The organism is Rhodococcus sp. NPDC058505 (assembly GCF_042720095.1).
GTDB lineage: Bacteria > Actinomycetota > Actinomycetes > Mycobacteriales > Mycobacteriaceae > Rhodococcus_G.
On sequence record NZ_JBHXNB010000009.1, the window covers coordinates 1 to 56,028 of the forward strand.

The 56,028-nt window shown below is 71.2% G+C and carries 51 protein-coding genes, 7 tRNA genes and 1 riboswitch (1 of these 59 only partly in view); of the genes, 30 read left to right on the plus strand and 28 right to left on the minus strand.

The features are described 5' to 3' along the window. Positions 1-62: 62 nt before the first annotated feature. A complete protein-coding gene (locus ACFWPA_RS09125) occupies positions 63-230 on the plus strand; it encodes a hypothetical protein (RefSeq protein ID WP_378570083.1) in 168 nt (55 codons plus the stop codon). Positions 231-284: 54 nt separating this feature from the next. Here the strand turns inward: ACFWPA_RS09125 and ACFWPA_RS09130 are convergent, their stop codons facing one another. The 3 genes from ACFWPA_RS09130 to glsA are packed head-to-tail and all read right to left on the minus strand — an operon-like array spanning position 285 to position 3,966. Next, complete coding sequence (locus ACFWPA_RS09130) at positions 285-1,121, minus strand: ABC transporter permease (RefSeq protein ID WP_378509389.1); 837 nt, start codon at positions 1,119-1,121, stop codon at positions 285-287. Beyond that, entirely contained in the window at positions 1,118-2,086 is a 969-nt protein-coding gene (locus tag ACFWPA_RS09135) for an ATP-binding cassette domain-containing protein (protein ID WP_378509390.1), read from the minus strand. The genes ACFWPA_RS09130 and ACFWPA_RS09135 overlap by 4 nt, the downstream gene beginning before the upstream one ends. 41 nt (positions 2,087-2,127) lie before the next feature. Further along, the gene (gene glsA, locus ACFWPA_RS09140; RefSeq protein ID WP_378509391.1) at positions 2,128-3,966 is read right to left on the minus strand and encodes a glutaminase A; all 1,839 of its coding nucleotides are present in this window, start codon (positions 3,964-3,966) and stop codon (positions 2,128-2,130) included. A 246-nt stretch (positions 3,967-4,212) separates the two neighbouring features. On the opposite strand from glsA, the gene dxs reads away from it, so the two are divergent. Next, a complete protein-coding gene (gene dxs / locus ACFWPA_RS09145) occupies positions 4,213-6,165 on the plus strand; it encodes a 1-deoxy-D-xylulose-5-phosphate synthase (protein ID WP_378509392.1) in 1,953 nt (650 codons plus the stop codon). A gap of 12 nt (positions 6,166-6,177) precedes the next feature. Here dxs and ACFWPA_RS09150 read toward each other — a convergent pair whose 3' ends face one another. From ACFWPA_RS09150 to ACFWPA_RS09175, 6 genes are all read right to left on the minus strand, one after another. Next, positions 6,178-7,623, minus strand: a complete 1,446-nt coding sequence (locus tag ACFWPA_RS09150; protein WP_378509393.1) for a sugar porter family MFS transporter — start codon at positions 7,621-7,623, stop codon at positions 6,178-6,180. An 86-nt stretch (positions 7,624-7,709) separates the two neighbouring features. Beyond that, positions 7,710-8,720: an iron-siderophore ABC transporter substrate-binding protein gene (locus tag ACFWPA_RS09155; RefSeq protein WP_378570045.1), complete on the minus strand. Its 1,011-nt coding sequence runs from the start codon at positions 8,718-8,720 to the stop codon at positions 7,710-7,712. A gap of 78 nt (positions 8,721-8,798) precedes the next feature. Next, positions 8,799-9,857, minus strand: coding sequence for an alpha/beta hydrolase (locus tag ACFWPA_RS09160; protein ID WP_378570046.1), 1,059 nt, complete (start codon positions 9,855-9,857; stop codon positions 8,799-8,801). A 150-nt stretch (positions 9,858-10,007) separates the two neighbouring features. Continuing rightward, a complete protein-coding gene (locus ACFWPA_RS09165) occupies positions 10,008-12,113 on the minus strand; it encodes a 3-hydroxyacyl-CoA dehydrogenase NAD-binding domain-containing protein (RefSeq protein ID WP_378509396.1) in 2,106 nt (701 codons plus the stop codon). After that, a complete protein-coding gene (locus tag ACFWPA_RS09170) occupies positions 12,114-13,334 on the minus strand; it encodes a thiolase family protein (RefSeq protein WP_378509397.1) in 1,221 nt (406 codons plus the stop codon). 156 nt (positions 13,335-13,490) lie between these two features. Then, positions 13,491-14,969 (minus strand): serine/threonine-protein kinase, encoded by a 1,479-nt coding sequence (locus ACFWPA_RS09175; RefSeq protein WP_378509398.1) that lies wholly within the window; start codon positions 14,967-14,969, stop codon positions 13,491-13,493. Positions 14,970-15,402: 433 nt separating this feature from the next. On the opposite strand from ACFWPA_RS09175, the gene ACFWPA_RS09180 reads away from it, so the two are divergent. Further along, positions 15,403-15,528, plus strand: a complete 126-nt coding sequence (locus ACFWPA_RS09180) for a hypothetical protein (protein ID WP_378570047.1) — start codon at positions 15,403-15,405, stop codon at positions 15,526-15,528. 52 nt (positions 15,529-15,580) lie between these two features. On the opposite strand, the gene ACFWPA_RS09185 is transcribed toward ACFWPA_RS09180, so the two are convergent. Further along, positions 15,581-16,477 (minus strand): oxygenase MpaB family protein, encoded by an 897-nt coding sequence (locus tag ACFWPA_RS09185; protein ID WP_378509400.1) that lies wholly within the window; start codon positions 16,475-16,477, stop codon positions 15,581-15,583. Positions 16,478-16,585: 108 nt separating this feature from the next. On the opposite strand from ACFWPA_RS09185, the gene ACFWPA_RS09190 reads away from it, so the two are divergent. Further along, positions 16,586-17,209: a TetR/AcrR family transcriptional regulator gene (locus tag ACFWPA_RS09190; RefSeq protein ID WP_378509401.1), complete on the plus strand. Its 624-nt coding sequence runs from the start codon at positions 16,586-16,588 to the stop codon at positions 17,207-17,209. Position 17,210: 1 nt separating this feature from the next. Here ACFWPA_RS09190 and ACFWPA_RS09195 read toward each other — a convergent pair whose 3' ends face one another. Beyond that, positions 17,211-18,491, minus strand: coding sequence for an HRDC domain-containing protein (locus ACFWPA_RS09195; RefSeq protein ID WP_378509402.1), 1,281 nt, complete (start codon positions 18,489-18,491; stop codon positions 17,211-17,213). Between the two features lie 218 nt (positions 18,492-18,709). On the opposite strand from ACFWPA_RS09195, the gene ACFWPA_RS09200 reads away from it, so the two are divergent. Continuing rightward, positions 18,710-19,612 carry an alpha/beta fold hydrolase gene (locus ACFWPA_RS09200; RefSeq protein ID WP_378570048.1) on the plus strand — a complete coding sequence of 301 codons (903 nt, stop codon included), beginning with the start codon at positions 18,710-18,712 and terminating at the stop codon, positions 19,610-19,612. On the opposite strand, the gene ACFWPA_RS09205 is transcribed toward ACFWPA_RS09200, so the two are convergent. Continuing rightward, positions 19,557-20,981: a wax ester/triacylglycerol synthase family O-acyltransferase gene (locus tag ACFWPA_RS09205; protein ID WP_378509404.1), complete on the minus strand. Its 1,425-nt coding sequence runs from the start codon at positions 20,979-20,981 to the stop codon at positions 19,557-19,559. The two genes, ACFWPA_RS09200 and ACFWPA_RS09205, sit on opposite strands and share 56 nt — an antisense overlap. A gap of 82 nt (positions 20,982-21,063) precedes the next feature. On the opposite strand from ACFWPA_RS09205, the gene ACFWPA_RS09210 reads away from it, so the two are divergent. Next, positions 21,064-22,293: an alpha/beta hydrolase gene (locus ACFWPA_RS09210; RefSeq protein WP_378509405.1), complete on the plus strand. Its 1,230-nt coding sequence runs from the start codon at positions 21,064-21,066 to the stop codon at positions 22,291-22,293. Here the strand turns inward: ACFWPA_RS09210 and ACFWPA_RS09215 are convergent. Further along, entirely contained in the window at positions 22,274-22,849 is a 576-nt protein-coding gene (locus ACFWPA_RS09215; protein WP_378509415.1) for a DUF3000 domain-containing protein, read from the minus strand. The two genes, ACFWPA_RS09210 and ACFWPA_RS09215, sit on opposite strands and share 20 nt — an antisense overlap. Before the next feature lie 158 nt (positions 22,850-23,007). Between ACFWPA_RS09215 and hemE the strand changes: the two genes are divergently transcribed. From hemE to ACFWPA_RS09240, 5 genes are all read left to right on the plus strand, one after another. Continuing rightward, positions 23,008-24,105: a uroporphyrinogen decarboxylase gene (gene hemE, locus ACFWPA_RS09220; RefSeq protein WP_378509406.1), complete on the plus strand. Its 1,098-nt coding sequence runs from the start codon at positions 23,008-23,010 to the stop codon at positions 24,103-24,105. Next, complete coding sequence (locus ACFWPA_RS09225) at positions 24,102-25,454, plus strand: protoporphyrinogen oxidase (protein ID WP_378509407.1); 1,353 nt, start codon at positions 24,102-24,104, stop codon at positions 25,452-25,454. Before hemE ends, ACFWPA_RS09225 begins: the two co-directional genes overlap by 4 nt. Positions 25,455-25,458: 4 nt before the next feature. Beyond that, on the plus strand, positions 25,459-26,154 hold the full coding sequence (gene hemQ, locus ACFWPA_RS09230; RefSeq protein ID WP_378509408.1) for a hydrogen peroxide-dependent heme synthase: 696 nt from the start codon (positions 25,459-25,461) through the stop codon (positions 26,152-26,154). Between the two features lie 97 nt (positions 26,155-26,251). Continuing rightward, positions 26,252-28,531, plus strand: coding sequence for a molybdopterin-dependent oxidoreductase (locus ACFWPA_RS09235; RefSeq protein WP_378509416.1), 2,280 nt, complete (start codon positions 26,252-26,254; stop codon positions 28,529-28,531). Between the two features lie 43 nt (positions 28,532-28,574). After that, positions 28,575-29,810: a serine hydrolase domain-containing protein gene (locus ACFWPA_RS09240; RefSeq protein WP_378570049.1), complete on the plus strand. Its 1,236-nt coding sequence runs from the start codon at positions 28,575-28,577 to the stop codon at positions 29,808-29,810. A 6-nt stretch (positions 29,811-29,816) separates the two neighbouring features. On the opposite strand, the gene msrB is transcribed toward ACFWPA_RS09240, so the two are convergent. The 4 genes from msrB to ACFWPA_RS09260 all read right to left on the minus strand — a co-directional run bounded on the left by msrB (position 29,817) and on the right by ACFWPA_RS09260 (position 33,911). Further along, the gene (gene msrB / locus ACFWPA_RS09245) at positions 29,817-30,239 is read right to left on the minus strand and encodes a peptide-methionine (R)-S-oxide reductase MsrB (RefSeq protein WP_378509410.1); all 423 of its coding nucleotides are present in this window, start codon (positions 30,237-30,239) and stop codon (positions 29,817-29,819) included. A 23-nt stretch (positions 30,240-30,262) separates the two neighbouring features. After that, positions 30,263-31,507 carry a glycosyltransferase family 87 protein gene (locus ACFWPA_RS09250; protein WP_378509411.1) on the minus strand — a complete coding sequence of 415 codons (1,245 nt, stop codon included), beginning with the start codon at positions 31,505-31,507 and terminating at the stop codon, positions 30,263-30,265. A 61-nt stretch (positions 31,508-31,568) separates the two neighbouring features. Further along, on the minus strand, positions 31,569-33,134 hold the full coding sequence (locus ACFWPA_RS09255; RefSeq protein WP_378570050.1) for an alpha/beta hydrolase: 1,566 nt from the start codon (positions 33,132-33,134) through the stop codon (positions 31,569-31,571). Positions 33,135-33,137: 3 nt separating this feature from the next. Beyond that, positions 33,138-33,911 carry a pyrimidine reductase family protein gene (locus ACFWPA_RS09260; RefSeq protein WP_378509413.1) on the minus strand — a complete coding sequence of 258 codons (774 nt, stop codon included), beginning with the start codon at positions 33,909-33,911 and terminating at the stop codon, positions 33,138-33,140. 34 nt (positions 33,912-33,945) lie between these two features. On the opposite strand from ACFWPA_RS09260, the gene zapE reads away from it, so the two are divergent. Then, a complete protein-coding gene (gene zapE / locus ACFWPA_RS09265; RefSeq protein WP_378509414.1) occupies positions 33,946-34,959 on the plus strand; it encodes a cell division protein ZapE in 1,014 nt (337 codons plus the stop codon). 81 nt (positions 34,960-35,040) lie between these two features. Here zapE and ACFWPA_RS09270 read toward each other — a convergent pair whose 3' ends face one another. Genes ACFWPA_RS09270 through ACFWPA_RS09280 form a run of 3 tightly spaced genes read right to left on the minus strand, consistent with a single transcriptional unit; the run spans position 35,041 to position 37,246 of the window. Then, the gene (locus ACFWPA_RS09270; RefSeq protein ID WP_378506207.1) at positions 35,041-35,571 is read right to left on the minus strand and encodes a GNAT family N-acetyltransferase; all 531 of its coding nucleotides are present in this window, start codon (positions 35,569-35,571) and stop codon (positions 35,041-35,043) included. Next, positions 35,568-36,008, minus strand: a complete 441-nt coding sequence (locus tag ACFWPA_RS09275) for a hypothetical protein (protein ID WP_378506208.1) — start codon at positions 36,006-36,008, stop codon at positions 35,568-35,570. Before ACFWPA_RS09275 ends, ACFWPA_RS09270 begins: the two co-directional genes overlap by 4 nt. A 41-nt stretch (positions 36,009-36,049) precedes the next feature. Next, the gene (locus tag ACFWPA_RS09280; protein ID WP_378506209.1) at positions 36,050-37,246 is read right to left on the minus strand and encodes an MFS transporter; all 1,197 of its coding nucleotides are present in this window, start codon (positions 37,244-37,246) and stop codon (positions 36,050-36,052) included. Between the two features lie 113 nt (positions 37,247-37,359). Here ACFWPA_RS09280 and ACFWPA_RS09285 point away from each other — a divergent pair, with 113 nt between their 5' ends. Continuing rightward, on the plus strand, positions 37,360-38,757 hold the full coding sequence (locus ACFWPA_RS09285) for a GH1 family beta-glucosidase (protein ID WP_378506210.1): 1,398 nt from the start codon (positions 37,360-37,362) through the stop codon (positions 38,755-38,757). Between the two features lie 67 nt (positions 38,758-38,824). Here the strand turns inward: ACFWPA_RS09285 and ACFWPA_RS09290 are convergent, their stop codons facing one another. From ACFWPA_RS09290 to ACFWPA_RS09325, 8 genes are all read right to left on the minus strand, one after another. Then, positions 38,825-39,286: an RDD family protein gene (locus ACFWPA_RS09290; protein ID WP_378570051.1), complete on the minus strand. Its 462-nt coding sequence runs from the start codon at positions 39,284-39,286 to the stop codon at positions 38,825-38,827. Next, entirely contained in the window at positions 39,283-40,071 is a 789-nt protein-coding gene (locus ACFWPA_RS09295; protein WP_378506212.1) for a hypothetical protein, read from the minus strand. Before ACFWPA_RS09295 ends, ACFWPA_RS09290 begins: the two co-directional genes overlap by 4 nt. 148 nt (positions 40,072-40,219) lie before the next feature. Further along, positions 40,220-40,294, minus strand: a tRNA-Val gene (locus ACFWPA_RS09300). A gap of 18 nt (positions 40,295-40,312) precedes the next feature. Further along, positions 40,313-40,383, minus strand: a tRNA-Cys gene (locus ACFWPA_RS09305). 22 nt (positions 40,384-40,405) lie between these two features. Then, positions 40,406-40,478: transfer RNA gene (locus tag ACFWPA_RS09310), tRNA-Gly, on the minus strand. Between the two features lie 210 nt (positions 40,479-40,688). After that, positions 40,689-40,763, minus strand: a tRNA-Val gene (locus tag ACFWPA_RS09315). Positions 40,764-40,785: 22 nt separating this feature from the next. Next, positions 40,786-40,856 (minus strand) — tRNA-Cys (locus tag ACFWPA_RS09320). 23 nt (positions 40,857-40,879) lie between these two features. After that, positions 40,880-40,952: transfer RNA gene (locus ACFWPA_RS09325), tRNA-Gly, on the minus strand. A gap of 332 nt (positions 40,953-41,284) precedes the next feature. On the opposite strand from ACFWPA_RS09325, the gene ACFWPA_RS09330 reads away from it, so the two are divergent. The 17 genes from ACFWPA_RS09330 to ACFWPA_RS09410 form a co-directional block, all read left to right on the plus strand. Next, positions 41,285-41,356: transfer RNA gene (locus ACFWPA_RS09330), tRNA-Val, on the plus strand. Between the two features lie 61 nt (positions 41,357-41,417). Beyond that, positions 41,418-41,921 (plus strand): DNA-deoxyinosine glycosylase, encoded by a 504-nt coding sequence (locus tag ACFWPA_RS09335; RefSeq protein WP_378570052.1) that lies wholly within the window; start codon positions 41,418-41,420, stop codon positions 41,919-41,921. A gap of 76 nt (positions 41,922-41,997) precedes the next feature. Next, positions 41,998-42,375: a TIGR02611 family protein gene (locus ACFWPA_RS09340; protein ID WP_378506399.1), complete on the plus strand. Its 378-nt coding sequence runs from the start codon at positions 41,998-42,000 to the stop codon at positions 42,373-42,375. 8 nt (positions 42,376-42,383) lie between these two features. Beyond that, a riboswitch (cobalamin riboswitch) is annotated at positions 42,384-42,507 on the plus strand. 102 nt (positions 42,508-42,609) lie between these two features. Then, the gene (locus ACFWPA_RS09345; protein ID WP_378506214.1) at positions 42,610-43,617 is read left to right on the plus strand and encodes an ABC transporter substrate-binding protein; all 1,008 of its coding nucleotides are present in this window, start codon (positions 42,610-42,612) and stop codon (positions 43,615-43,617) included. Continuing rightward, the gene (locus ACFWPA_RS09350; RefSeq protein WP_378506215.1) at positions 43,614-44,705 is read left to right on the plus strand and encodes a FecCD family ABC transporter permease; all 1,092 of its coding nucleotides are present in this window, start codon (positions 43,614-43,616) and stop codon (positions 44,703-44,705) included. Before ACFWPA_RS09345 ends, ACFWPA_RS09350 begins: the two co-directional genes overlap by 4 nt. Continuing rightward, complete coding sequence (locus ACFWPA_RS09355; protein WP_378506216.1) at positions 44,702-45,505, plus strand: ABC transporter ATP-binding protein; 804 nt, start codon at positions 44,702-44,704, stop codon at positions 45,503-45,505. Before ACFWPA_RS09350 ends, ACFWPA_RS09355 begins: the two co-directional genes overlap by 4 nt. Next, entirely contained in the window at positions 45,502-46,152 is a 651-nt protein-coding gene (locus tag ACFWPA_RS09360; RefSeq protein ID WP_378570053.1) for a hypothetical protein, read from the plus strand. The genes ACFWPA_RS09355 and ACFWPA_RS09360 overlap by 4 nt, the downstream gene beginning before the upstream one ends. Before the next feature lie 108 nt (positions 46,153-46,260). Then, positions 46,261-48,312 carry a threonine--tRNA ligase gene (gene thrS / locus ACFWPA_RS09365; protein WP_378506218.1) on the plus strand — a complete coding sequence of 684 codons (2,052 nt, stop codon included), beginning with the start codon at positions 46,261-46,263 and terminating at the stop codon, positions 48,310-48,312. Beyond that, positions 48,309-48,887, plus strand: coding sequence for an HIT family protein (locus ACFWPA_RS09370; protein WP_378506219.1), 579 nt, complete (start codon positions 48,309-48,311; stop codon positions 48,885-48,887). The genes thrS and ACFWPA_RS09370 overlap by 4 nt, the downstream gene beginning before the upstream one ends. A 1-nt stretch (position 48,888) precedes the next feature. Then, positions 48,889-49,554, plus strand: coding sequence for a phosphatidylinositol phosphate synthase (pgsA, locus tag ACFWPA_RS09375; RefSeq protein WP_378506220.1), 666 nt, complete (start codon positions 48,889-48,891; stop codon positions 49,552-49,554). Further along, positions 49,551-50,450, plus strand: coding sequence for a phosphatidylinositol mannoside acyltransferase (locus ACFWPA_RS09380; protein WP_378570054.1), 900 nt, complete (start codon positions 49,551-49,553; stop codon positions 50,448-50,450). Before pgsA ends, ACFWPA_RS09380 begins: the two co-directional genes overlap by 4 nt. Before the next feature lies 1 nt (position 50,451). Then, entirely contained in the window at positions 50,452-51,576 is a 1,125-nt protein-coding gene (locus ACFWPA_RS09385) for a glycosyltransferase family 4 protein (RefSeq protein ID WP_378506222.1), read from the plus strand. Continuing rightward, the gene (locus ACFWPA_RS09390) at positions 51,576-52,631 is read left to right on the plus strand and encodes an NUDIX domain-containing protein (RefSeq protein WP_378506223.1); all 1,056 of its coding nucleotides are present in this window, start codon (positions 51,576-51,578) and stop codon (positions 52,629-52,631) included. The genes ACFWPA_RS09385 and ACFWPA_RS09390 overlap by 1 nt, the downstream gene beginning before the upstream one ends. A gap of 84 nt (positions 52,632-52,715) precedes the next feature. Further along, positions 52,716-53,630: a pyridoxal 5'-phosphate synthase lyase subunit PdxS gene (pdxS, locus tag ACFWPA_RS09395; RefSeq protein ID WP_378506224.1), complete on the plus strand. Its 915-nt coding sequence runs from the start codon at positions 52,716-52,718 to the stop codon at positions 53,628-53,630. 239 nt (positions 53,631-53,869) lie between these two features. Further along, complete coding sequence (locus tag ACFWPA_RS09400) at positions 53,870-54,685, plus strand: acyl-CoA thioesterase (protein WP_378506225.1); 816 nt, start codon at positions 53,870-53,872, stop codon at positions 54,683-54,685. A gap of 60 nt (positions 54,686-54,745) precedes the next feature. Then, positions 54,746-55,876, plus strand: coding sequence for a helix-turn-helix transcriptional regulator (locus ACFWPA_RS09405; RefSeq protein WP_378570055.1), 1,131 nt, complete (start codon positions 54,746-54,748; stop codon positions 55,874-55,876). A gap of 59 nt (positions 55,877-55,935) precedes the next feature. Beyond that, positions 55,936-56,028: the beginning of a hypothetical protein gene (locus ACFWPA_RS09410; RefSeq protein WP_378570056.1), read on the plus strand. 291 nt of this gene lie beyond the right edge of the window; only the first 93 of its 384 coding nucleotides appear in the window; its start codon is at positions 55,936-55,938; its stop codon lies beyond the right edge, outside the window.

Sequence of the window (56,028 nt, forward strand, 5' to 3'; positions counted from 1 at the left end):
AACCCCACCGAGGGGGGGGCGCCCACAACTGAAAGCGGGGGGGGGGGCCGGGGGGGGGGGGGGTGTTTTCCGGGGCCGCCTCGGGCCCCGCGACCGGGCGGATCTTCCTGATCGCCGCCGCGGTCGCGGTCGTCACGGTGGTCGCCGTCGTGTTCCTGCCGAACCGGCCGCTGCGCACCACCATCGATATCCAGCCGTCCGACGCGGACGAGGAGTACGCGAAGGTCTGACCGCCGCGCGCGACAGGGCCCGGCCCCGCTTCGGGGCCGGGCCTCCTCGTCCGGTCAGGACTTGCGGTTGTACAGCCGCATCGTGATCGGCCCGAACACGAGCACGAAGCCCGCGCACCACGCGAACACGATGCCGAGCTGTGCTGCGGTCACCTCGCCTGCCATCAGCCCACGGATCGCGGTGACCAGGTGACTGATCGGGTTCACGTCGACAAATGCGCGCAGCCACCCGGGCATCGTCGACGGGTCGACGAAGATGTTCGACGCGAACGTGAGCGGGAACAGGATGAACATCGACACGCCCATGACGGCCTGCTCGGTGCGCATCAGCATCGCGAACATCGTCCAGATCCACGACATTGCGAACGAGAACAGCAGCAGCAGCGCCACCGACGCGACAATGCCGACGATCCCGCCCGCCGGCCGGAACCCGAGGATCAGGCCGAGCACCATCACGATCACCGAGGCGATGGTGTAGCGCGCGAGGTCGCCGAGCAGGGCCCCGACCAGCGGCGCAGGCCGCCAGATCGGCAGCGACCGGAACCGGTCGAAGACGCCCTTCTCGATGTCCTTGTTCAGAGTCAACCCGGTGTACATGGTGATCATCACGACCGTCTGCACCAGGATGCCCGGGATCAGGAACTGCACGTAGGCGTCGGTGGAGCCGGCAAGCGCCCCGCCGAACAGGTACGTGAACATCAGCGTGAACATGATCGGGAACATGGTCACGTCGAAGAGCTGCTCGGGGACGTGCTTGATCTTCAGCAGCGCCCGCCAACCGAACGACAGCGACGACGTCACCGCGCTCGGCCGCTTCGGCCGCGGCCCGTCAAGGGCGAGGGCCTCGCCCACCGCGAGCGCGGGTGAGCTGGTGACGGTGGTGGTCGTCATGACGGGGTCCCTTCCAGCGAGACGTCGGTGGGCCGACCGGTGAGCGCGAGGAACACCTCGTCGAGACTCGGCTGCCCGAGGGCGAAGGTGGTGACGGCGATGCCCGCCTCGTTGAGCGCAGGCAGCGCGGCGGCGACGCGGTCGGGGTCGTCGGTGCGGGCGCTGAGCGCCGCCGCGTCCGCCTCGGCGGTGATGTCGACGCCGAGGACCCCGGCAAGCACCGCGGCGGCCTCGTCGCGGCGGGCCGGGTCCGCGACCCGGACGTGCAGCGCGCCGGATCCGACGGACGCCTTCAGTTCCCCGGTCGTGCCCTCGGCGATGACCCGACCGTGGTCGATCACCGCGATCCGGTCGGCGAGCTGATCGGCCTCGTCGAGGTACTGGGTGGTGAGCAGCACGGTGGTGCCGCCGGCGACGAGGGCCCGCACGATCTCCCACACCTGGTTGCGGCTGCGCGGGTCGAGGCCGGTGGTCGGCTCGTCGAGGAAGATCAGTTCCGGGGTGACGATGATCGACGCGGCGATGTCGAGCCGCCTGCGCATGCCGCCGGAGAAGTTCTTCACCTGCCGTCCGGCGGCGTCGCTGAGGTCGAACGCGGCGAGGAGCTGCGCGGCCCGGTCGCGGGCGGCGGGCCGGGAGAAGCCGTACAGCCGGGACAGCAGCACCAGGTTCTCGGTGCCGGTGAGGTCCTCGTCGAGGGACGCGAACTGTCCGGTCAGCGCGACCTTGCCGCGGACCGTGTCGGCCTCGCGGGTCACGTCGTGGCCGAGGACGCGGGCGGTGCCGTCGTCGATGTCGAGGAGGGTGGCGAGCATCCGGATGGTGGTGGTCTTGCCCGCGCCGTTGGGGCCGAGCACGCCGTAGACGCCGCCACGGCGGACGGCGAGGTCGACGCCGTCCACCGCGACGGTGGAGCCGAAGCGCTTGACGAGACCGTGGGTTTCGATCGCGAGGTCCGAGGGCATGTGCTCCAGCCTGTCCGATTTCGGTGCTTCGGGCAACGGATTTACCGATCTGTGCTCTCCGACGGCGCGGGGAGAGCGGCCACGCTGAGGCTGCGGATCGCGGTGTCGAGCTGCGCGTATGCGCTCCGGGTCAGCCGGTCGAGGATGGCCAGCTTGAGGGTCGGTTCCGCCTCGGCGAGGGTCGTGAAGCGGTCCGGGCTCAGGATCGCGAAGCGGGCCGCGGTGTCGGCGCGGATGTCGTTCAGAAAGGGGCCGCCGACCAACGTCGGTATCTCGCCGAACGTCATGCCCGGTGCCAGCGTGGTGACCCGGTGACTGGTCCCGTCGCCGCCGTGCACGACGACGCTGATCCGCCCCGACAGCACCATCGCGATCCCGATCGCGTTGTCCCCGCGCCGCACCACGGTGCTCCCGGCCGGAACGTCGACAATGTCGAGTTCGGTTGCGATGCGGTCGAATTCCGCTCGGGTGAGGCCGGCGAGCGCCGGATGGTCGACCAGGTCGATCGACTCCGGAATCCGTCCGGACGGGCAGTACCGGTCGAGCAGTTCGGTCTCCGCCCACTCCAGGGCGCTGTCCAGGTCCGCGTAGGTGCGATCCGACCGGTCGACGCTCGATGCGGTGACCCCGAGATGCCCGTCCGGGTCGACGAAGGCGCAGCCGCAGCCCCGCCCGGCGAGGTCGGCGCGCAGGTCCGCGAACATCCGGCGACCGACCGCCCCCACCTCGTCGACGCGGCGCAGGTCGACGACGACCGCGTCGAGGCCGGACACCCGGGAACCGACCGCCCGGACCGCGGACTCCGCGCCCGAAAACAGCAGGTCGCCGTGCAGTTCATAGACGCGGGCGCGGGCGCCGTGCTCGGCGAGGGCGGCGCGCTCGGCCGGGGTGCGGCGCTGCCGGGACGGCGCGGCGTCGACGGTGTAGGTGGAGCGGATCGCCGACCGGGCCGCGCGACCGACGTGCAGAAAGTGCAGTTCGAGGCTGCGGGACAGCTCGCGGCACGCCTGAACGCCCCGGACACTGTTGCCGTGGGTATCGAGGCGGGGGGAGTGGACCGCGATGCCGATCTGCCCCGGCAGGACCGCAAGCAGCCCGCCGCCGACCCCGCTCTTGGCGGGCAGCCCCACCTGCGTGATCCACTCGCCTGCCGCGTCGTACATGCCGCACGAGGTCATCACCGACAGCACATGCTCGGCGTTGGCCGGGGAGAGTGCGCGCCGTCCGGTGCGCGGGTGGGTGCCGTTGTTGGCGAGGGTTGCCGCGATCAGTGCGAGGTCACGGCAGGTCACGTTGATCGAGCACTGCCGGAAATAGAGGTCGACGGCCTCGTCGGGGTCGTCAGTGATGATGCCGAAGGAGCGGAGCATGTGACCGATCGCGCGGTTCCGGTGCCCGGTGCGGGCCTCGGACGCGTACACCCGCTCGTCCATTGCCAGTTCCCGCCCCGCGTACGTCGAGTAGCAGCGGCGCACCCGCTCGAACCGTTCGGCGGGGTCCGCGCCCGCGATCAGGGACGCGGCGGTGATCGCGCCCGCGTTGATCATCGGGTTGCGGGGCCGCTCGGTGACCGGGTCGAGGCTGATCTCGTTGAACGGCTCCCCGGACGGTTCGACGTCGATCTTCGCCGCGACCGCCGCCGTCCCGCGGTCCGCGAGGGCCAACCCGTAGGTGAGCGGCTTGGAGACGGACTGGATGGTGAACGCCACCCCGGTGCTGCCCGCCTCGTAGACGTGACCGTCGGTGGTCGCCACGCACAGCGAGAAGGTGTCCGGGGGGACCTGGGCGAGCTCGGGGATGTAATCGGCGAGCGCCCCGGCCCGGTTGTCCAGGCAGTGCTCGTATATCTCGCCGATGATCGCGTCCACGACAGTGCGCATGCCGATCAGGGTGTCATCCCGGCGGCGACCGTGCAGGCCGTGACCTGGCGCCGGGCGGCGCAGGCTGTGAGTTGACTCACCGTGGCGGGCATAATGGAGCAGGCGGTGCAGCCGTCCGGGGGCTACCGGGCGGTACGCCTGGCGATCATCGGATTCCGGGCTCCGTAGACTGGCCGGGTCGGCCGGTGGTCGGTCGACGCGTGTGCGTGCGGTCGCGCGTGACGTCCTGCGGAGGGAGCGATCTCGTTGGGTGTTCTTTCTCGAGTCCAGACCCCCGACGATCTGCGCGGTCTGACCCTCGCCGAGATGCGTGAGCTCGCCGCCGAGGTGCGCGAGTTCCTGGTGCAGAAGGTGTCCGCGACCGGCGGACATCTCGGACCGAACCTCGGCGTTGTCGAGCTGACGCTCGCCGTGCACCGGGTCTTCGACTCGCCGAAGGACGCCGTGCTCTTCGACACCGGCCACCAGGCGTACGTGCACAAGATCGTCACCGGCCGCAAGGACGGGTTCGACACCCTGCGCAAGCGGGGCGGCCTGTCCGGGTACCCGTGCCGCACCGAGTCCGAGCACGACTGGGTGGAGTCCTCGCACGCCTCCGCCGCGCTGTCCTACGCGGACGGTCTGGCGAAGGCGTTCGCGCTCACCGGCCAGGACCGGCACGTCGTCGCCGTCGTCGGTGACGGGGCGCTGACCGGCGGGATGTGCTGGGAGGCGCTGAACAACATCGCCGCAGGCCGGGACCGCTCGGTGGTGATCGTGATCAACGACAACGGCCGCTCCTACGCGCCGACGATCGGGGGGGTCGCCGACCACCTCGCGGCGCTGCGTCTGCAGCCCGGCTACGAGCGGGTGCTCGACAACAGTCGGCGGATGGTCAAGAAGGTGCCGTGGATCGGCCGGGCGGCCTACCAGTTCCTGCACGGGATGAAGGCGGGCATCAAGGACATCGTCAGCCCGCAGGTGATGTTCACCGACCTCGGGATCAAGTACCTGGGCCCGGTGGACGGCCACGATCAGGCGGCGATGGAATCGGCGCTGCGCCGGGCCAAGGACTTCGGCGGTCCCGTTCTCGTCCACGCCGTCACCCGCAAGGGCATGGGGTACGCGCCCGCCGAGAACCACAAGGCCGACCAGATGCACGCGACCGGCGTCATCGACCCCCGCACCGGCCGTTCCACCAGCGCCCCGGTCCAGGACTGGACGTCGGTGTTCTCCGATGAACTGATCGCACGCGCCGCCGACCGGGAGGACGTCGTCGCGATCACCGCCGCGATGCCCGGACCGACCGGCCTCACCGCGTTCGGGGAGCGGTTCCCGCAGCGGATGTTCGACGTCGGCATCGCCGAGCAGCATGCGGTGACCTCCGCGGCCGGGCTGGCGCTCGGCGGCCTGCACCCGGTGGTTGCCGTCTACTCGACGTTCCTGAACCGGGCCTTCGATCAGCTGCTGATGGATGCCGCGCTGCTGAAGCAGCCGGTGACGCTGGTGCTGGACCGGGCTGGCGTGACCGGACCCGACGGAGCCAGCCACAACGGCATGTGGGACTTTTCGCTCCTCGGCATCGTGCCGGGCATGCGGGTCGCCGCGCCGCGGGATGCGGCCTCGCTGCGGGAGGAACTCGGTGAGGCGCTGGCGATCTCGGACGGCCCGACCGCGCTGCGGTTCCCGAAGGGCGCGGTGGGGGAGGGCATCCCGGCACTCGAGCGGGTCGGCGGCGTCGACGTGCTCGCGATGCCTCCGTCGCGGAGCGGGGACGGGTCCGAGCAGCCCCGCGGGGATGTCCTGATCGTCGCGGTCGGGTCGTTCGCCGCGATGGCGCTCGACGCCGCGGACAGGCTTGCGCAGCAGGGCATCTCGGCGGCGGTGGTGGATCCCCGGTGGGTGCTTCCGGTGCCGAGCGCGGTGGTCGACCTGGGGCGTGCGTTCTCGATGGTGGTCACCGTCGAGGACAGCGGCGTGCACGGCGGGATCGGTTCCGCGGTGTCCGCGGCATTGCGGGCGGCGGGTGTCGACACCCCCGCCCGCGACGTCGGGGTTCCGCAGCGGTTCCTCGACCACGCGTCCCGCGACCAGGTGCTCGCCGAGGTCGGCCTGACCGCGCAGGATTTGGCGCGGCAGATCACCGGCTGGGTGGCCGGGCTGCGGGCCGAGGAGGTTGCGCCGAGCACCGCGGACAGCGGTGCCGCCCCGCAGCCCTGATCCGGCCCCGGCTCAGCCCGCCGCTTCGAGCGTGCGGCCGCGGGTCTCGGTGACCAGCCTCCACACCACGAAGAAGGACACCGCGGCCATCACGGCGTAGCCGCCGTAGGTGACCGAGAGATTCCAATCGGCCATGGCCGGGAAGGTCGCCGAGACGAGGAAGTTCGCGACCCAGTTGGCGGCGGTCGCGATGCCGACGGCGGCGGCCCGCACCCGGTTCGGGAACATCTCGCTGATCAGTACCCACACCACCGGGCCCCACGAGAAGGCGAAGAAGAACACGAAGGTGTTGGCGGCGATCAGGGCGACGGTGCCCGCCGCGCCCTCCAGGGTGGCGACCGATTCACCGATGTCGTTCGTGGTGATCGTCGCGGAATGGAAGCAGATCGCGGCGGTGGCCAGGGAGATCGCCATGCCGATCGAGCCGATCAGCAGCAGCGGCCTGCGGCCGATCCGGTCGATCACCGCGATCGCGACGAAGGTGCCCGCGATGTTGACGACGGCGCTGACCACGCTGATCAGCAGGGAGCGGTCCTCGCCGAAGCCGACCGCCTCCCAGAGGGTCGCCGAGTAGTAGAAGATCACGTTGATGCCGACGAACTGCTGCAGTGCGGCCAGCGTCATCCCGATCCAGACCAGGGGTGCCACCCCGAGCGGCTTCGAGAATAGTTGCCGCAAAGTGGTTTTCGCGCGGTGCTCGCTCAGTGAGGCGCGGATCTCGGCCAGCCGGCCGGTGACCACGTCAGCGCTGCCGCCCTCCAGGCTCGCGAGGACCTTCCGTGCTGCGTCGTCGCGACCACGCAGCACCAGGAAGCGCGGCGATTCCGGGATCGTCAGGCTCATCACCAGATAGAGCAGGGCGGGGATCGCCTCGAGGGCGAGCATCCACTGCCAGGCCTCGATGCCCGCGAGCGGCTCGCGGGCGCCGCCAGCGGCCTGGTTCAGGGCGTAGTTGACGAGTTGGGAGATCGCGATGCCGAGCACGATGGCGAGCTGGTACATCGAGCCGAGCCGCCCGCGGATGGCGGCGGGCGAGATCTCCGCGATGTAGGCCGGTGCGATCACCGAGGCGAAGCCGACCGCGACACCGCCGACGACGCGCCAGGCGGTGAGGTCGTAGACGCTGAACGGGAACGCCGACCCGATGGCGCCGACGACGAACAGGATCGCGGCGAACTGCATCACCCGGATGCGGCCGATGCGGTCCGCGAGGTCGCCGGCGATCCACGCGCCGAGCGCGGCACCGAGGAGGGTCAGCGAGACGGTCAGACCGGTTCCGGCGGCGCCGATCTCGTACTTGTCGCGGATTGCTCCGACGGCGCCGTTGATGACGGCGGTGTCGTAGCCGAACAGGAAGCCGCCGAGCGCGGCGGATGCGGCGATGAGCACCGCGTGACCGACCGCCGCGCGGGTGGCTCCGGATCCCGGTCCGTCGAACGCGGTGTCGTTCGTCGCCATGTTCGCCTCCAGACTGTCGGCCCGCGTGCCTCCGGGCCGACGCTACTGCGCGCCGGCCCGGTCCGCGCGGCGACGCGCGGCCGGTCTCAGCCGACCTTGCCCGCGGCCTCGGACAGTTGGGGCGCGATCTTGTCCAGCACCCACGGGATGCTGAGCACGTTGACGTTGCTCAGTCCCGCGACGACCTGCTGGTCGCTCAGCAGGACCGCCGAGCCGCGCCCGATCGCGGACAGCTGGCCGAGGGCGGGATGGGTTGCGGTGTCGGAGGACCCGTCGACGAACGCGACAACGACGTCGGCGTCGATGTCGCGCAGGTTCTCGAACGAGAGCGACTTGTAGAAGCTGCCGGTGGGGTTGTCCTGCGCCAGCGCCTCCACCCCCGGCGCGTTGACGAATCCGAGCTCGGTGAGGACCTGCACCCGCGGGTCGGTCGGCAGGTAGACGTTCGCGGCACCGGATGCGGTGTCGAAGTTGACCACGGTGAGGGTCTTGCCCGCGAACTCCGGGTGGGCGGCGGCGGTGTCGGCCAGGGTGGCGCCGAGTCCGTCGACGAGCGCCCGCGCCTCGTCGGGCCTGCCGACGGCCTGTCCGATGATCGAGGTCTGGTCCTGCCAGGTGGTCTGCCAGGCGCCGCCCGGATACGCGACGGTCGGCGCGATCTCACTGAGCCGACGGTAGTACGTCTCGTCGAAGCCCTCGTAGGGCGCGAGGATGGCGTCCGGGGTGAGGGCGGCGATCGACTCGACGGACGGGTCACCGGACTGGGGGTCGTCGTACAGGGTGGTCGCGTCGGCGTCGAAATAGGGTTGCGCCCACGGCATCACGCCGTTCGGGTCGGCGCCGTAGATGTACTTCGGCTGCCCGACGGGCGTCAGGCCAAGGGCGTAGAGCACGTCCTGCGCGTTCCACCCCATCGTGACGAGGCGCTGCGGCTCCGCATCGATGGTGGTGGCGCCGAACGTGTTGTCGATCGTGACCGGGAACGCGCCGGTGCCCGTCCCGGTCGTCGGGTCGGTGCTGTCGGTGTCCGAGGAACAGCCGACCAGGGTGGTGAGGGCGAGCGCGGCGATGCCTGCGCGGAACAGCGAACGCTTCATGTAGGTGAGGCTAACCTACTGGATGATTCCGCGCCCCGGGGAGATGCTCCCGGGGCGCGGAATCGGCGGGCAGATCGACTATCCGATGTTGCGGCCCAGGTCGGGAATCATCCGAATGACCTGGTCCTCCCAGTTCTTCCAGTTGTGCACGCCGGTGGCCGGGTAGTCGAAGTGCGCGTTTGCGCCGCCCAGCGTGGCCACCCGAACCTCGAAGGCGCGGGTGTTGGCCAGCGCCAACGCTTCCAGCGGCACCGCCTGCACCACACCGAGCGCGTCGCTGACGTCGCCGTTGCCGGGGACGCCGCTGCCCGACGAGATCCACAGCCGGGTGTTGTTTGCCTTGAGCATCGGGGCGAACACGAACGGGTCCATCCGCAGCCACTGCGGGCCCCACGGCGGCGCCATCGCGTCGATGTTGAACCCGCCGGCCGAGACCATCGCGACGCGCAGCGCCTCCCGCATGCCCGGCGCCGAGTTGTTCAGGAACCCGGAGAACGAGCCGGCGAAGCTGAACTGCTGCGGGTGGTAGGCGGCGAGCGTGAGGGCGGCGCTGCCGCCCATCGACAGGCCGAACACGCCGTTGCGGGTGCGACTGAAGCCGTACCGGTTCGCGAGGGCCTCCGGCAGCTGCCGGGTCAGGAAGGTCTCCCACCGATAGGTGTTCGCCTTGCCGTCCACCTCGGCCCCGGCGTCGGAGCTGCCGAGCGCCGACGAGCCGTTGGAGCTGCCGGTGGACGAGCCCAGCTCGCCCGGACCCCAGGTGCTCGGCGCGTTCCAGTCCGCGTAGAAGCTGGACTCGCCGCCGACGGGCATGACCACGTTGATGTTCGCGCGGGTCAGAGCCTGCGCGATGTTGGTCTCGATCTCCCAGCCGTTCCAGTCGTTGCGGGCCCGCATCCCGTCGAGCGCGTACACCACCCGGTCCGTGTTGCCGTCGTTGGCGCGGAAGACCCGCGACTTGATCGCACCCATGTCGGATTCGACCCAGAGGTCACACTCGCGGCAGTCCACGATGGCCGCGTTCGCGGTGCCGACGGGTCCTGCTACCGACGCCCCGAGCGGCAGCAGAATCGCCATCGACACCAGTGCCGCACGGCGGCGCACCGGGGTGCCGGTTCTGGATCGGCGTAATCGCATCGTGCTTCGGCCTTTCGTCGGTGCGGCCAGACGCAGCCGCGGATCACGGGCCCGTGAACTCTACCGCGCCCGGGTCGGCGACGCGGGCGCGAAACGGTCACGGGCACGGCACGAGTGCATCGTGCCGTGCCCGTGTGCCGCGGGAACCGATCAGACGCTGGCGACGCCCTCGGCAAGGAACCGGGATCCGTTCACGGCCTCGGAGGTGCCGGTGCGGTCCAGGTAGGGGGTGATTCCGCCGTTCCAGAACCCGAACCCGCCGCCGAGGATCAGGCAGAGGTCGATGTCCTCGGCCGCGGCGACCACGCCCTCGTCGAGCATGATCGCGATCTCCTCGGCGAACGCCCGGCGGGTCCGGTCCAGGACCTGCTCCGCGGTGGACGGCGTGTCACCCTGCGGCCACAGCGCGGCGACCTCGGGATCGACGACCTGCCCCTGGTCGGTCCAGGTCCAGACGCCGGGCTTGCGGGCCTCGACGAGGGCCTCGAGTCCGGGCGAGCTCGGGAACCGCTCCGGGTACGCGGCCTGCAGCGTCTCGCCGGTGTGCAGCGCGACGGCCGGGCCGACGAGCGCGAGCAGCGTGAACGGGCTCATCGGCATGCCGAGCTCGGCGATCGCGTTGTCGGCGATGTCGAACGGGGTGCCCTCGTCGACGGCGGCCATGACCTCGCCGAGGGTGCGGGTGACGAGCCGGTTGAACACGAAGCCCGGCTTGTCGCCGCACAGCACCGCCGACTTGCGCAGCGACTTCGCGGTCGCGAACGCCGTCGCCAGGGTGGCGTCGTCGGTCCGCTCGCCCCTGATGATCTCGAGCAGCGGCAGCACCGCGACCGGGTTGAAGAAGTGGAAGCCGACGACCCGCTCGGGGTGCGTCAGGTCCGCGGCCATCTCGGTGATCGACAGGGAGGAGGTGTTGGTCGCCAGGATCGTTTCGGGGGCGATGTGCTCCTCGAGCTCGGCGAACACCTTCTTCTTGACGTCCATGTTCTCGAAGACGGCCTCGATGACGAAGTCGGTCTTCGCGAACGCGGCCTTGTCGAGGGAGCCGGTGACGAGGGCCTTGAGCCGGTTCGCGGCATCGGGGGACAGCCGCCCCTTGCCCGCGAGCTTGTCGATCTCGGCGTGCACGTAGCCGACGCCCTTGTCGATCCGCTCCTGGTCGATGTCGGTGAGGATCACCGGGACCTTGAGCTGCTTGACGAACAGCATCGCGAGCTGGCTGGCCATCAGGCCGGCGCCGACGATGCCGACCCCGGACACCTTGCGGGCGAGGGACTTGTCGGGGGCGCCTGCGGGCCGCTTCGCGCGGGAGTTGACGAGGTTGAACGCGTACAGGCCCGCCCGCAGCTCGTCGGTCATCAGCAGGTCGGCGAGGGCCTCGTCCTCGGCGGCGAACCCGGCATCCAGGGTCGCCGGGTCGGTGAGGTCGACCCGGCGGGCGGCGTCGAGGAGCGCGACCGTGCGGACGGCGCCGGGGGCGTTGTTCTTCGTCTTGCCCGCCACGATCGCGGTGGCGCGGGCGATGGCCTCGTCCCAGCCGGCGCCGCGGTCGATCTCCGGGCGGGCGGGGACGATCTCGCCTGCCAGCACCTTCGCCGCCCAGGCGAGGGACTGCTCGAGGAAGTCGGCGCCACCGAACACGGCGTCGGCGAGTCCGAACGTCGCGGCCTGCGCCGCGGTGAACGTCCTGCCGTTGTTCAGCGGGTTCTCCACCGCGATCGTCACCGCATGGGCGGGGCCGACGATGTTGGGGAGCAGCTGGGTGCCGCCCCAGCCGGGGACCAGGCCGAGCATCGCCTCGGGCAGGCCGAGGGCGGGCAGGTTGTCGGCGTAGGTGCGGTAGTGGCAGTGCAGTCCGACCTCGAGGCCACCGCCGAGGGCGAGGCCGTTCACGAACCCGAACGTCGGGACGGAGGACTCGCGGAGGCGGCGGAACACCTTGTGCCCCAGGCGTCCGAGCTCGAGGCCCTGCTCGCGGGAGCTGATCGACGGGACGCCCTTGAGGTCGGCGCCCGCCGCGAAGATGAACGGCTTGCCGGTGACGGCGATCGCGGCGGGGTGCGCGGCGAACGCCTCGTCGAGGGCGGCGTCGAACGCGAGCAGCCCGCGGGGGCCGAAGGAGTTCGGCTTGCTGTGGTCGAAACCGTTGTCGAGGGTGATCAGCGCGACCGGGCCCTCGATGCCGGGCACCGCGATCAGCTTGGTGTATGCGTTCGTCACGACCTCGTCGGCGAAAGCGCTTGCGATGTCACTCATTTACTTGCCTCCGGCCTGGTAATCAGCGTGGTGGGGGTTCTCCCAGATGACGGTGCCGCCCATGCCGAGGCCGATGCACATGGTGGTCAGGCCGTAGCGGACCTCCGGCTGCTGCGCGAACTGGCGTGCGAGCTGCGTCATCAGGCGCACCCCGGACGAGGCGAGCGGGTGGCCGCACGCGATGGCGCCGCCCCACTGGTTCACCCGCGGGTCGTCATCGGCGATGCCGAAGTGCTCGAGGAACGCGAGCACCTGCACCGCGAACGCCTCGTTGATCTCGAACAGGCCGATGTCCTCGATCGTCAGGCCGGTCCGGGCGAGCAGCTTCTCGGTCGCGGGGACCGGGCCGATGCCCATCACGGCGGGGTCGACGCCCTGGAAGGCGAAGCCGACCATCCGCATGGCGACCGGAAGGCCGAGCTCGGCGGCGGTGTCCTCGCCGGCGAGGAGCGCGGCGGTCGCGCCGTCGTTGAGTCCCGCGGCGTTGCCCGCGGTGATCCGGCCCGCGGGGCGGAACGGCGTCTTGAGCTTCGCGAGGTCTTCGATCGTGGTGCCGGGGCGCGGCGGCTCGTCCTCGGTGGCCAGGCCCCACCCGTTCGCGGCGCGGGTGGCGACCGGGACGAGGGTGTCGGCGATGAGGCCCGCCTTCTTCGCGGCGTCGTACTTGTTCTGCGACGCGACGGCGTAGGCGTCGGTGCGGTCCTTGGTGATGGTCGGGAACCGGTCGTGCAGGTTCTCCGCGGTGTTGCCCATCACCAGCGCGGACGGGTCGACCAGCTTGTCGGTCAGGAAGCGGGGGTTCGGGTCGGCGCCCTCACCCATCGGGTGCCTGCCCATGTGCTCGACGCCGCCCGCGATGACGACGTCGTACTGGCCGAATCCGATGCCGGAGGCGGTGGTGGTGACCGCGGTCATCGCGCCTGCACACATGCGGTCGATCGCGAAGCCGGGCACGGTCTCGGGGAGGCCAGCGAGGATGGCGGAGGTGCGGCCGATGGTCAGGCCCTGGTCACCGGTCTGGGTGGTCGCGGCGATCGCGACCTCGTCGATGCGGTCGGGCGGCAGCTGCGGGTTGCGGCGCAGCAGTTCGCGGATCGCCTTGACGACCAGGTCGTCGGCGCGGGTCTCGGCGTAGATGCCCTTGGCTCCGGCCTTGCCGAAGGGGGTGCGGATGCCGTCGACGAAGACGACACCGCGACCCTGCGAAGTCGATGGAGACACGGAAGATTCCTCCTGGTGGAGATGCTCACCGTCACGGTCGGGCGGTGAGGCTCGGGTTGCCCTCGTAGCGAGCCGTCCCACGTTCGCTACCGGTCGGTAACTTACTCTACGTCAATACCGGCGGTACCGGCACGAGGGAGGTTCGAGCAGGGCGGATTACCCGTCCGAGTCGTGGTACTCGAGCACCGGCTCGCGGGCGATCACGTCGCCACGCACGGTGATGGTCAGGGCGTCCTCGTCGAGCGCGTACTTCCGCACGCCGCGGCCCGCGGTGTAGCCGTCCTCCGTGGCCTTGGGGTTGGCGAAGTCGAGCGGTGTGTCGTCGCTCCGCCGGGCCTTCGAGTAGAGCCGACCCGACGCGGTCCGGCAGACGACGATCGCCGACTCGGCGGTGCGTGCCACGGTCACCGCGGGATCGGTGCGATCGCAGCGCGGCCCGCCGAATCCGAACCCCTGCTCGTCGACGACGCTCACGGGCGCGGGCGGCGCGTTGGTCGGCGGGGATGACGTCGTCGGTGGTGGTGGCGTCGTCGTCGGCGGCGGGGCGGGGGTGTGCGCGGGCGGCGGCGCCGCGTCGGATCGCCCGGCGTCGGGCAGCCACGCCACGCCTGCCGCCGCCAGGGCGGCGAGCACCGCGCAGGCGGCGAGCGGAACGAGCAGCCTGCGTCCCCGCGCCGGTGCCGGGACCGCCGCAGGCCCCGTCGGCGTTGGCGCGGCGAGATGCCTGGTCGGGGCGGGCGGGGCCTGCGGCGACGGGGGCGGCGCGGGGGTCCCCGCGCCGAGCGCGGAGCGGGCGGCGGCGGCCAGCGCATCCGAGGACGGGAACCGGTCGGCGGGGTTCTTCGCCATCGCCCTGGCGATCACCGCATCCAGCGCGGGGGGCAGTTCGGGCCGCGCCGCCGTGACTCGGGGTGCGGGCAGGTTCAGGTGCGCGTGCACGAGGTGCGCGGTGTCCGAACCGGGGAACGGTGCGCGGCCGGTCAGCAGGTGGTAGAGCGTGCAGCCGAGCGCGTACTGGTCGCTTCGTCCGTCGAGCGGCCGCCCCTCCAGCTGCTCCGGTGCGGCGTACTGCAGGCTCGCGACGACGGTGCCGGTCCGCGTCAGTGCTGGCGAGTCGAGGCCCTTCGCGATCCCGAAGTCGGCGAGCAGTGCCCGTTCCCGCTCACCGGGGCGGGGGGCGGTGAGCAGGATGTTCGCGGGCTTGACGTCGCGATGCAGCACCCCCGCGCGGTGTGCGTGGTCGAGGGCGCGGGCGATGTCGGCTGCGATCGCGATCGCCCGATCGGCGGTCATCGGGCCCCGCCGCAGCGGTGTGGCGGCGTCGGTCCCGTCCACGTACTGCATCGCGATCCAGAGCCGGTCGCCGCCCCGGTGGGGGACGGACCCGCGGTCGAGGACCGCGACGATGTTCGGATGGTCGAGCCGCGCCGCGTGGTCGGCCTCGCGCAGCACCCGGTCCCGACCCTCGCGGGTCCGCGTCAACGATGGGTCGGGGAGCTTCAGCGCGACCAGCCGGGGCAGGCTCGGATGTGCGGCCAGATAGACGCTGCCCATGCCGCCGGCGCCCAGCAGGCGCTCGATGCGATACCCGGCCACCACGCTGCCCGGTCGGAGTTCTCGCGCGTCGATGCCCACACTCCTGACCCGGTCCGTTTCGCTCGGCGGTCAGCATATCCGTCCCATCCGCGTGGTGAACGCCACAGCCCCGATGCACGCGCGATCGCCGGGGAATGTCGGTGCGGGCAACGGAACGTGAACGGTCCGCGCGCCGGGAGTGGCCTGCCTCACCGCCGGCGCGGAACCGTCGGTGATCTGCCTCACCGCCGTGTCGCGGCCGCGGGCCCGACGGTGGATGCGGGCACCGGTGGCGGCGGCATCCCGATCATTGTGTCTGACAACGAGGTTCACAGGTACGTGGTCGGGGCGCCCCGATTCGCGTCGGTGACCTGTGCTGTCGAGAACCAGTGGTGCCTCGAATTGTCAAGGCCGTGAACGGTTTCGCGTCCCATCGTAGGTTTATCTCGGGTCGGGGGATCCGCCGCGACCGCACTGTATGGGAGGACACATCGTGGGATCTGCTGAAATCGTGACCATCGTCAGCGCCGTGTCGAGCATCGTCTCGATCCTGGACAAGATCAGCTCGGGCAGCTCGGCGGACGGCGGCGCGTCCGGGTCGGCGGCCAGCACCGCGTAGCGGGTCGGGCGGGGCCGGTCGTGCCGCGCACGCCCGCCCCGCCGTCGTCCGATCAGATCGGAGATCGGCCGGTGCGGATGCGCCACCGCAGGTCGGCCATCAGATAGTTGTACGGAAACTCGCGGAGCGGCGATGGAAGCAGTCGGTTTACCCCGGCGACGACCCGCATCAGCCGGTCGAACCGCCGCTGGTCCCTGCTGGTCCACGAGTAGCGCATCTGGTCCCGGAACTCCTGCGGGAGAAAGCCCTTGGTGATGAAGAGGTTGAGCGGGCCGAGGAGCCGCGCGAGGATCGGATGCGCGAATCCGGCGCGGGCGATGATGTCGAGGTGGGCGCGGACGGCATCGTCGATCGACACCTTCGTCAGCGACTCGGTCCAGTACTCCTCGAAGGCGTCCCGGTTCGCGGGCCACATCTGCTGCGTGACCTGAAGGGTCGTGCCGAACACGGCGCCCCGCTGGTAGTAGTACTCGCGCTGGGCGGGGGTGTACTCGCCGCGCAGGACCCGATGGGTGTCCTCGAAGCCGCGGTAGATGCAGGCCGCGACCCACAGTTGCAGCTCCGGATCGAACGCGTTGTACTCGACCGGACTGGCCTCGCCGGAGCGCACCTGGGCGTGTGCGCGATTGACGCCGCGGCGGAACAGTTGCTTCTCCTCGTCGGTGCCCAGCGCCGCGACCGCCAGGTACTGCAGGGTGGTGCGGCTGCGCTTGATCGGATGGTCGAACAGGCGACCGGACTCGACGGTGCTCTCCATGACGCCGTAGCCGACGCCCGGCCACGAGAGCTGCATGATGACGTTCGCGGCGCCCGCCATCAGCGAGATCCCGTCGATCTGTGCGAGCACGGGTCCGCCGTCGATCGCACGAATGCTGCCGCTCGGCGCGGGCTTCCGTGGTGTCTTTCCGTCCCGTGGTGTCTTCCCGTTGCTTCGCTGTGTCACCGACATCTGCCCCTCCAGATCCAGTACTGGCGTCGCCGCCATCGGGCTTATCTGAGTACGACTGTAGTCACATATATGTGATCGGTCCAGGGAATCGGCCATCGTGGTGGAAGGATGGTCGGCATGACGTCGTCGGCGCGGGTGTACGCGGGGGTGGACGGGGATCGGCGGCGCGCCGAGCGGCGCGCGCAGCTGATCGAGGCGGGCCTCGACCTGCTCGGCGCGGCGGAGGGGGAGCCCGTCGTCTCGGTGCGCGGGGTCTGCAAGCACGCCGGGCTGGCGACCCGCTACTTCTACGAATCCTTCCCCGACCGTGACGCGTTCGCCGTCGCCGTGTACGACCACGCCACCTCGCGGATCGCCGAGTCGACGCTGCGGGCGGTCGCCGAGGCTCCCCCGCAGGAGCGCGCACTGGTCCGGGCCTGCGTCGCCACCATCGTCCGGGACGTCTCGGCGGACCCGCGGTTGGGCAGGCTCGTGTTCTCCGGCCCGGTCACCGCGGTCCTCGCGCGGCGGCGGCTCGAATCCGCGCGGATGTTCGTCGGGCTGACCACCGCGCAGGTCGTCGACTTCTACGATCTGCCTGCGGGGTCGGAGGTCGACCTCGTCGCGCACTTCGTCGTCGGGGGCCTCGCGCAGATCCTCACCGCGTGGCTCGACGGCGCGGTCGACGTCGACACCGACGTGCTCGTCGAACGGTGCACCGACCTGATGCTCGCCGTCGCCCCGATCGTGTAGGTCAGTGCCCGCCGAGGGCCTGTGCGAGAACGGGTGCCGTCAGCTCTCGCTGCCAGGGTCGGGCATCGCCCGCCGTCAGCGCCGCGTCGACGAACGCCGTCAACGTCGCGACGTCCTGGTCGCGGTGGTCGTCGGGAACGAAGTCCCAGCACAGCCTGCGCACCAGCTCCGGGGTCAGCAGGTTCTCCACCGGCACGTGCACCCGCTCGCCGAGTGCGGCCATCGCGCCCCGCGCCGCGGCGAGGCGATCCGCCGCCTCCGGATGCTTGCGGGCCCACCGGTTCGCGGGCGGCGGCCCGGTGAAGGGCTGGGTCACCGGCGGCAGGTCCGACTCCGGGAGGGCGCGGGCCCGCTCGAGCGCCTGCAGCCAGGTCCGGGAACTGCGACGTTGACGGGGCCCCCCGAACACCGGGAGCGCCCGCAGCGCATCGATCGATCTCGGGTTCGCGCTCGCGGCGGCGACGATCGCCGAGTCCGGCAGGATCCGTCCCGGCGCGATGTCGCGCCGGGCGGCGATCTCGTCGCGGGCCTGCCACAGCTCGCGGACGGCGGCGAGCTGCCGGGGCGACTTGAGCGAGTGGATCTGGGAGGTGCGACGCCACCGGTCCGGCTTCGGCTTCGGCGGGCCTGCGAGGCGGACGTGCTCGAATTCCTCCGCCGCCCAGCGGGTCTTGCCTTGCGACGCCAGCTCGGCGGCCATCGCGTCGCGCAGCTCCACCAGCACCTCGACGTCGAGCGCCGCGTAGTTCAACCAGGACTCGGGCAGCGGGCGGCGGGACCAGTCGTCGGCGCCGTGTCCCTTGCGCAGTTCCAGGCCAAGCATCCGCTCGACGATGGCCGCCAGCCCGACCCGCTCGAAGCCGGCCAGCCTGCCCGCGAGTTCGGTGTCGTAGAGGGCGGTGGGGCGCAGCCCGAGCTCGGCCATTCCCGGCAGGTCCTGGTCGGCGGAGTGCAGCACCCACTCGAGCGGGTTGATCACGTCGGCGAGCGGACCGAGATCGGCGGCGATCGGGATCGGGTCGACGAGGACGGTTCCCGCCCCCGCCCGGCGGAACTGCAGCAGGTACGCGCGACCGGAGTAGCGGAAGCCCGACGCCCGCTCCGCGTCGACGGCGAGCGGACCCGTTCCGGCGGCGAGCCGGTCGGCGGCTGCGGCGAGCAGTCGCGGCGAGTCGACGACCTCGGGAACACCCTCTGCCGGGGTCAACAGCGGCACCGCGGACGTCCCACCCGACGCGGGGGAGTGGTCCGAGGTCGATGCGTCGTCCGAGGTCGCTGGCATGACTGCTGACTCTACGACGTGCGTGCCGCCGCCAACCCCGGGGTGTGGTCCCTGCGCATGGTCGGGATGATTCAGATCGGCGTTTCGATACCCGTGACCGGAGTTCTCGGGTAATCTCGAATTTCGTTACGATTCAATCGAAATTGTCCGTTTCGGCGGAGCTCTCGGGCGGCACCGCGCTACGGTGAGGCCCACCGCGGCGAACGAGAGGTGTACAGATGGCCGGTCCTTCCGCACTTGCGTCCGTTCCCGGCTTCTCCCCATTCGGTCCGATGTCCCGGTTCGGGGAACTCGCGCCGGTGGGGTCGCTGCCACCCGGACGTGACGTCGAACTCCCGGGTCGCGGCAGCACCTACGTGCTCGACACCGGTGAGCGGGTCGACCAGGACCGGCCGACCCTGGTGCTGCTGCACGCGCTGGCCTGCACGGCCGCGCTGACCTGGTACCCGGTCATCGATGCGCTCGCGACCAAGGGGCGGGTGGTCGCACTCGACCAGCGCTGGCACGGCCGCGGCATCCGCTCGGACCGCTTCACCCTCGAGGACTGCGCCGACGACGTCGCCGCGCTCGGCGACGTGCTCGGCCTCGACCGGTTCGTCGTCGTCGGCTACTCGATGGGGTCGCTCGTCGCGCAGCTCGCCGCGCGCGCCCACCCGGACCGGGTCGCGGGCATGGTGCTCTGTGCGGGCACCACCGGATTCAAACGCAATGCCAGGGAACGGATCGCGCTCGACGCCCTCAATGGGTCGATGGCCACCCTGCGGCCCGGGGCGGGGCGCCGTCCGGAGGTGGACGGCGACCCCGTCGGCAGGCAGCGCGAATGGCTGATGGGGCAGTTCCGCAGCACCAGCCCCGGCGCGGTCGGCCGGGCCGTCGCCGAGGTCGGCAAGTTCGACTCGTCCGGCTGGATCGCGGACCTGACCCTGCCGACCTCGGTGGTGGTCACGGCCACCGACCAGGTGATCCCGGCGCGCAGGCAGCACTGGATGGCCAGGCAGATCGCGGGCGCGGCGACCTACGAGGTGCAGGCCGGTCACGGGGCCTGCGTGCTTGCCGCGGACGAGTTCAGGTCCGGGCTGATGCCCGCGGTCGCTTCCGTGACTTCGCGCGTGCGGCCTTGACCAGTTCGTCGAGCGCGGGGCCGAAGGCGTCGGTCAGGTCCCACAGTCGCGGGGCGAGCTCCCGGCAGGACACCGCGCCGACGTTCAGCGTGCCGTCGAGCGACATCACCGTGATGTTCAGCCCGTTGCCGTGGAAGATCGGTCCGAGCGGGTACATGGCCGAGATCCGTGCACCGAGGAAGTACAGCGGCATCGGCGGCCCCGGCACGTTCGAGACGATCAGGTTGGTGACCACCGGATGCCGCTCGGCGAGGCGCAGCGTCGAATAGGCGCGCATCACCCCGCCGAACAGGGTGGGTGCGGCGAACTGGGACCAGTCCTGCAGCAGGGTGGCGCCGAGCGAGGCGTTGTGCGACTTGACCATCGTGTTGTGGCTGTTGGCCTGGAGCAGCCGCTCGACCGGGTCGTCGATGCCGGTCCCGAGCTGGGTGAACATGCCGGAGATCTGATTGGTCCCCGGCCGGTCCGAGACGTCGTGCACGGAGACCGGGACCATCGCGACCAGCGGGCTGTCGGTCAGTTCGTTCCGGTCGTCGAGGTAGCTGCGCAGCGCGGTCGCGACCAGCGCCAGGACCACGTCGTTGACCTTGACGTCGAAGGCGTTCTTCACCAGCTTGACCTTGTCCAGGTCGAGTTGGGTCCAGGCGAGGGTGCGGTGCGCGGTGATCGCGCCGTTGAACGAGGTGCGGGGCGCGGTGAACGGGGCGGGCATCGCCTCGCCGCGGCGGGCCCGGCGGATCCACCGGGGGAGCAGGGCGACCGCGCTGGGGAGCGCCTTCACCAGATCGACCGGGCGGCCGAGGAAGCCGAGCGCACCGCTCACCGCGAGGTCGAGGGTGCTGCCCTTGCCCGCGTCGCGCTGGCTCGGGTCGGGGTCGGGGCGCGGGGCGTCGGGGGTCAGGCTGCACAGCTGCGACATCATCCCGGCGCCCGTGACGCCGTCGACGTTGGCGTGGTGCATCTTCGACATCACCGCGACCGAGCCGTCCTCGAGGCCCTCGATGATCCACATCTCCCACAGCGGGATGGTCCGATCCATCTGCTGGCCGGCGATGTGCGCGCACAGCTCCTCGAGTTCCTCGCGACCCCCCGGCGCGGGGACGGCGACGCGGTGCAGGTGGCGGTCGAGGTCGAAGGTGGAGTCCTCCACCCAGGCCGGGTGGTCCAGGTTGAACGTCGAGTCGAATAGTTTCCGCCGGAAGCCGGGCATTCCTCGAATGCGTGCTCCCAGTTCAGCTTTCAGGCCTGCATAACTGTACCCGCCGGGTACCGTCGAGACGTCGAGGACGATCAGGCCGCACACGTGCAGCATCTGCGTCGGCGTCTCGAGGTAGAGGAAGGTGGAATCCAGACCGCTCAGTCTCTCCATGGCGGACATAGTAGAACGTGTTCTAGATTGTTCTAAGGAAATGGTGAGAGCCGCGTGTCGTCGACCCCGTGAAAGGTGTCCCATGAGCAGATCCTTCCTGGTCAGGCAGGCCGTCAACGCGGCAACCGCCGTCAACGCGCTGCGGCCCGTCCCGGGGATGCCGACCTCGATCCCGGCGTTCCTCAGCGGCTGGCTCACCTCGGAACTCGCGCCCGCTCAGCTGCTCGCCACCGCCGTCGACGCGGGCGTGCACGTGGCCCGGCACGGCGCCCGCACCCGAAGCGACCGGATCGGCCTCGCCCTCGCGGCGACGTCCGCCGCCGCCCTCGGGACCGGCATCGTGACCGCGCACCGCGCGGGAGCCGAGATGGCGGCGGCGCTCGCCGACATCGACGTACCCGCCCCGACGGAGCTGCTCGACTGGGGGGCCGCGCTGCGCCCCTTCGCGTTCACCCGCCCCGACGTCCGGATCGTCCGGAACCAGGCCTATGCGCCGGGGGGACGCCGATTCCTCGTCGACGTCTACCACCACCGGGACACCCCGCCGAACGCCCCGATGCTGCTGCAGATCCACGGCGGCGGCTGGGTGATCGGCAGCAAGGACCATCAGGGGCTGCCGCTGATGGCGGCGCTCGCCTCCCGCGGCTGGGTGTGCGCCGCGGTGAACTACCCCCTCTCCCCGAAGGCGGTGTGGCCCGACCAGCTCGTCGCGCTCAAGCGCGCGGTCGGGTGGCTGCGTTCGGAGGGGCCGCGCTTCGGCGGCGATCCCGGATTCCTCGCCGTCACCGGGGGCTCCGCGGGCGGTCACCTGGCGGCGATGCTCGCGCTGACCGCGAACGAGCCAGCCCTGCAGCCGGGGTTCGAGGACGCCGACACCGCGGTCCAGGCCTGCGTGCCGATGTACGGGGTGTACGACTTCGCCGGGGACACCGGCATCAAGGCGGTGCGGCAGCGGGTGGAGTCACCGCTCAGCGAGATGGTCCTCGGCAAGGGCGCCGCGTTCCCCGAGGCCTACCGGCTGGCGTCCCCGCTGGCCCACCTGCGCGCGGATGCGCCGCCGTTCCTCGTCGTCCACGGCAGCAACGACTCGTTCATCCCGGTCGCCGAGGCGCGGGAGTTCGTTCGACGGCTGCGCGCGGCGTCCGAGAACCCGGTCGGCTATGCCGAACTGCGCGGCGCGCAGCACGCCTTCGACATCTTCCACTCGATTCGCACCGACCAGGTGGTGCTCGGCGTCGGGGCATTCCTGGAGTCGGTGCGGGCGTCGGTGCGGACCGGGCCCGGTGACCTGGTCAGCGACCGAGTGGGGTGACCCCGGCGGGCGGGAGGCCCGCCGCGGCGGCGAGAACCTCGCAGAACGCCTCCACGTGCGGGGCGAGGGAGGGGCTCGCCGCGGTCCAGGACGCGCGCACCTCGAGCTGATGGGCCTGCGGCGGCCCGGCGATGTCCCCGTACCGGACCGAACTGGTGGCGGTGACGGTGCCGCCGAGGGCGGTCACCTCCTCGTGGTGGGCGGCGAGCGCATCCACCAGCCAACTCCAGGCGACCTCCGGGAGCAGCGGGTCGGCGGCCAGGTCCGCCTCCAGGTCGGCCTGGATGTACGCGACCAACCGCATCGTCCCGTTCCATGCCTCGTCGCCGGCGGGGTCGTACAGCAGGATCAGTCGACCGAAGGCGTCGCCCTCGGGCTCCTCGGCGGTGCCGTCGGTGTCCGGATGGCGGACCTCGGCGCCGATCGCGTAGCTGTACGGCGCGAGCCGCTGCGGGGGGCGGATCGGACCGATCTCGATCTGCGGATGGACCGATGCCGTGTGCATCGAGTCGACGGCGCTGCGGAACTGCGCTGGCTCGGCGTTGGGTCCGGACATGGTCACAGCTCGGACGGTAGACGGACCCCCGCCGTGGGCGGGGGAGGCGCGCCGGACCGGTACGTTCGTCCCGGTCCGCGCCGTCCGTTGGGGGTGCGGCGGGCGGATCTGGCAGCATGGCCCGCAGAGGACGAATCGGGCGACGAGCGTTGGGACACATGAGCGATCTGGAAGACACGAATTCGGCGATGACCAGCGGGGCGCGGTACCCCTATCGCAGGCACCTGCCCGACGCGCCGCTGCTCGCCGCGGCGACCGGGCGGACCCCCAGCCACCGCCCGGTGTGGTTCATGCGTCAGGCCGGGCGGTCGCTGCCCGAGTACCGCGAGATCCGCTCCGGCATCGGAATGCTCGAATCCTGCTTCCACCCGGAGTTGGTCTGCGAGATCACCATGCAGCCGGTGCGCAGGCACCGGGTGGACGCCGCGATCCTGTTCTCGGACATCGTGGTTCCGCTCAAGGCGGCCGGGGTCGATCTCGACATCGTCGCGGGCACCGGGCCCGTCGTCGCGAACCCGGTCCGCACGAGCGCCGATGTCGCGGCGCTGCCGCGGCTGCGTCCCGAGGAGGTCGGCGCGGTCACCGAGGCGATCTCGCTGCTGACCACCGAACTCGGCGACACCCCGCTGATCGGGTTCGCCGGCGCCCCGTTCACACTGGCGTCGTACCTGGTCGAGGGGGGCCCGAGCCGCAACCACGAGCGCACCAAGGCACTGATGCACTCGGACCCGAAGACCTGGCATGCGCTGCTCGGTGCGCTCACCGACACCACGATCGCGTTCCTGCAGGCGCAGCTGCACGCGGGCGTCGACGCGGTCCAGCTGTTCGACTCGTGGGCCGGTGCGCTGTCGCAGGCCGACTACCGCAGGTACGTGTTGCCGCACTCGCAGCGGGTGTTCGCCGAGGTCGCCGAGGCGGGCGTGCCGCGGATCCACTTCGGGGTCGGCACCGGCGAACTGCTCGGCGTGATGGGGGAGGCGGGCGCCGACGTCGTCGGCGTCGACTGGCGGATTCCGTTGGACGAGGCCGCCCGCCGCGTCGGCCCCGGCAAGGGCCTGCAGGGCAACCTCGACCCGGCCGTGCTGTTCGCGGGCAGGCCGGCGATCGAGCAGGAGGTCCGCCGGATCGTCGGCGAGGCCGACCGGGCGCTCGCGGCAGGCGCGACCGGACACATCTTCAACCTCGGGCATGGGGTGCTCCCCGACACCGATCCTGCGGTGATCACCGACGTCGTGGAGCTGGTGCACTCGCTGTGACCACGATCGCGGTGGTCGGTGGCGGCATCTCCGGCCTGGTCGCCGCGTACCGGCTGCGGACGACTCTCGGTCCGGACGCCCGGATCGTGGTGCTTGAGGCGTCCGACCGGTTCGGCGGCAAGCTGCGCACCGTCCCGATCGCGGACGGGCCGGTCGACGTCGGGGCAGAGGCGTTCCTCGTCCGCCGCCCCGAGGTGCTCGACCTGCTCACCGAGCTGGGGCTGAGCGACCAGGTCGAACACCCGTCCGGTGCGCGACCGTTGATCTGGGCGGACGGGCGGCTGCACCCGATGCCCGCGGGCACCCTGATGGGCATTCCCGCCGATTCCGGATCGCTTGCCGGACTCGTCGACGCGGCCACCCTCGCGCGGATCGACGCCGAGCCGACGCTGCCGTTGGCGTGGGACCGCGGCGGCGACGTCTCGGTCGCCGCCCTCGTCGGGTCGCGGTTCGGCGAGCAGGTGGTGCGCCGCTCCGTCGACCCGCTGCTCGGCGGCGTCTACTCGGGGCTGTCCGACACGGCGGGGGTGCGGGCGACGATGCCCGCGCTGGCGGCCGCACTGGACGCCGGGTCCGCCAGCCTCACCGCCGCGGTCCGCCGCGCCCTGCCGCCGCCGTCCACCGCCCCGGTCTTCGGCACCCTCCGCGGCGGATACGGGACGCTGCTCGGCGCGCTGCGGGCGGCGGCCGCCGCCGAGTTCTGCGCGCACACCACCGCCGCCGGGCTGCGCCGCGCGGGCGGCCGCTGGCGGGTCGACCCGATCGGAGAGGTGGACGGCGTGCTCGTCGCGCTGCCCGCCGACCGGGCGGCGACCCTGCTCGCCGATGCCGCGCCTGACGCCGCGGCGGCGGCAGGCCGGATTCCGGTCGCGTCGTCGGTGGTGGTGACCCTCGGGTTCCCGAAAGAGTCTGCGCTGCCGCAGAACTCGGGAATCCTGGTCGCGACCGGCGAGGGTCTCGCCGCGAAGGCGTTCACGCTGTCGGCGCGGAAGTGGCCGCACCTCGGCGCCCGCGACGCCACCCTCGTGCGCGCCTCCTTCGGCCGGTTCGGGGACGCCGCGATCGTCGACGCCGACGACGAGCAGCTGATCACCCTGGCCCGCGCCGACATCGCCACCGTCACCGGGGTCGGCGACCAGCCGGTCGCGTCGTTCGTCCAACGCTGGCACGGCGGTCTGCCGCAGTACCGGGCCGGGCACCTCGGGATCGTGGCGGACCTCGAGTCCGCGGTCGCCGGGATCGACGGACTCGAGGTCGCCGGGTCGATGCTGCACGGCGTCGGCGTTCCGGCCTGCGTCCGGTCGGCGACGACGGCGGCGGCACGGCTCGCGGCGACGGTGGCAGGATAGGGCCATGGCACGCCTCGACTACGACAAGCTCAATTCCACCCTGCGCTACGCGATGTTCTCCGTGTTCCAGGTCCAGCCCGGGGTCCTCGGTGAGGACCGCGCTGCCGCGGTGAAGAACGCGCGGGACTTCTTCGACTCGTTCAACGAGACCGACGTGATCGTCCGCGGGATCTACGACGTCTCCGGTCTGCGCGCGGACGCCGACTTCATGATCTGGTACCACGCCGAGAAGCTCGAGGACCTGCAGAAGCTGTACGCCGACTTCCGGCGCAGCACCGACCTCGGGCAGGCCAGCGACCCGGTCTGGTCGAACGCCTGCCTGCACCGTCCCGCCGAGTTCAACAAGAGCCACCTGCCCGCGTTCGTCGCTGGCGAGGAGCCGGGCGACTACATCTGCGTGTACCCGTTCGTCCGCTCCTACGAGTGGTACCTGCTGCCCGACGCCGACCGCCGCAAGATGCTCGCCGACCACGGCAAGGAGGCCCGCGACTACCCGGACGTGCGGGCCAACACCGTCCCGGCGTTCGCGCTCGGCGACTACGAGTGGCTTCTCGCGTTCGAGGCTCCCGCCATGGACCGGATCGTCGACCTGATGCGGGACCTGCGGGCCACCGAGGCCCGGATGCACGTTCGGGAGGAGACCCCGTTCTTCTCCGGTCCGCGGGTGTCCATCGAGCAGCTCGTCAACGCCCTGCCCTGAGCCCCGTCCCGAGCTTCCGGCAGCCCTGACCTCGGCGGGCCGCACCCGCGGTGGCACACTGGCCACCGTGGGTGCGCAGCCGGTCCGGCGTCAGCAGATGGCGCACTGGGGGATGTTCGAGGCGGAGGCCGCCGACGGTGACATCGTCGCCGTGCACCCGTTCCCCGGGGACGCCGACCCGTCGCCGATCCTCGACAACGCGATCGGATCGGTGCGGCACCGGGCGCGGATCGCCGGGCCCGCCGTCCGCCGCGGCTGGCTCGAACGGGGTCCGGGGCCGTCGGACCGGCGCGGCGCCGACGAGTTCGTCGCGGTGTCCTGGGACGAACTGATCGAACTCCTCGCCGGCGAGCTGCGCCGCGTCGTCGACCGGCACGGCAACCGGGCGATCTTCGGCGGCTCCTATGGGTGGTCCGCGCCGGGGCGGTTCCATCACGCGCAGAGCCAGGTGCACCGGTTCCTGAAGATGCTCGGCGGCTACACCCGATCGGAGAACACCTACTCGCTGGGTGCGACCGCGGTGATCATGCCGCGGGTGATCGGCACCCACTGGAAGCTGTTCGCCCGCGCCACGAACTGGGACGTGATCGCCCGCGAGACCGACCTGATGGTGTGCTTCGGTGGTGTCCCGCTGAAGAACACCTACGTCAACGACGGCGGCACCAGCAACCATCCGACCCGCGGCGCCCTCGACGCCCTGCGGGCCCGCGGCGGGGAGATCGTCTCGATCAGCCCGCTGCGCGACGACATTCACGGTGCCGCGCGGTGGCTGGCGCCGCGCCCGGGCAGCGACGTCGCGATCATGCTCGCGCTGTGCCACGTGCTGGCCACCGAGGGGCTGGCCGACCGCGGGTTCCTCGGCCGCTACACCACCGGATACGACCGGTTCGAGGACTACCTGCTCGGCCGCGCCGACGGGGTCCCGAAGGACCCATCGTGGGCGGCCGACCGGTCGGGTCTGTCCGCGCGGACGATCACCGACCTCGCCCGCCGGATGGCGGCGGGCCGCACCCTGGTCACGGTGACCTGGTCGCTGCAGCGGGTCCGGTTCGGCGAGCAGGCGCCGTGGGCGGGTATTACCCTCGCCGCGATGCTCGGCCAGATCGGCCTTCCCGGCGGCGGATTCGGCCACGGGTACGGCTCGATGAACGAACCGGGCCTCGCCCCGGTGCCGTACCCGCTGCCGACCCTGTTCCAGGGGCAGAACCCGGTCCCGGAGTCGATCCCGGTGGCGGCGATCTCGGATCTGCTGCTGCACCCGGGCGCGCCGTACGACTACAACGGGGAACGGCGCACCTTCCCCGACATCCGCCTCGTCTACTGGGCGGGCGGCAACCCGTTCCACCACCACCAGGACCTCGGCCGGCTGCGGCGGGCCCTGGCCCGCCCCGACACGATCGTCGTGCACGACCCGTACTGGACGCCGATGGCCCGCCACGCCGACATCGTGGTGCCGTCGACGACCTCGCTGGAGCGGGACGACCTGACCTGCACCCGCAACGATCCGCTGCTGGTCGCGATGCAGGCCGCGGTGCCGCGGTACGCGGACAGCCGCGACGACTACGAGACGTTCTCGCTGCTCGCGCACCGGCTGGGCTTCGGGCCGAGATTCACCGAGTGCCGCACCTCGGGGGAGTGGATCGAGCACCTGTACGAGCAGTGGCGCGGGTTCGTGCTCGCCGACGGCGGCGAGGCACCGGAGTTCGACGACTTCTGGGCGCGCGGCCACGTGCGGATGCGCACCGAGGACGAGCTGACGCTGTTCGAGGACTTCCGTGCCGACCCGGATCGCAACGCGCTGCGGACCCCGAGCGGGCGGATCGAGGTCTTCTCCGCCGACATCGACGGCTTCGGCTACGACGACTGTGCCGGCCACCCCACCTGGTACGAGCCCGAGGAGTGGCTCGGCGGCGACCGGGCGCGGCGATTCCCCCTGCACCTGATCGCGAACCAGCCGCGGACCAGACTGCACGGCCAACTCGACCACGGGCCGGTCAGTCAGGCGTCGAAGATCCGTGGCCGCGAACCGATCCGGATGCACCCCGACGCGGCCGCCGCGCGCGGCGTGCTGGCGGGGGAGGTGGTCCGGGTGTTCAACGACCGCGGCGCGTGCCTGGCCGGGGTGGTGCTCGACGACGGCATGCGGCCCGACGTGGTGCAACTGTCGACCGGCGCCTGGTACGACCCGCTCGACCCCGACGACCCGACTTCGCTGTGCGTGCACGGCAATCCGAACGTTCTCACCGCGGACGTCGGGACGTCGAGGCTGGGCCGTGGCAGCACCGGTCAGCACGCGCTCGTGCAGATCGAACGGTTCGACGGGGAGCTGCCGCCGATCCGTGCCCACGACCCTCCGGTACTTCGTTTACGTCGGTGAACGACCTCTCGCGGGCGGGCGTCCCGGCGTAGCGTTGTCCGGCATGAACCGTCACGTGCTGTCGGGACGCCGCCCGCGAGCGGCCGCCGCCGCGCTGGCGTTGACCTTCCTCGCCGCGGGCTGCGCGGACCCCGGGAACGACACCGACACCACGACCGCCACCACAACGACCAGCGCGGTGGCCGCCCTCGACCAGGCCGACCTGCAGACGGCGCTGGAGGCGGGAGCGAAGGAGTTCCTGCTCCCCGGGGCGGTCGCCCTGCTGCGCACCCCCTCCGGCACCGTCACCGCGACCTACGGCAGCACCGAACGGGGCGGCGGCAGACCGGTGTCCGTGAGCGACCGCATCCGGGTCGGCTCCAACACCAAGACGTGGACGGCGACGGTGATCCTGCAGCAGGCGCAGGAGGGGAAGCTGGCCGTCACCGACCCGGTGTCGCGGTTCCGGCCGGACGTGCCGAACGGTGCGAACATCACCATCGAACAGCTGTTGAACATGCGCAGCGGCCTGTTCAACTACAGCGAAACGGCGGAACTGAACGAGGCGTTGGACACCGAGCCGCAGCGGGTGTGGACCCCCGAGGAACTGCTGGCCCTCGCGTACCCGCACCCGCCGTACTTCCCGCCCGGGCAGGGCTACCACTACTCGAACACCAACTACGTGCTGCTCGGCCTGATCGCCGAACAGCTCGATGGCAGGTCCCTCCCGGAGATCTACCGGGACCGGATCTTCGACCCGGCGGGGCTGACCGGTGCCGTCTTCCCCGCCGCCACCGACACCGCGCTGCCCGCCCCGTACTCGCGCGGCTACTTCTACGGCAGCAACGTCCTGACCATGCACGACCCGGCGCTGCCCGCCGACATGCAGGCCGCTGCCAGGGACGGCAGCCTGGCACCGCAGGACGTCACCGAGCACAACCCGTCCTGGACGTGGGCGGCGGGCCAGGGCATCGCCACCGCCGACGACCTCGCCACCTGGGCCGAGGCACTGACCGACGGCACCGTCCTCGACCCCGACATGCAGGCGCGGCGGCTGGCCAGCATCGAGCCGACCGACCCGGCGAACCCGCAGGCCGCGGGCTACGGCTGGGGCATCGCGAAGATGGGCCCGATGTACGGGCACACCGGCGAACTGCCCGGCTACAACTCGTTCATGGGTTCGGACCCGGACCGCGACGTCACCCTCGTCGTGTGGGCGAACCTGGCGCCGGGCGTCGACGGTCGCGATCCCGCGTCGAGCATCGCGAAGGACCTGATCGAGCAGATGTACCCGAAGTGAGTCCGGCTACGGCGCGGGCACCAGGCGCAGCGAGATCGAGTTGATGCAGTACCGCTGGTCGGTGGGGGTCGGGTAGCCCTCGCCGTCGAAGACGTGCCCGAGGTGGCTGCGGCAGTTCGCGCACAGCACCTCCACCCGGCGCATGCCGAGCGAGTCGTCGGGCCGCAGCAGCACCGCATCCGAGTTCGCCGGATCGAAGAACGACGGCCACCCGCAGTGCGAGGCGAACTTCTCCGTCGAGGTGAACAGCAGCGCATCGCAGGCGCGGCAGTGATACTCCCCGGTGGTCGTGGTGTCGGTGTACTCGCCGACGAACGGCCGTTCGGTCCCCGCCTGCCGGAGCACCTGGTACTCCTCGGGGGTGAGCCGCTCGCGCCACTGCGCGTCGGTCAGTTCGAACCCGGGGCCGCGATCGGAGTCGGAGGTCATGCCTCCACGCTACCGACCGGCGGTCAGCCGACCGGAACCTTCTCCGGTTCCGGGGCGTCGTCGTCGAAGACCGGATCGATGCCGCGGTCGAGCCGCCCCTCCCGGCGCGCGGTCAGGTAGCGCGCGCCGAGCACCCCGCCGATCACCAGCAGCAGCAGGCTCCAGCCGAGGGTGGTCTTCATGTACTCGGCGGCCCGCCCGGTCGCCGGGAATCGGCCCGACAGCCAGCTGTCCAGGGTCATGAACCCGTATACGGCCAGCCACGCGGGCCAGTTCCGCATCACCGAGTTCCGCAGCACCACGGTCATCAGCAGCGGCAGCAGCAGCATCGAGTAGTACATCTGCCCGAGCGACCCGAGCAGGAACGACGCCGTCATCAGCACGCCGGAGGAGGTGGCGAGGAAGAACAGCCGATCGTCGCGGTAGTACCGGTACAGCAGCCACAGCGACACCAGCACGACCGCCGCGAACACCGCTCGCAGTCCCAGGATCAGCCACGTCGGCAGGCCGTAGTAGGCGCCGTTGCCGACGATCGCCGAGTTGAAGTAGTCCCGCGATTCCATCAGGTACGGCAGCGTGTGGTGCACGAACTCCATCGGATCGACCGCCAGCGGCCACGCGATCGCGGTCAGCACCACCGGAACACCGATCGCGGTGACCAGCGCCCGCCACTGCTTGGTCACCAGCGGCAACAACAGCAGCGGCGCGAGGACCGGTTTGATCGCGAGCGTCAACCCGATCGAAACACCGGCCCAGGTGTCCCGACGCCGCAGGAGCAGCAGCAGGAACGCCACCTCGCCGAGCAGGATCACCCCGTTGATGTTGGTGAAGACCAGCGTGTTCGTCACCGTCTCGCTGGCGAACATGCCCAGCAGCAGGATCGGCGCCGCCACCGAGTTCAGGGCCAGCCCGAACATCTTCAGCAGCAGGTATCCCGCGATGATCACCGCGACCGCGTTACCGAGAATGAACAACCAGCGGGACCGCTCCGGGTCGATGATCGCGATCGGCGACAGCAGCAGGGTGCCGCTCGGCGCATACAGGTAGTGCGGGTCCACCCAATTGAAGTTCGCGGTGTATACCGGCTGCCGGTTCAGGAACGCCAGCGCCGCCCGATACACCGTGGTGAAGTCGTCCGTCCGCGCCCCATTCACGGCCTTGACGAGCACCCGGTGCAGGACCGTCATGATCGCGAGCGGCCACAGCGCGAACGTCACCACCTCGGCCGTCGTCCGGGCGGTGCGGGGTTCGAGCTGTCGAAGGAACACCGTGGCACGGTACCCGACCGGGGGCGGTGAGCCGCCCAAGACACCCGTGACCGGCCGCAACTCAGCCCGGGCAGGCGCCGCCGTCCGGCGGAAGCACCCCGGTGTCGGCGTAGCCCGAGACGGCGAGCTGCACGCAGTCGGAGTGCGCGAGCGCGGGATGCCCCGAGCCGAGCCACGCCACCGTCGCCGTCCGCGTCCCGACCGCGGCGAGCACCCCCGCCGCCGCCGACGCGCCGTCGCCAGCCACCGGGTCCGCGGCGCCCGCGATCGTCAGGGTCGCGCTCGTCGCCGCGGACGGCGCCGGGGCGGGCGGGGTGGTCGGCCACGACGCGCACAGCAGCATCGACAGCGCACCCTCGGGACCGAACACCGGGTAGCGCTCACCCCACTGCGTCATCAGCTCCCGGACCCGCCCCGGCGTCGGCCACTGCCGCCCGTCCGAGCAGCGCGCAACGAACTGCCCGTCGGCGAGGGTCGCGGCGGCGGCCGCGTCGATCCGCTGCTGCAGGGCAGCGGTGTCGCCGCGTCCGGCCGCGGCGAGCACGTCCGCGAACTCGCGGACCTGGGCCGAGATGTCGCCGCGCGGGGACCCGAGCTGGTCGGTCAGGGCGACCAGGAGGGCGTTCGCGGAGATCGGGCCCAGCTCACCGCGGCGCGCCCGGTCGGTCAGGTCGGCGACGGCCGCCGCCGGATCCGGGCCGAGCGCGCACTCGAGGGCAGCGCACTGCCGGGCGAACGCGGCGAGGGCCGCCTCCCGCCCGCGCACCACGGCCTCGGTCGCGGTGGCGGCGTCGGTGCCGAGCACCGACGGGGAGTCCAGCACCAGCCGCCCGATCGCGTCCGGATGCGCTGCCGCGTAGGCCGCGGCGACCTCGACGCCGGAGCCGGTCGCGAGCAGCCCGATCCGGTCCACCCCCCACGCGCGGCGCAGCTGGTCGAGATCATCGGCGGAGTGCGACGGGTCGAAGGCCAGTTCGTGCGGCTGCAGGAAGTCGGTGCACAGGGTGGTCGCGTCACGGCCGAGCGCGTGCACCGTGTCGACCGCGTCCCCGCCGTCGATCGGGGGCGGAGTGAACTGCCCGAGGTCGAGCATCGCCTGCCGCGGCATCGGTGTCCTCGGATCACCGCAGTCGATCGGCGTCGACGTCCCGATGCCGCGCCGGTCCACCGCGACCAGCGGACGCGAGGACAGCAACGTCCCGCCCGGTCCCGCTGCGAGCGCGGCGAGGGTGCCGGTCGACGAGCGATCGGAGCCGGACGTCAGCACCAGCGGGGCGGCGTCGTCCGGGGTCTGGGGAAGCCGGGCGCGCAGCGCGCCGAGGGCGAACGAGCCGGGCATCGAGCCGGACGGGTCGATCGGGGCCGCCAGCTCCGAGCATTCGAGCACCAGCCCCGGCGGGCCGGGCGGCAGCCCCAGCGTGCCCAGCGTCGACGCGGTGCAGTCCCGCCAGTCCAGATCGCGCACCGGGACGGGTAGTTCGGGCTCGGTGCCGGGCACCGTCCCGCTCGGCTCGGGGGTGGTGCCGTCGCGATGCTCGACCACGGCGACGTCCGGTCGGACGCTCGGCCCGGCGCCGCACGCGCAGCACACCGCGATCACCAGTGCCGCCAACCCCACTCTGCGCATGCGTCACAGCCTGCCAGGTCGCGGACGCAGCCAGCGGGTCAGGATCGTCCCGTCCCCGTCGGCGAGCACGTGCGCCCGCTGCATCGGCCTGCGGGTTGCATTCGGCGACAGTGCAATTCGTCCCGAGCCGCCCGCGGTCAGCACCGGCGAGGTGGTCAGGCACAGGTCGTCGACCGCGTCGTCGCCGAGCAGCCGCCCGAACAGCGACGGCCCGCCCTCGCAGAGCACCCGGTGCAGGCCGCGTTCGGCGAGCACGGCGAGGACCGACGAGGTCGGGACGTCGGTCTCGCCGACGACGAGGACCGTCGCGCCGGCGCGGGCGAGGGCGTCGACCCGTTCGGCGGGTGCACTGCGCACGGTCAGGATCAGCGGCGGGACGTCGGTGTCGGTCAGCAGTCGGGACGCCGGATCGAGGTCCGCGCTCGCGGTGACGACGGCAACTGGGGGCGCCGGTGCCCGGCCCGTGGCCCGCCGCCGGTCCCTGGCCGCGGCGTCGGGCCGCGCGCCGCCGTAGTTCTCGCTCCGCACCGTCGCCGCCCCGACCAGAATCACGTCCGCCAGCTCCCGCAACGCGACGAACACCCGGCGATCCGCGGGCGTTCCGAGCCCGCCCGAGGTACCGTCGGCGGTGACGGCGCCGTCGATGCTCGACACGAAGTTCACCCGGATCCACGGTTCGGTGAGATCGTCGGGGTACGCGTACAACTCGCGGATCGCGTCGTCATCGAGTGGTGCGCGCGCCGGTGTGAGTAATCCCTCAATATCGATACGCTGCATGGAGTCGATAACAGCACGTCGATAGGCTCGATGCATGCAGCAGCGCCTTGTCGATCGTAATCCGGTGGTTCACGCCGATCAGTTGGTCGCGCAGATGGTCCCGCCTGCGATGTTCGACGAGGTGAGCTTCGGGTCGTACATCCCGGACCCCAACGAGCCCAGCCAGGCCGCCGCCGTGCGCAAGGCCGAGGAGTTCGCGGGCAAGATCGCCAAGATTCGCTCCGGGGGCCGGCGCGGACTATTCGGCAAGAAGGCCCCGTCCACCGGCGCGGGCCTCTACCTCGACGGCGGCTTCGGTGTCGGCAAGACCCACCTGCTCGCATCGATTTTCCACAGCGCACCGAGCCCGAAGGCGTTCGGTACCTTCGTCGAACTCACCCACGTCGTCGGCGCCCTCGGCTTCAACAACGCCGTCGAGCAGCTGTCGAGCCACAGCGTGCTCTGCATCGACGAGTTCGAACTCGACGATCCGGGCGACACCATGCTCGTCTCCCGGCTGCTGACCGAGCTGTCGGCCCGCGGCGTGTCGATCGTCGCGACCTCGAACACCCTGCCCGGCCAACTGGGCGAGGGCCGGTTCGCCGCCCAGGACTTCCTGCGTGAGATCAAGAAGCTCGGCGCGATCTTCGAGACCATCCGCGTCGACGGCCCCGACTACCGGCACCGCGACCTGCCGCCCGCCCCCGAACCGATCTCGTCGGCGGAACTGCGCGAGCGCGCCGAGGGCACCCCCGGATCCACCCTCGACGACTTCGACGAGCTGTGCACGCACCTGAGCACCCTGCACCCGTCGCGCTACAACAAGCTGATTCAGGACGTCACCGCGGTGTTCCTGGACGGGGTGCACCCCGCGCAGGACCAGTCCGTGGCGCTGCGCCTGGTGGTCCTCGCCGACCGCCTCTACGACGCCAGCATCCCGGTCACCGTCTCCGGCGCGAAGCTCGACGAGATCTTCACCCCGGAGATGCTCGCAGGCGGCTACAAGAAGAAGTACCTGCGCGCCACCTCGCGCCTGCTCGCGCTGTCCCGGTTCGAGGTCCCCGCCTAGCTGCGCGCCGCGCCCGTGCGTGAATTTCACCCCCATCGGGGTGAAATTCACGCACAGTGCCGCAGGCGCATCCGCCGGGGCTCAGAGGATCCGCTGCAGGACGAAGTCGTGGTGCAGTTGGTCGCCGACCCGGAAACGTTTGGTGCCCGCCCGCGTGAATCCCTGCTTGGCATAGAAGCGTTGGGCGCGGGCGTTCTCCTGGTTGACCCCGAGCCACACCCCGGCGAGACCGGCGCCGCGCGCCGCCGCCACCGCGGCGTCCATCAGCCGGTGCGACACTCCCTCGCCGTGATGGCCGGGAAGCACGTAGAGCTTGCTGAGCTCCACGGTCGGGAGCGCCGTCACCGCACCCCGCACATCGGGGTCGTCGGGCAGGCCGTCGACGAGCATCGCGTACCCGACGATCGTCCCGCCGGTGACGGCCTTGAGCACGGTCCGGTCGGGGTCGTCGAGGTAGTCGGCGAACCGCTGGGCGGACAACACGGTGGCGAGGAAGTCGTCGACGTCGGCGGCGGTGACCGACGGCGGGCATGCCAGCGGGAAGGTGACCGCCGCGACCGCGGCGAGCTCCGCCGCGTCGGAGGAGACGGCGGGGGAGACGGTGACGGTCACAGCCGTGCCACCGTGTCCTTCGCCTGGCGCAGGCTCATGCCGGTGTGCTCGCACAGCATGCGCGCAGCCTTGCCGTCCTTGCCCTCGGACTTGAGCGCGCGCAGCGCGGGGGCGAGATCCGACCAGCCTCCGGTGGGGGGCGCACTGTCCGGGCCCGCGGTCGGCACCCACTCGCCGCGGGCGACGGCGTCGACGGCCGCCTTCGCGTCGACCAACCCGAGGTCGGTGCGTTCCCGCAGCAGGGCGATCGCCTGAACCTGCTTGTGGTCCGCGACGAGCCGTTCGATCCGGTCCCGCGTTTCGAGGTCGAGTCCGCGGACGAACGCCGGGCTGTACGGGTCCGCGAGCGCGGTCTTTCGGCGGGTCAGCAACCACACGACGACAACGGCGACGTCGACGACAATCAGCATCACGATGAGCCAGCCCCAGTTCGGCATGATGCCAGTCAACCACCTCCCGACGCCGCGCAGGCACGGGGTCAGTGCACCGGATCGGCCGCCTGCGGCGTCGTCGGCACCCGGTCCGGCCGGAACGCCGGGGCAAGCAGGATCAGGGCGACCGCGAACGCGAGCGGAATCGCGAAGCCGATCCGCATGTTCGACAGCGCGGCCACCGCGCCGACGATGCCGCCGCCGATGATGGTGCCCGCATAGTTGAACAGGTTCAGCCGCGCCACCACGGCATCCGCGCGGTCCGGCGGCGCGAGCCGGCCCGCGGCGCTGAAGCAGAGCGGCGCGACGACCGGCGCGCCGAGCCCGACGATCAGGAACCCGACGATCGCCATCACCGGTCCGGTCGCGCAGACCACGACCACCAGGCCGACCGCGCCGATCGTGGCACCGACCCGGACGACGGCGATCTCCCCGTGCCGGCGCACCCAGAAGTCGCCGGTCAGCCGGGACACCAGTCCCGCGCCCTGATATGCGGCGACGGCAAGCGCGGCGGTGCTCGCGCTGGCCAGCAGCATGTCCGTCAGGTACAGCGCGGACCAGTTGCCGACCGCGAAGTCGATCGCGAAGAACAGGGCCATCGCGATGCCGAGCGCGAGGAACGGGCGCAGCGGGACCGACAGCGGTGCCGCGGCGGTCGACGGGTCCGCCGCCTCGCTTCCGGTGACCAGCAGCCGCGGACCGAGCGCGGCGGTCCCGGCGCCGACGACCACCGCCGCGATCAGCAGGCACACCCCAAGACCGACACCGAGTCCCGCGGATGCAGACACGAACAGGGCACCGACGATGGCGCCGACGCTCCACACCGCGTGGAACGACGACAGGATCGACCGCCCGTACCGACGCTGGATCGCGACCGCCTGCATGTTCGCCGCGGCGTCCACCATCCCCAACCCGATGCCGTAGCAGGCGAAACCGACGAAGAACAGGATCGTGGTGTGGGAGAACGCGATTCCCACGCCTGCCACCGCGATCACGGACAGCCCGACGCGCAGGGTGGTCCGGCTCGACGTGCGGGTCGCGACGAACTCGGCGAGCACGCTGCCGGCCCCCGCGACGAGCGAGACGGTCACGACGGCGACGACGATGGTGGTCTCGGTGAACCCGAACTTGTCCTTGAACTGGGGAAGCTGGGTCAGCAGCACCGCGAGGAAGAAGCCCTGCAGCGCAAACGCCGCCGCGGTCGCGACGCGGGCAGTGCGCTGGTCGGGCAGGGGATCGGTCATGTTGTGGTCGGTGCTTTCGCCGGGCCCGCGGGCGGGAATGGGGGAGCAGTCGGTCGTGCACGCATTGAAACACTGCTCTGGACGTGCGTCCAGGAAACCGTCAGACTCCGTCCATGACTGCAGCGCACTCCGATCCGACCTTTCCCCCCGACTTCCTGTGGGGTGTGGCCGCGGCGGCCTACCAGATCGAGGGGGCGGTCGACGCCGACGGCCGCGGCCGGTCCATCTGGGACGAGTTCTGCGACCGACCGGACACCGTGGTCGGCGGGGAGACCGCTGCGGTCGCGATCGACCACTACCACCGGTACCGCGAGGACGTCGCCCTGATGCGTGACCTCGGGGTCGGGGCGTACCGGTTGTCGGTGTCGTGGCCGCGCGTCCAGCCCACCGGCCGCGGTCCCGTCAACGCGGCGGGCTTGGACTTCTACGACCGGGTCATCGACGAGCTCTGCGCGGCGGGCATCGCGCCAGCGGTGACGCTGTTCCACTGGGATCTCCCGCAGGCATTGCAGGACACCGGCGGATGGCTCGACCGCGACACCCCTGCCCGGCTGGCCGAGTACGCGGACATCGTCGGCCGCAGGCTCGGTGACCGGGTGCGAATGTGGATGCCGCTCAACGAACCCGTGGTGCACACCCTCTACGGTCACGCGCTCGGCGTGCATGCGCCCGGCCTGCAACTCGGGTTCGGTGCGCTCCAGGCCGCACACCACCAGCTGCTCGGCCACGGCCTTGCGGTGCAGGCGCTGCGCGCCGCGGGCTGCACCAACATCGGCATCGCCTCCAACCACGCCCCCGTGCACGCCGCGAGCGACGACCCGGCCGACGTCGAGGCAGCCGACATCTACGACCACATCGTCAACTGGACGTTCGCCGACCCCGTCCTGCGCGGTGCCTACCCGGCGCCGGAACTCGCCGCCATCCTCCAGGGGCCGATCGGCGATGACCTGAAAACCATTGCGCAGCCGCTGGACTGGTTCGGCATCAACTACTACGAGCCGACGGTGATCGGTGCCCCGATCAGCGGCGAGGGCAGCAGCGGGGTGCTCGAGGTCGACCTGCCGCCCGGCATGCCGTTCCGCCCCGTCGCGATCGAGGGCTATCCGCGGACCGACTTCGGCTGGCCGATCGTGCCCGACGGGCTGCGGGAGATCGTGCAGACCTTCGGCGACCGCTACGGCGACGCGCTGCCCCCGATCTACATCACCGAGTCCGGCGCCTCCTTCCACGACGCCGACCCGGACGGGGAAGGCCGCGTCCGTGACACCCGACGGATCGACTACCACCGCGACCACCTGCACGCCCTGCGCGCGGCGCTCGACGCGGGCGTCGACGTCCGCGGCTATTTCGTGTGGTCGATCCTGGACAACTTCGAGTGGGCCGCCGGATACCGCGAGCGGTTCGGCCTAGTCCACGTCGACTACAACACCCTCACCCGCACACCCAAGGACTCCTACCATTGGTACCGGAACCTGATCCGCGCCAACCGCCCGGCGGGCGTCACGCCATGACCCAGTAGCCCGGTGTCAGGCCGTGACGGTGCGGTCCCGCGTCAGGCCGTGACGGTGCAGTCCCGCGTCAGGCCGTGACGGTGTCCAGGTCCTGCCGCCAGTCGTACACGACCACGGTGCGCAGCACGATGTCCTGAATCGACCGGCGCCGCGGGTCGACGACCACCCAGACCAGCCCGATCGGGAAGAAGACGCACGCCAGCGCCCGCAGCAGTGCGGTCGCCCAACGGACCCGCCGGTGCCTGCGCGTGGTGACCCGCAGCCCCATCGCTAGCGACCCGACGGTGCGCCCGGTCGTCGCCCAGCACCCGGTCAGGTACACCACCGACGTGCCGAGCCATGCCGTCACCGACATCAGCAGTTCGGGTGCGGGAAAGCTGAACGCCTGCGGCGAGAGGAGCAGTCGGACGAAGACCAGCGCGAGGTAGCCGAGGCCGAGCAGCGTCAGCACGACACCGAGGTCGACCGCCGCGGCGAGGCCCCGGGTGACGATCCCGGCCGGTCGGCGTTCCGGAACGGCGGGCGTCACCGGCCGGCCCCCTCGCCGGTCCTCGGGTACCCGTGATCGTGCCGGTCGCGGCCGAACAGGCGGCCGACGAAACCGGCGACCGCGTCGTCGGCCTGCATGCCCTGGCTGCGGACCCCGCGCACCGCCTCCTCGGACAGCGACCCGGTCGAGTCGCGGATGATCTGCGGCAGGTCGACGCCGTCGATGATGCGGTTCGCGAGCCCGATCAGGTCGAGGCGGGCGATGATCGCATCGATGTCGATGCGGGCGGCGACGGCGTCCACATCGATGCCCGCCGCGAGCACGTCGAGATCGAGGGTGGCGGCAATCGCGTCGAGATCGATCCGGCGCACCTGGCGTTCGAGGTCCACCGTGTCGACGATCGCGTCGAGGTCGATCCGGCGCACGATGGCAGCCACGTCCACCCGCGCGGCGATCCGGTCGACGTCGATGCCCGCGGCGATCAGGTCGAGGTCGACGTGCTCACGCACGATCCGGGTCAGGTCGACCTCGAGCAACGCGGCGGCCACCACCTCGCGGACGGCGCCGCGCAGCACCGATCGGCCCAGCTCCGTTGCGGCACCGAGTGCCGCGGCGCCGCGCTCGGCCGCCGTCGACGCCAGCGCGTCGAGGGACCGGCCAACGCCGGGGACGACGCGGGCCGCGCCGAGGACGCCGCGCGTGGACCACCGCAGCAGGTCGACCGCGCCCGCGGCGGCACCGACCGCCATCAGCATCGGGTCGGTCCGGCGCGGGGACCCGGCAGGCGGAACTCCCGGCGGCGGCGCATCGGCGGCGATGACCATGGCGGCGTCCTCTCGATGCGGCGATTGTCTGCACCAGTACATACCCGATCGGGCGGCAGGTCCGCAGATCGGCGCACCGGGACGCCGAGCAGGACCGACGACACCACGAAGGGCCCCCGGCATGCCGGGGGCCCTTCGTGTCGAACTATGGTGCGCGATACTGGGATTGAACCAGTGACCTCTTCCGTGTCAGGGAAGCGCTCTCCCGCTGAGCTAATCGCGCGGGTTTCACCTTCGTGCGAGGTGGAGACGGGAATCGAACCCGTGTGCACGGCTTTGCAGGCCGTTGCCTCACCACTCGGCCACTCCACCGCAGGGGTTGATCACCCTCTCGAGCGGATGACGGGATTCGAACCCGCGACCCTCACCTTGGCAAGGTGATGCGCTACCAGCTGCGCTACATCCGCATTGCAATCTCGGGGGCGTTGCTTCCTCCGGGCTGCGAGAAGGAACAGTAGCCCATGGAGCGCGCAGACCACAATTCGGCTGGTCAGGATGTATTTCCGGGGATTCTGTCGGCGCGCGTGCCTGGCCGCGAGGCGGGCAGAGCGCCGCTCGCGCCGGAACGGGGGAATGAAAAAAGGACCCCGGAAATCCGGGGTCCTTTCGTCGAACTATGGTGCGCGATACTGGGATTGAACCAGTGACCTCTTCCGTGTCAGGGAAGCGCTCTCCCGCTGAGCTAATCGCGCGCGTCTATCGGTCGTGCATGAGAGGTGGAGACGGGAATCGAACCCGTGTGCACGGCTTTGCAGGCCGTTGCCTCACCACTCGGCCACTCCACCGCAAGGTTGAGTCCAACCTCTCGAGCGGATGACGGGATTCGAACCCGCGACCCTCACCTTGGCAAGGTGATGCGCTACCAGCTGCGCTACATCCGCATTGCAATCCCGGGGGTGTTGTTGCCTCCGTGCTGCGAGATGAAACATTAGCCCACGGGGTCGGGGCCGACAAATCGCCTGGTCAACTCCGGTGAATGCAAACAACAGCGGTGCAATTCACCTGCCAGTGGGCGAGGGGCCGGGCCCTTCCGTCCCGGATGGAGGTGGCGGGCGGGCGGATGCGGAACCCGCGGCGAAGTGTCCCCGGCCGGGAGGGGGTCGGGAACGTCCTCGTGCGGGCGTGCAGCCGTGTGACCTGCCGGTTTTCCAACCATCACTGGACCGTGCTAGTTTTCTCCTCGTTCGGCCGCCGGAGTTGATCTCCGCGGCACGGTCCCGTGGCTCAGTGGGAGAGCGTCCGCTTCACACGCGGAAGGTCGCTGGTTCGATCCCAGCCGGGACCACAGCAGAAAAGGCGGTTGCGAGGGTTCTCGCGGCCGCCTTTTTGCTGTCTAATGGTTCGCCATGACGTTGGTTCACGGGTTCCCCGCCGTTGTCGACGACAGTTCCCACACCCTAATTCTCGGGTCCATGCCCGGCGCGCCGTCCCTCGTTGCAGGCAGGTACTACGCCAATCCCCGCAACAGCTTCTGGCCGATCATGGGCGAACTGTTCGGCGCGGGACCCGACCAGCCCTACCCGCACCGGCTGCGGACCCTGCAGGACAACGGCGTCGCGTTGTGGGACGTGCTGAAGGCGTGCCGCAGGACGGGCAGCGCGGACGCCGACATCGAGGTCCGCTCCGAGGTTCCGAACGACTTCGCCGCCCTCTATTCGCGGCACACCGCGATCGAGCGGGTGTTCTTCAACGGCGCCCGGGCGGAGATGGCCTACCGCCGGTCGGTGGTTGCGGCGGGTGCGCACCCCGCCGGCGTGACCCTCGCCCGGTTGCCGTCCACCAGCCCCGCGAACGCCGCGACGCCGGCCCGGGCGAAGGTCGACGCGTGGCGGGCCCTGCTGGAGCGGTGACGACCCGCGGCCGGGCTGCGGGTCGCTCGGTACCGTTGACCGGGTGACGGCACAGGCGCGCAGCGAGAACCGGTGGATGCGGGCACGACGGCGGATCGCCGCGAACCCGGTCCTGAACCTGAGCTACCGGATCGCGGTCGGTGTCGTCGGGACGCTCGTTCTCGCGGTCGGCATCATCGCGATCCCGTATCCGGGGCCGGGCTGGCTGATCGTGTTCGCGGGGCTGGGGATTCTCGGCTCGGAGTTCACCTGGGCGTACCGCCTGCTCCGGTTCGCGAAGGGCAAGTACGACGAGTTCATGGAGTGGTTCGGCAGGCAGTCCCCGGTGGTGAAGATCCTGGCGGGGCTCGGGACCGCGCTGGTCGTGGTCGCGACGCTGTGGGTGCTCGGCGCGATCGACATGGCGGGCGGGTGGATCGGGATCGAGCACCCCTTGCTCGAGTCCCCGCTCTGACAGTGCATACTGCCCGCAGCACTACAGGCGTTCGCGCAGGGGAAGTCCGGTCGAAGTCCGGCGCTGGCCCGCAACGGTAGGCCGCTCTCGCAGCGGTGAGCCCGATTACCTGCCGATCGTCGTGCGACTCCCCATCGTCGTGGTCCACGAGCGGAAGTCCGGTCAGTGCGCCGGCGGATCGGCCGGTGCCGTGTCGGATGCTGCGCTGGTGGACCCCCGAACCCCGAGGTCCCCGTGAACATTCACCACAAGCGACGCGGCATCGCTTCTCTCGCACTCGTCGCCACCCTCGCGCTGACCGGCTGCTCCCGGGACGCAGGCGCCGCCGAACACGCGGCGGCGCAGCCGTTCCCCACGCCCGTCACCGTCACCAACTGCGAGCGCACCACCACCTTCGACGCGCCACCGCAGCGGATCATCCCGATGAACGCCCACGTCACCGAGGTGCTGATCCTGATGGGCGTCGCCGACCGGATCGTCGGCATGGGCTACGGGGAAACCCCGAACCCGATGCCGGAGGTCGCCGACCGGTTCCGCGCCATCCCGAGCCTGGCCCGGCAGTACCCGACCGCCGAGCAGATCCGTGACCTCGAACCGGATCTGGTCGTCGGCGGGATGCGCAGCGCCTTCGACGCGAAGGAGGGCCGGGACCGCGACCTGCTCGAGGCGGCGGGCATCGACACCTTCCTGTTTTCCGAGTACTGCGGGCAGGGTTTCCCGTCGATCGGGCTGCTGGAGAAGGACTTCGCCGATCTCGGTGCCCTGCTCGGTGTCCCGGAGGCGGCCGCGACGCTGACCGCCGAGATCACCCAGCCGCTCGCCGAGATGCGCGAGCGGCTCACCGCGGCTGGCGCGGCGCCGGTGCCGACCTTCTTCTACGACGGCGGCGAGAACGAGCCGCTGACCATCGGCGGGGTCGGGATCGGCAATCTGATCGCCGAGTACGCGGGCGCACGCAACATCACTGCCGACGGTGTGAAGCCATACACCACGACCACCTGGGAGACGGTCGGCGAACGCGCGCCGGAGGCGATCGTCGTCCTCGACTACGGCAATGCGCCGGTCGAGCAGAAGCTGGCCTACCTGCGCGGGCACCCGATCATGTCGGCGACCCCCGCGGTCCGCGAGGACCGGATCGTCGTGCTGCCGTTGGGCAACTTCTTCGAGGGCCCGCGGATGGTCGACGCGGTGCGCGAGCTCGCCGGGCGGCTGCATCCGACCGTGCCGGGGGTGACCGGATGACGGTCGTCGCGGCGCCCGCCGCGTCGACCCCTGCCGCGGACGCCCCGGAAGCGGCCCGCCGGATCGCAACGCCCGCACTGATTCTCGGCCTCCTCGTCGCGTTACCGGTGGCGATCGCGCTCGCGGTGTCGTTCGGTTCGGTGCGGATCCCGGTCGGCGACGTGTGGGCGATCGTCGGCCACCGGATCAGCGGGGGAGCCTTCGACCCGTGGTGGTCGCAGGCCAGGGAACGGATCGTCCTCGACTCCCGCCTGCCCCGCGCCCTGACCGCGGCCGCGGTCGGTGCCGCGCTCGCGCTCGGCGGCGCGCTCGCGCAGGCCGTCACCCGCAACCCCCTCGCCGACCCGTACCTGCTCGGGGTGTCCTCCGGCGCGGGTTTCGGGGTCGTGCTGGTCACCGTGCTCGGCGTGGGCACCGGCCTGCTCGGGGTGTTCACGGTGCCCGCGGCCGCGTTCCTCGGCGCGCTGGTGCCGCTGGTCGCGGCCCTCGCGATCGGCGGCAGGCACCACAACGTGACCGGCGTGGTGCTGGTCGGCGTCGCGATGGCCCAGGTGTTCACCGCGCTGACGATGTTCGTGCTGCTGGTGATCGCGGACGAGCACCAGCTGTCGACGGTGCTGCGCTGGCTTGCTGGCGGATTCGGTGATGCCCGCTGGTCCACCGCGGTGTGGCCCGCGGTCGCGCTCGCCGTCATCGGCGCCGCCGCGCTGGCGTCGGCGCGCTGGCTCGACCTGCTGCACGCCGGCGACGACGGGGCAGCCGCGCTCGGCATGAACGTGCGCCGCTTCCGGGTGCTCGTCCTGCTGGGTGTCTCGGTACTCGCGGCGGCCGCCGTGTCCGTCGCGGGCGGCATCGGGTTCATCGGACTGCTGATCCCGCACGTGGCGGGCTTCCTGGTCGGGCTCGGCGCGATGCGGCTGCTTCCGGTGGCCGCGCTGCTCGGCGCGGTGGCGCTGGTGCTCGCGGACCTCGCCGCCCGCGCGGTCAGTGCGAGCACCGAGCTGCCGGTCGGTGTCGTCACCGCCCTGGTCGGTGCGCCGGTGTTCGTGGTGATGCTGTACCGCCAGTTTCGGCGGGAGGACGCATGAGCGCCGCGGTGGCCATCCACGAACTGCGCGCCGAGCTCGGCGGCCGCGAGGTGCTGGCCGGGGTGGACCTGCAGGTCGCCCCGGGGCAGGTGCTGGCGCTCGTCGGCCCGAACGGCAGCGGCAAGACCACGGTGCTGCGCTGCTGCTACCGGGCGATGCGGCCGAGCGCGGGCCTGATCGCGGTCGGGGGCAGGGACTCCGCGACGATCGGGCGGCGGGAGCTGGCGAGGGAACTCGCCGCGAGCACCCAGGAACCGCCGAGCGCGCCGGGGCTGACGGTGCGGGAATCGGTCCGGCTCGGCCGCGCCGCGCACCTGGGCTGGCTCGAACGCGCCAGCGGGCGGGACACGGCCGTCGTGGACGACGCGCTCGCCCAGGTCGGGTTGACCGCGCACGCCGACCGGGACGTGCGGGCGCTGTCCGGTGGGGAACGGCAGCGGGTCTCGATCGCCCGCGCCCTCGCCCAGCGGCCGCGGGTGCTGCTGCTGGACGAGCCGACCAACCACCTGGACCTGCGGCACCAGCTGACCGTCATGCGGCTGCTGCGGCGGCTGGCCGATGAGGGCCTCGCCGTGGTGGTGACGCTGCACGATCTGCGGCTCGCCGTCGAGTACTGCGACCGGATCGCGGTCCTGCACGACGGCGCGGTGGTCGGGGCCGGTGACCCCGCCCTGGTACTCGACGGGCCGCTGCTTGCCGATGTCTTCGGGATACTCGGATCCGTGCATACCGACCCGGCGACCGGGGCCCGGTCGCTGTCGGTGACCGGGCTGGCCGAGGAGGAGGTGGAGGCGCGATGAGGGCGACGCTGCTCACCGACGCGGACTGGCTCGACGCCCGGATCGCGGACACCGGACGCCGGTGGACCTGCCGGGACCGCAGGGTCAACGGCACCCTGTGGTGGTACTCGGCGAGTTCGACGCTGCTGGCGCCCGCGACCACCGGACTGCTGCGCGCCGGGGTCGCGCCCGACCCGGCGCTGGCGCACGCCACCGCGACGCTGCGCCCCGACGGCTACCTCGACGCGCTGCACACCGAGGCGACGGTGCGGGGACCGGAGCAGCTGGCCGCCGGCCTGCGGGACACCCTCGAGGCGATCATCGCCGCGTTGGCGCAGGCCAGCGGCGCCGGTGTGCCCGCGTTGTGGGCGATCGCCGCGGACTCGCTCGGGAACCGGGCGCTCGACGCGGGGGCCGGGCTCGGCTCGCCCGCCGCGGGCAGCGCGCTCGCGGTCCGGCTCGCGGAGCTGATCGGGCCGCCGCTCCCGGTGCCGAGGTTCGTCGACGTCGGTCCGCGCAGGTTCCTGCGCCGCACGTCGTGCTGCCTGATCTACCGCGCGCCCGCGGCGGTCGCCGGTGCCGATCCCGGTGCCGCCGACCGGGCCAAGTGCGTCAGCTGCCCGCATCAGCGGCCGGAGGTGCGTGCCGCGCGGCTGGCGGGCCTGTAGGCGCACCGGACCGGGTGTACGGGCCGAACGGTCGGCGGTGCCGATAGCATGAGGGCTCATCTGCCGTGCCGACGTCGTGTCGGCCCGTACACCGAGGAGCACATCGCCGTGACCACGCCTGCATCCGTAGCCCCAGCCGCCCGCGTCCGGGTGCCTGCCGGGACTACCGCCGGTGCGGCGGTCCGTGAGGCCGGCCTCCCGACCAAGGGCCCCGACACCGTCGTCGTCGTGCGGGACGCCGACGGAACCCTCAAGGACCTGTCCTGGACCCCGGACGTCGACGTGGAGGTCGAGGCCGTCGCCGCCGACACCGACGACGGTCGCAGCGTGATCCGGCACTCCTGCGCGCATGTCCTCGCGCAGGCGGTGCAGCAGGAGTTCCCGGACGCGAAGCTCGGCATCGGCCCGCCGATCAAGGACGGCTTCTACTACGACTTCCAGGTCGCCGAGCCGTTCACCCCCGAGGACCTCACCCGCCTCGAGAAGCGGATGAAGAAGATCGTCAAGGACGCGCAGCGGTTCTCCCGCCGCGTCGTCGACGACATCGAGGACGCCCGCGTCGAACTCGCGAACGAGCCGTTCAAGCTCGAGCTGATCAGCGACAAGTCCGGGATCGACGACCCGGAGATCATGGAGGTCGGCGGCACCGAGCTGACCATCTACGACAACCTCAACCCGCGCACCGGCGAGGTGATCTGGAAGGACCTGTGCCGCGGCCCGCACCTCCCGACCACCAAGTTCATCCCGGCGTTCAAGATCACCCGCAGCTCCGCCGCGTATTGGCGGGGCAACCAGGAGAACGCGCAGCTGCAGCGCATCTACGGCACCGCGTGGGAATCGAGCGAGGCGCTCGACGAGCACATGGAGCTGCTGGCCGAGGCCGAGCGGCGCGACCACCGCAAGGTCGGTGCGGAACTCGACCTGTTCTCCTTCCCCGACGAGCTCGGCTCCGGGCTGCCGGTGTTCCACCCCAAGGGCGGCATCATCCGGCAGGAGATGGAGGACTACTCCCGCAAGCGGCACGTCGAGGAGGGCTACGAGTTCGTCTACTCGCCGCACATCACCAAGGGACACCTGTACGAGGTCTCCGGTCACCTCGACTGGTACCGCGACGGCATGTTCCCGGCGATGCACATCGACGAGGAACTCAACGAGGACGGCACCGTGCGCAAGCCGGGCCAGGAGTACTACCTCAAGCCGATGAACTGCCCGATGCACAACCTGATCTTCCGGTCCCGCGGCCGGTCGTACCGGGAGCTGCCGCTGCGGCTGTTCGAGTTCGGGTCCGTCTACCGCTACGAGAAGTCCGGCGTCGTGCACGGACTGACCCGGGTCCGCGGCATGACGCAGGACGACGCGCACATCTACTGCACCAAGGAGCAGATGCGCGACGAGCTGACCACCACGCTGCAGTTCGTGCTCGGCCTGCTCAAGGACTACGGACTCGACGACTTCTACCTCGAGCTGTCGACGAAGAACCCGGACAAGTTCGTCGGCGACGACGCGCTGTGGGAGGAGGCCACCGCGACGCTCCGTGAGGTCGGCGAGGCCTCCGGCCTGACCCTGATCCCGGACCCGGGTGGGGCCGCGTTCTACGGTCCGAAGATCTCCGTGCAGGTGCAGGACGCGCTGGGTCGCAGCTGGCAGATGTCGACGATCCAGCTGGACTTCAACCTGCCCGAGCGGTTCGAGCTCGAATACACCGGCACCGACGGCGCCAAGCACCGCCCGGTGATGATCCACCGTGCGCTGTTCGGGTCGATTGAACGGTTCTTCGGTGTGCTCACCGAGCACTACGCGGGAGCGTTCCCGGCGTGGCTGGCCCCGCTCCAGGTGGTTGGCATCCCGGTCGCGGAGGCGTTCGAGGACCACCTGCACCACGTGGTCGGCGGCCTGCGCAAGGCGGGCATCCGCGCCGAGGTCGACGCCAGCGACGACCGGATGCAGAAGAAGATCCGCACCCACACCACGCAGAAGGTGCCGTTCATGCTGCTCGCGGGCGAGCGGGACGTCGAGTCCGGTGCGGTCAGCTTCCGTTTCCGGGACGGCACCCAGGTCAACGGTGTGCCGGTCGCGAAGGCCATCGCGGTGATCACCGACTGGATTGCCCGCCGCGACAACTCGTCGCCGACCGCGGACCTCGTCGGGGACCTCACATGAGTGGGACACCCGACCAGCCCGAGGGGTCGATGGTGGACACCGGGCCCGGCGACCCGGACCGGCTGCAGCGGCTGTGGTCGCCGCACCGGATGTCGTACATCGCCGAGTCGCCGAAGGCGGCGACGTCGGAGGAGGGACCGTTCACCGCGATCCCGAAGATGAGCGACGAGGAGGGCCTCATCGTCGCGCGCGGCGAGCACGTCTACGCGGTGCTCAACCTGTACCCGTACAACCCGGGGCACATGATGGTCGTGCCGTACCGGCGGGTCGCGGCGCTCGAGGATCTCACCGCGGGCGAGTCCGCCGAGCTGATGGCGTTCACCCAGCAGGCGATCCGCGTGATCAAGCGGGTGTCGCGACCGGACGCGTTCAACGTGGGTCTGAATCTCGGTGCGGCAGCAGGAGGGTCGCTCGCCGAGCACCTGCACCAGCACATCGTCCCGCGGTGGGGCGGGGACGCCAACTTCATCACCGTCCTCGGCGGCACCAAGGTGATGCCGCAGCTGCTGCGTGAGACCAGGGCGCTGCTGTCGGCCGCGTGGCAGGAGCCGATCACCGGCAGCGGAGGCGAATGAGATGCTGAGCATTCTCGGGCGGGCGTCGGTGTCGAAGGTGACCGCGCCGATGGGGCGGGCGCTGATCGGCACCGGGCTGACACCGGACGTGGTGACCGTGTTCGGCACCGTCGCCAGCGTGGCGGGCGCGCTGACCCTGTTCCCGTCCGGGCACCTGTTCTGGGGAACCATGCTCATCTGGTTCTTCGTGATGTTCGACATGCTGGACGGGGCGATGGCCCGGGCCCGCGGCGGCGGCACCCGGTACGGGGCGGTGCTCGACGCCACCTGTGACCGGATCGCGGACGGCGCCATCTTCGCCGGCCTCGCCTGGTGGGCGGTGTACCACGAGGGCAGCCGTTCACTGCTGGTCGCGACGCTGATCTGCCTGGTGACCTCGCAGGTGATCTCGTACGCGAAGGCGCGCGCCGAGGCGAGCGGCCTGTCCGCCGACGGCGGACTCATCGAGCGGCCGGACCGGCTGATCATCGTCCTCGTCGGGGCCGGATTGACCGGTATTGCGGGGCATTTCGGTATCGGATGGCTGGAATGGGCGGTGTACGTGGCGATGTGGCTGCTCGCCGTCGCCAGTGTCATCACCGTGTTTCAGCGGGTGCTTGCGGTGCGGAACTCGCCCGGTGCGCGTGACCTGCTGCCGATCGCCGCACCCGATGGCGAGGCACAGTGAGCCTCGGGGAACGGGCGAGCGATCTGGGGTACGCGGCGGGTTGGCGCCTGGTCCGGGCGCTGCCCGACCGCGTCGCGACCCGGCTGTTCGACCTCGGAGCCGACCTCGCCACCCGGCGCGGTGGGCCGGACCAGTTGCGGCGCAACCTCGCCCGCGTGCTCGGGGTGCCGCCGGATCGGGTGCCGGACGAGCTGATCCGGGCGTCGGTGCGGTCCTACGCCCGGTACTGGCGGGAGGCGTTCCGGCTGCCGTCGATGGACCAGGCCGAACTGGGTCGGCGGCTGGACTCGAAGATCCAGGGGCAGGAACACCTCGAGGCTGGTCTCGCCGCGGGCGCGGGTGTCGTGCTCGCGTTGCCGCACACCGGGAACTGGGACATGGCAGGGGTCTGGCTGGTCCAGAAGCACGGCCGGTTCGCAACGGTCGCCGAGCGGCTCAAGCCGGAGTCGCTGTACCAGCGGTTCGTCGCGTACCGGGAAAGCCTCGGCTTCGAGATCTTCCCGCTCAGCGGCGGGGAGGCGCCGCCGTTCGGTCAGCTCGCGGACCGGCTGCGGGACAACCGGGTGGTGTGCCTGCTCGGCGAGCGTGACCTCGCCGCGCGCGGGGTGCCGGTGACGTTCTTCGGGGAACCGACCCGGATGCCCGCCGGGCCAGCGAAACTCGCGATCGAGACCGGGGCGGCGCTGCTGCCCGTGCACTGCTGGTTCGAGGGGGACGACTGGGGGTTCTCGGTCGGCGCCCCGATCGATACCGGCGGCGGGGTGCAGGCCGCGACGCAGGCCCTCGCCGACCGGTTCGCGGTGAACATCGCCGCCCACCCCGCGGACTGGCACATGCTGCAGCCGCTGTGGCTCGCCGACCTGTCCGAGGCGCGCCTGGCCCGAATGGAGTCGTGACGTGAAGATCGGGATGGTGTGCCCGTACTCGTTCGACGTCCCAGGGGGAGTGCAGGCGCACGTCGTCGAGCTCGCGCAGGTGCTGATCGAGCGGGGACACCGGGTCAGCGTGCTCGCGCCCGCCTCGGAGGGCACCGACCTGCCCGACTTCGTGGTGTCCGCGGGCCGGGCGGTCGCGATCCCGTACAACGGGTCCGTCGCCCGTCTGACGTTCGGGCCGGTGTCGTACGCGCGGGTGCGGCGGTGGATCGCCGACAACGACTTCGACGTCCTGCACATCCACGAGCCGAACGCGCCGAGCCTGTCGATGCTCGCGATGAAGATCGCGGAGGGTCCGATCGTCGCGACCTTCCACACATCGACGACGAAATCGTTGGTGCTGAGCACGTTTCAGGGTGTCCTGCAGCCGTACCTGGAGAAGATCACCGGCCGGATCGCGGTGTCGGAGCTGGCCAGGCGCTGGCAGGTGGAGTCGCTCGGCTCGGACGCCGTCGAAATCCCGAACGGTGTCGACGTGCCCGCGTTCGCGAACGCCGCACCGCTCGACGGCTATCCGCGCCGGGGCGGGACGGTGCTGTTCCTCGGCCGCTACGACGAGCCGCGCAAGGGCATGGCCGTGCTGCTCGGGGCGCTGCCCGAGCTGGTGCAGCGACACCCCGACCTGCGGGTGCTGGTCGTCGGCCGCGGCGACGAGGACCGGCTCCGCAAGGAGGCGGGCCGGTACGCGCGGCACCTGCACCTGCTCGGGCAGGTCACCGACGAGGAGAAGGCGTCCGCCCTGCGCAGCGTCGACGTGTACTGCGCGCCGAACCTCGGCGGCGAGTCGTTCGGCATCGTCCTCGTTGAGGCGATGGCCGCGGGCGTCCCGGTGGTCGCCAGCGAACTCGACGCGTTCCGGCGCGTGCTGCGCGACGGCACCGCGGGCCTGCTGACCCCGATCGGGGACTCGGCCGCGTTGGCGGCGGCGATCGACCGGGTGCTCTCGGACCCGGACCAGCGCCGCGCACTGGTCGACGTCGCCTCCGAGGTGGTCGCCGAGTACGACTGGCCGGTGGTCGCCGAGCAGATCCTGCGGGTGTACGAGACCGTGACCGTCGGCGCCCAGCCCGTGCGGGTGGAGGCCTGATGACCCTGTCCGCCACCACGATCCTGGTCGTCGCCCTCGTCGTCGCGGTCCTCGTCGCGATCGGGGTGTGGGCGTACGGCACCGCGAATCGGCTGGACCGCCTGCACGTCCGCTCCGACCTGTCCTGGCAGGCACTCGATTCGGCGCTGGCCCGCCGGGCCGTCGTCGCACGGGCCGTCGCCGCGGCGGTGGTGCCGACCGGGTACGCGTTCGGGTCGGCGCCGCCGCCGGAGCTGGGCGGGCAGCGGCTGCGCGAGCTGGCCGACCGCGCCGAACGGGCGGACCGGGCGGACCGGGAGTCCGCCGAGAATCAGTTGTCGGCGGCGTTGGCCGCGGTGCCCGGGCAGGCCCTCGCGCCGCAGCTGGTGGCGGAGCTCGCCGACGCGGAGGCGCGGGTGCTGATCGCGCGCCGGTTCCACAACGACGCGGTCCGAGACACCCTCGCGCTGCGCACCCGGCGGCCGGTGCGCTGGCTGCATCTCGGCGGAACCGCACCGCTGCCCACCTATTTCGAGATCGCCGAACGCACCACCGCGTCGGCCGGCGCCGGGCAGGGCGTCGACGAGATGCGGACCTCGGCGCGGGTGGTGCTGGTCGACGACGACGGCCGGGTGCTGCTGCTGCGCGGGCACGACCCGCAGGTGCCGGACGTGCACTTCTGGTTCACCATCGGCGGCGGCGTCGAGTCGGGGGAGAGCCTGCGCGGCGCCGCGGTCCGCGAGGTCAGGGAGGAGACCGGGCTCGTCGTCGCCGCCGACGAACTGCGCGGCCCGATCTGGCGCCGGGTGGCGGTGTTCCCGTACGACGGCGACGTGATCCGATCCGAGGAGCTGTTCTTCGCGCTGCGCCGGACCGCGTTCACGCCGCAGCGCGGCGGCTTCACCGAGCTGGAGCGGCGCGCGATCTCCGGGCACCGGTGGTGCAGCCCGGACGACATGCGGGCGGTCGCGGCGGGCGGCGAGGTGGTCTATCCGGAGGACCTGCCCGACCTGGTCGCGGAGGTGCACGCGGTGCTCGCCCGGCCGGGTGAGCCCGAGGTCCGGTCCATTCGCTGAGGCACTAGGATCGTCTTCACGACCGGCGGGGGGCCGAGCTTCGAGCCCGCGTCCGGGACGGTTCCGAGTGAGAAGCCACTACCGATGGAGTTTGCCGTGAGCACCCCCGATACCGCCCCCACAACTGGTACCGCCCGCGTCAAGCGGGGGATGGCCGAGATGCTCAAGGGCGGCGTCATCATGGACGTCGTCACTCCCGAGCAGGCCAAGATCGCCGAGGACGCGGGCGCTGTCGCGGTGATGGCGCTCGAGCGCGTTCCGGCCGACATCCGCGCGCAGGGCGGCGTGTCCCGGATGTCGGACCCGGACATGATCGACGGCATCATCTCCGCCGTGTCGATCCCGGTGATGGCCAAGGCCCGGATCGGGCACTTCGTCGAGGCGCAGATCCTGCAGTCCCTCGGCGTCGACTACATCGATGAGTCCGAGGTGCTCACCCCGGCCGACTACGCGAACCACATCGACAAGTGGAAGTTCACCGTCCCGTTCGTGTGCGGTGCCACCAACCTCGGCGAGGCGCTGCGCCGGATCACCGAGGGCGCGGCGATGATCCGCTCCAAGGGCGAGGCGGGCACCGGCGACGTCTCCAACGCGACCACCCACATGCGCACCCTCGGCGCGGAGATCCGGCGTCTCGGGTCGCTGAGCGAGGACGAGCTGTACGTCGCGGCGAAGGAGCTGCAGGCACCGTACGAGCTGGTTGTTGAGGTCGCGAAGGAGGGCAAGCTGCCGGTCACGCTGTTCACCGCGGGCGGCATCGCGACCCCCGCGGACGCGGCGATGATGATGCAGCTCGGCGCCGAGGGCGTGTTCGTCGGCTCCGGCATCTTCAAGTCCGGCAACCCCGCCGAGCGGGCCGCGGCGATCGTGAAGGCCACCACCTTCTTCGACGACCCGGACGTGCTCGCGAAGGTCTCCCGCGGCCTCGGCGAGGCGATGGTCGGCATCAACGTCGACGAGATCCCGCAGCCGCACCGGCTCGCCGAGCGCGGTTGGTGAGCTGACTGCATTCGCAGGCCGAGGGCGGCCCCTGACACAGCCGCACCGGCTCGCCGAGCGCGGGTGGTGAGCTGACTGCATTCGCAGGCCGAGGGCGGCCCCTGACACAGCCGCACCGGCTCGCCGAGCGCGGGTGGTGACCCACCGCTGATTCCCCACACGGCCCCGCATCGGAAGGCGAGCGCAGCGACGCGCGTCGTGCACCGATGCGGGGCCGCGTCGTTGCTAGGTTGAGCGGCATGTCGTCGATCGAAGAGATTCTCGAACTCGAGCAGCTCGAGAAGGACATCTTCCGCGGGATCGTGGCGGAGACGATGCTGACCCGCACGTTCGGCGGCCAGGTGGCCGGTCAGGCGCTGGTGTCCGCGGTCCGGACCGTGGATCCGGCGTTCCGGGTCCATTCGCTGCACGGCTACTTTCTGCGGCCGGGAAACCCGACCATTCCGGCGGTGTTCCTGGTGGACCGGGTGCGCGACGGACGGTCCTTCTGCACCCGCCGGGTCACCGGGGTGCAGGACGGTCAGGCGATCTTCACGATGTCGGCCTCGTTCCACGTCGGGGACGTGGGGATCGAGCACGGCGACACGATGCCGCCGGTGCCCGACCCCGACGAGTTGCCGGACACGGCGCTGTCCCTGGAGGAGCTGTCCTGGGAGTTCCGGGAGTGGGCCGACTGGGACCTGCGGTTCGTGCCGCAGGAGGTCATCACCCGCCGCCCCGGGGTGCCCGCCCAGCAGCAGGTGTGGTTCCGCTACCGGCGGACCCTGCCCGAGGACCCCGTCTTCCACATCTGCACCCTCGCGTACATGTCGGACATGACGCTGCTCGGGTCGGCGCAGGTGCCGCACGCCGGTGTCCGCATCCAGCAGGCGTCGCTGGACCACGCCCTGTGGTTCCTGCGCCCGTTCCGGGCGGACGAGTGGCTGCTGTACGACCAGTCGTCCCCGTCCGCCGGTTTTGGGCGGGCACTGACGCAGGGCCGTATTTTCGACCGGTCCGGCACCATCGTCGCCGCCGTCGTGCAGGAGGGCATGACCCGCCTCATGCGGGACTGATTTCGACCGCCCAGCGCCTATAGTCGAACAGGGTCCCCTGACACGACCCGATGTTTCGGCATGATGCGGACCGCGGAGCTACTTGAGCAGATCTACGCGACGATCGGGGATCCCGACCGTTGGCTCGACATCGTCACCGGGTTGCTCAGAGTCCTCGACGCGCCTGCGGGCGGGTTGGTGACAGCGTCGCTCGACGGGCGGCGCATTCGCTCTGGTGTGCTGGACCCGGAGGCGCAGGACAGCTACGACCGGCATTACGGTGGCCGCGATCCGGTCCTGCCATGGGTGGAGGCGAGCCCGGTCGGATCGATCTGGTCCGGAACCGACCTGGTCGGTAGCCGGCCAGCAGACCCCTTTCACGTCGAGTGGTCGCGACGCCACGGCATGGATGACGGGATCCTCGTCAACCTCGGCCGCCCGCATCCCGCTGCGTGCGCGACCACACTCGTTGTCACCAGACCGTTCACCGGGGACGCCTTCGCAACCCGCGATCGACTCGCGGCGGTCCGGATACTCGTCCCCCATCTGCGGCAGGCGTTGGCCGCGCAGGCGAGGATCGAGGAGGCCGACACCATCCGGGACGGTGTCGTCGAGATTCTCGAGAACACACCCCATGCGGTCCTCATCGTCTGCTCCACGGGCGAAGTGCTGCATGCGAACTCGGCTGCGCGGGACCTGCTAGACGGTAAGGGCGGGTTGCATGTCGACTCCTGGGGCATGGTGTGCGCGGACGGTCCGTCGTCGTGCCGACAGCACTTCCGGCATGCCGTTGAGAGGGCGACGAGCGGTGCAGGCAGCAGCGGGCCGTCCGGCGCGGTGGTCACTGTCCCGCACCCCACGGGCACGCGGCCCCTGGTCGTGCAGGTCGTCCCCATGCGTCGCGCTGCTGTCGGGGGCGGGCTCGCGATGATCACGGTGGTTGACGGCGAGCGCACCCCGGTGGTCAGCGCGGAAATGTTGTGCACGGTGTTCCAACTGACTCCGTCGGAGGCCAGGGTGGCGAGCCTGCTTGCGGGTGGTTATACCCTGCGCGGGATCGCCGCGGGTCTGCACGTGTCGTCGACCACGGTTCGTACTCACCTCCAACACGTCTTCACCAAGACCGGTACCGCCCGGCAGAGCGAACTGGTGCGGATCCTCGGTTCGCTGGGATGGACGGAGGGGCGCTCCGGCGATCTCATGCATTCGTAGGAGGTGCATCCCGGCGGCGGTTGCCACAGTGAGGGTCCGACCATTGTGAGGAGCACATCATGAGGCACAACAGCTTCCTGCGCATCGTGACCGCCGCCGGCGCGGTCACCGTCATCGGCCTCGGGTTCCCCGGTACCGCGGCCGCCGGTGTC

Excerpts from the sequence above, each read along its gene's own strand:
- ACFWPA_RS09355 (WP_378506216.1), top strand. The coding sequence starts at position 44,702 with ATGAGCGCCGCGGTGGCCATCCACGAACTGCGCGCCGAGCTCGGCGGC.
- msrB (WP_378509410.1), bottom strand. The coding sequence starts at position 30,239 with ATGACCTCCGACTCCGATCGCGGCCCCGGGTTCGAACTGACCGACGCG.
- hemE (WP_378509406.1), top strand. The coding sequence starts at position 23,008 with ATGAGCGATCTGGAAGACACGAATTCGGCGATGACCAGCGGGGCGCGG.
- ACFWPA_RS09205 (WP_378509404.1), bottom strand. The coding sequence starts at position 20,981 with ATGGAGAGACTGAGCGGTCTGGATTCCACCTTCCTCTACCTCGAGACG.
- ACFWPA_RS09400 (WP_378506225.1), top strand. The coding sequence starts at position 53,870 with ATGTCGTCGATCGAAGAGATTCTCGAACTCGAGCAGCTCGAGAAGGAC.
- ACFWPA_RS09285 (WP_378506210.1), top strand. The coding sequence starts at position 37,360 with ATGACTGCAGCGCACTCCGATCCGACCTTTCCCCCCGACTTCCTGTGG.
- glsA (WP_378509391.1), bottom strand. The coding sequence starts at position 3,966 with ATGCGCACTGTCGTGGACGCGATCATCGGCGAGATATACGAGCACTGC.
- ACFWPA_RS09275 (WP_378506208.1), bottom strand. The coding sequence starts at position 36,008 with ATGCCGAACTGGGGCTGGCTCATCGTGATGCTGATTGTCGTCGACGTC.
- zapE (WP_378509414.1), top strand. The coding sequence starts at position 33,946 with ATGCAGCAGCGCCTTGTCGATCGTAATCCGGTGGTTCACGCCGATCAG.
- ACFWPA_RS09155 (WP_378570045.1), bottom strand. The coding sequence starts at position 8,720 with ATGAAGCGTTCGCTGTTCCGCGCAGGCATCGCCGCGCTCGCCCTCACC.
- ACFWPA_RS09280 (WP_378506209.1), bottom strand. The coding sequence starts at position 37,246 with ATGACCGATCCCCTGCCCGACCAGCGCACTGCCCGCGTCGCGACCGCG.
- ACFWPA_RS09260 (WP_378509413.1), bottom strand. The coding sequence starts at position 33,911 with ATGCAGCGTATCGATATTGAGGGATTACTCACACCGGCGCGCGCACCA.
- ACFWPA_RS09210 (WP_378509405.1), top strand. The coding sequence starts at position 21,064 with ATGAGCAGATCCTTCCTGGTCAGGCAGGCCGTCAACGCGGCAACCGCC.
- ACFWPA_RS09165 (WP_378509396.1), bottom strand. The coding sequence starts at position 12,113 with ATGAGTGACATCGCAAGCGCTTTCGCCGACGAGGTCGTGACGAACGCA.
- ACFWPA_RS09360 (WP_378570053.1), top strand. The coding sequence starts at position 45,502 with ATGAGGGCGACGCTGCTCACCGACGCGGACTGGCTCGACGCCCGGATC.
- ACFWPA_RS09255 (WP_378570050.1), bottom strand. The coding sequence starts at position 33,134 with ATGCGCAGAGTGGGGTTGGCGGCACTGGTGATCGCGGTGTGCTGCGCG.
- ACFWPA_RS09190 (WP_378509401.1), top strand. The coding sequence starts at position 16,586 with ATGGTCGGCATGACGTCGTCGGCGCGGGTGTACGCGGGGGTGGACGGG.
- pdxS (WP_378506224.1), top strand. The coding sequence starts at position 52,716 with ATGGAGTTTGCCGTGAGCACCCCCGATACCGCCCCCACAACTGGTACC.
- ACFWPA_RS09235 (WP_378509416.1), top strand. The coding sequence starts at position 26,252 with ATGGCGCACTGGGGGATGTTCGAGGCGGAGGCCGCCGACGGTGACATC.
- ACFWPA_RS09200 (WP_378570048.1), top strand. The coding sequence starts at position 18,710 with ATGGCCGGTCCTTCCGCACTTGCGTCCGTTCCCGGCTTCTCCCCATTC.
- ACFWPA_RS09130 (WP_378509389.1), bottom strand. The coding sequence starts at position 1,121 with ATGACGACCACCACCGTCACCAGCTCACCCGCGCTCGCGGTGGGCGAG.
- pgsA (WP_378506220.1), top strand. The coding sequence starts at position 48,889 with ATGCTGAGCATTCTCGGGCGGGCGTCGGTGTCGAAGGTGACCGCGCCG.
- ACFWPA_RS09240 (WP_378570049.1), top strand. The coding sequence starts at position 28,575 with ATGAACCGTCACGTGCTGTCGGGACGCCGCCCGCGAGCGGCCGCCGCC.
- ACFWPA_RS09195 (WP_378509402.1), bottom strand. The coding sequence starts at position 18,491 with ATGCCAGCGACCTCGGACGACGCATCGACCTCGGACCACTCCCCCGCG.
- ACFWPA_RS09185 (WP_378509400.1), bottom strand. The coding sequence starts at position 16,477 with ATGTCGGTGACACAGCGAAGCAACGGGAAGACACCACGGGACGGAAAG.
- ACFWPA_RS09350 (WP_378506215.1), top strand. The coding sequence starts at position 43,614 with ATGACGGTCGTCGCGGCGCCCGCCGCGTCGACCCCTGCCGCGGACGCC.
- ACFWPA_RS09390 (WP_378506223.1), top strand. The coding sequence starts at position 51,576 with ATGACCCTGTCCGCCACCACGATCCTGGTCGTCGCCCTCGTCGTCGCG.
- ACFWPA_RS09340 (WP_378506399.1), top strand. The coding sequence starts at position 41,998 with ATGCGGGCACGACGGCGGATCGCCGCGAACCCGGTCCTGAACCTGAGC.
- ACFWPA_RS09150 (WP_378509393.1), bottom strand. The coding sequence starts at position 7,623 with ATGGCGACGAACGACACCGCGTTCGACGGACCGGGATCCGGAGCCACC.
- hemQ (WP_378509408.1), top strand. The coding sequence starts at position 25,459 with ATGGCACGCCTCGACTACGACAAGCTCAATTCCACCCTGCGCTACGCG.
- ACFWPA_RS09370 (WP_378506219.1), top strand. The coding sequence starts at position 48,309 with ATGAGTGGGACACCCGACCAGCCCGAGGGGTCGATGGTGGACACCGGG.
- ACFWPA_RS09160 (WP_378570046.1), bottom strand. The coding sequence starts at position 9,857 with ATGCGATTACGCCGATCCAGAACCGGCACCCCGGTGCGCCGCCGTGCG.
- ACFWPA_RS09135 (WP_378509390.1), bottom strand. The coding sequence starts at position 2,086 with ATGCCCTCGGACCTCGCGATCGAAACCCACGGTCTCGTCAAGCGCTTC.
- ACFWPA_RS09335 (WP_378570052.1), top strand. The coding sequence starts at position 41,418 with ATGACGTTGGTTCACGGGTTCCCCGCCGTTGTCGACGACAGTTCCCAC.
- ACFWPA_RS09405 (WP_378570055.1), top strand. The coding sequence starts at position 54,746 with ATGATGCGGACCGCGGAGCTACTTGAGCAGATCTACGCGACGATCGGG.
- ACFWPA_RS09215 (WP_378509415.1), bottom strand. The coding sequence starts at position 22,849 with ATGTCCGGACCCAACGCCGAGCCAGCGCAGTTCCGCAGCGCCGTCGAC.
- ACFWPA_RS09295 (WP_378506212.1), bottom strand. The coding sequence starts at position 40,071 with ATGGTCATCGCCGCCGATGCGCCGCCGCCGGGAGTTCCGCCTGCCGGG.